Origin of the sequence: Pseudomonas sp. Choline-02u-1 (genome assembly GCF_002836515.1) — a bacterium.
Lineage (GTDB): Bacteria > Pseudomonadota > Gammaproteobacteria > Pseudomonadales > Pseudomonadaceae > Aquipseudomonas.
Map to the genome: position 1 here is coordinate 448,029 of NZ_PJBC01000013.1, position 44,998 is coordinate 493,026.

General features: G+C 60.7%; 43 protein-coding genes, 4 tRNA genes, 1 pseudogene and 1 riboswitch (1 of these 49 running past the window's edge). Of the genes and pseudogenes, 35 read left to right on the forward strand and 13 right to left on the reverse strand.

What is annotated here, in order from left to right:
• Both purN and purM read right to left on the reverse strand, forming a co-directional pair.
• A protein-coding gene (gene purN, locus CXF97_RS12230) for a phosphoribosylglycinamide formyltransferase (RefSeq protein WP_101158700.1) crosses the window boundary here: on the reverse strand, window positions 1–190 show its start. Its footprint begins 461 nt before the window's first position; the window shows 190 of its 651 coding nt (coding positions 1–190); the start codon lies at window positions 188–190; the stop codon falls past the left edge of the window.
• Window positions 190–1,248, reverse strand: a complete 1,059-nt coding sequence (gene purM, locus CXF97_RS12235; protein WP_101158701.1) for a phosphoribosylformylglycinamidine cyclo-ligase — start codon at window positions 1,246–1,248, stop codon at window positions 190–192. The genes purN and purM overlap by 1 nt, the downstream gene beginning before the upstream one ends.
• A gap of 373 nt (window positions 1,249–1,621) precedes the next feature.
• Between purM and CXF97_RS12240 the strand changes: the two genes are divergently transcribed.
• The 5 genes from CXF97_RS12240 (at window position 1,622) to CXF97_RS12260 (ending at window position 6,249) form a co-directional block, all read left to right on the forward strand.
• Window positions 1,622–2,680, forward strand: coding sequence for a DUF2066 domain-containing protein (locus tag CXF97_RS12240; protein ID WP_101158702.1), 1,059 nt, complete (start codon window positions 1,622–1,624; stop codon window positions 2,678–2,680).
• Window positions 2,681–2,714: 34 nt separating this feature from the next.
• Window positions 2,715–3,788 (forward strand): AI-2E family transporter, encoded by a 1,074-nt coding sequence (locus tag CXF97_RS12245; RefSeq protein WP_101158703.1) that lies wholly within the window; start codon window positions 2,715–2,717, stop codon window positions 3,786–3,788.
• A 206-nt stretch (window positions 3,789–3,994) separates the two neighbouring features.
• Window positions 3,995–4,699 (forward strand): DnaA regulatory inactivator Hda, encoded by a 705-nt coding sequence (gene hda, locus CXF97_RS12250; RefSeq protein WP_101158704.1) that lies wholly within the window; start codon window positions 3,995–3,997, stop codon window positions 4,697–4,699.
• A 180-nt stretch (window positions 4,700–4,879) separates the two neighbouring features.
• The gene (locus CXF97_RS12255) at window positions 4,880–5,497 is read left to right on the forward strand and encodes a C40 family peptidase (RefSeq protein ID WP_016773699.1); all 618 of its coding nucleotides are present in this window, start codon (window positions 4,880–4,882) and stop codon (window positions 5,495–5,497) included.
• Between the two features lie 215 nt (window positions 5,498–5,712).
• Window positions 5,713–6,249, forward strand: coding sequence for a C40 family peptidase (locus tag CXF97_RS12260; RefSeq protein WP_101158749.1), 537 nt, complete (start codon window positions 5,713–5,715; stop codon window positions 6,247–6,249).
• A gap of 130 nt (window positions 6,250–6,379) precedes the next feature.
• On the opposite strand, the gene CXF97_RS12265 is transcribed toward CXF97_RS12260, so the two are convergent.
• The gene (locus CXF97_RS12265; protein ID WP_101158705.1) at window positions 6,380–7,693 is read right to left on the reverse strand and encodes a sorbosone dehydrogenase family protein; all 1,314 of its coding nucleotides are present in this window, start codon (window positions 7,691–7,693) and stop codon (window positions 6,380–6,382) included.
• Between the two features lie 66 nt (window positions 7,694–7,759).
• Window positions 7,760–8,344: a hypothetical protein gene (locus CXF97_RS12270; RefSeq protein ID WP_101158706.1), complete on the reverse strand. Its 585-nt coding sequence runs from the start codon at window positions 8,342–8,344 to the stop codon at window positions 7,760–7,762.
• Window positions 8,345–8,506: 162 nt separating this feature from the next.
• Window positions 8,507–8,737, forward strand: a riboswitch (cobalamin riboswitch).
• A gap of 81 nt (window positions 8,738–8,818) precedes the next feature.
• On the opposite strand from CXF97_RS12270, the gene cobO reads away from it, so the two are divergent.
• The 14 genes from cobO to CXF97_RS12335 all read left to right on the forward strand — a co-directional run bounded on the left by cobO (window position 8,819) and on the right by CXF97_RS12335 (window position 20,310).
• Entirely contained in the window at window positions 8,819–9,430 is a 612-nt protein-coding gene (gene cobO / locus CXF97_RS12275) for a cob(I)yrinic acid a,c-diamide adenosyltransferase (RefSeq protein ID WP_101158707.1), read from the forward strand.
• Window positions 9,427–10,827 carry a cobyrinate a,c-diamide synthase gene (locus tag CXF97_RS12280; protein ID WP_101158708.1) on the forward strand — a complete coding sequence of 467 codons (1,401 nt, stop codon included), beginning with the start codon at window positions 9,427–9,429 and terminating at the stop codon, window positions 10,825–10,827. Before cobO ends, CXF97_RS12280 begins: the two co-directional genes overlap by 4 nt.
• Window positions 10,824–11,474 (forward strand): 5,6-dimethylbenzimidazole synthase, encoded by a 651-nt coding sequence (gene bluB, locus CXF97_RS12285; protein WP_101158709.1) that lies wholly within the window; start codon window positions 10,824–10,826, stop codon window positions 11,472–11,474. Before CXF97_RS12280 ends, bluB begins: the two co-directional genes overlap by 4 nt.
• Window positions 11,471–12,379 (forward strand): adenosylcobinamide-phosphate synthase CbiB, encoded by a 909-nt coding sequence (gene cbiB / locus CXF97_RS12290; RefSeq protein WP_101158710.1) that lies wholly within the window; start codon window positions 11,471–11,473, stop codon window positions 12,377–12,379. The genes bluB and cbiB overlap by 4 nt, the downstream gene beginning before the upstream one ends.
• Entirely contained in the window at window positions 12,372–13,364 is a 993-nt protein-coding gene (cobD, locus tag CXF97_RS12295) for a threonine-phosphate decarboxylase CobD (RefSeq protein WP_101158711.1), read from the forward strand. Before cbiB ends, cobD begins: the two co-directional genes overlap by 8 nt.
• Window positions 13,361–14,812 carry a cobyric acid synthase gene (locus CXF97_RS12300; protein ID WP_101158712.1) on the forward strand — a complete coding sequence of 484 codons (1,452 nt, stop codon included), beginning with the start codon at window positions 13,361–13,363 and terminating at the stop codon, window positions 14,810–14,812. Before cobD ends, CXF97_RS12300 begins: the two co-directional genes overlap by 4 nt.
• Before the next feature lie 120 nt (window positions 14,813–14,932).
• Window positions 14,933–15,454, forward strand: coding sequence for a bifunctional adenosylcobinamide kinase/adenosylcobinamide-phosphate guanylyltransferase (gene cobU / locus CXF97_RS12305; RefSeq protein ID WP_101158713.1), 522 nt, complete (start codon window positions 14,933–14,935; stop codon window positions 15,452–15,454).
• Entirely contained in the window at window positions 15,451–16,506 is a 1,056-nt protein-coding gene (cobT, locus tag CXF97_RS12310; protein WP_101158714.1) for a nicotinate-nucleotide--dimethylbenzimidazole phosphoribosyltransferase, read from the forward strand. The genes cobU and cobT overlap by 4 nt, the downstream gene beginning before the upstream one ends.
• Complete coding sequence (cobC, locus tag CXF97_RS12315; RefSeq protein ID WP_101158715.1) at window positions 16,503–17,078, forward strand: alpha-ribazole phosphatase family protein; 576 nt, start codon at window positions 16,503–16,505, stop codon at window positions 17,076–17,078. The genes cobT and cobC overlap by 4 nt, the downstream gene beginning before the upstream one ends.
• Window position 17,079: 1 nt before the next feature.
• Window positions 17,080–17,802, forward strand: coding sequence for an adenosylcobinamide-GDP ribazoletransferase (locus tag CXF97_RS12320; RefSeq protein ID WP_101158716.1), 723 nt, complete (start codon window positions 17,080–17,082; stop codon window positions 17,800–17,802).
• 108 nt (window positions 17,803–17,910) lie between these two features.
• Window positions 17,911–18,315, forward strand: coding sequence for a MarR family winged helix-turn-helix transcriptional regulator (locus CXF97_RS12325; RefSeq protein WP_101158717.1), 405 nt, complete (start codon window positions 17,911–17,913; stop codon window positions 18,313–18,315).
• Window positions 18,316–18,367: 52 nt separating this feature from the next.
• The gene (locus tag CXF97_RS12330; protein ID WP_101158718.1) at window positions 18,368–19,576 is read left to right on the forward strand and encodes an MFS transporter; all 1,209 of its coding nucleotides are present in this window, start codon (window positions 18,368–18,370) and stop codon (window positions 19,574–19,576) included.
• The gene (locus CXF97_RS28455; RefSeq protein WP_256589799.1) at window positions 19,573–19,695 is read left to right on the forward strand and encodes a hypothetical protein; all 123 of its coding nucleotides are present in this window, start codon (window positions 19,573–19,575) and stop codon (window positions 19,693–19,695) included. The genes CXF97_RS12330 and CXF97_RS28455 overlap by 4 nt, the downstream gene beginning before the upstream one ends.
• 54 nt (window positions 19,696–19,749) lie before the next feature.
• Window positions 19,750–20,310 (forward strand): glutathione peroxidase, encoded by a 561-nt coding sequence (locus CXF97_RS12335; RefSeq protein WP_101158719.1) that lies wholly within the window; start codon window positions 19,750–19,752, stop codon window positions 20,308–20,310.
• A gap of 111 nt (window positions 20,311–20,421) precedes the next feature.
• Here the strand turns inward: CXF97_RS12335 and CXF97_RS12340 are convergent, their stop codons facing one another.
• The 3 genes from CXF97_RS12340 to CXF97_RS12350 form a co-directional block, all read right to left on the reverse strand.
• The gene (locus tag CXF97_RS12340) at window positions 20,422–21,693 is read right to left on the reverse strand and encodes an OmpP1/FadL family transporter (RefSeq protein ID WP_101158720.1); all 1,272 of its coding nucleotides are present in this window, start codon (window positions 21,691–21,693) and stop codon (window positions 20,422–20,424) included.
• 146 nt (window positions 21,694–21,839) lie between these two features.
• Entirely contained in the window at window positions 21,840–22,322 is a 483-nt protein-coding gene (locus CXF97_RS12345) for a hypothetical protein (RefSeq protein ID WP_024012180.1), read from the reverse strand.
• A 272-nt stretch (window positions 22,323–22,594) separates the two neighbouring features.
• On the reverse strand, window positions 22,595–22,819 hold the full coding sequence (locus CXF97_RS12350; RefSeq protein WP_016773719.1) for a hypothetical protein: 225 nt from the start codon (window positions 22,817–22,819) through the stop codon (window positions 22,595–22,597).
• A gap of 907 nt (window positions 22,820–23,726) precedes the next feature.
• Between CXF97_RS12350 and CXF97_RS12360 the strand changes: the two genes are divergently transcribed.
• The gene (locus tag CXF97_RS12360; RefSeq protein ID WP_101158721.1) at window positions 23,727–24,050 is read left to right on the forward strand and encodes a hypothetical protein; all 324 of its coding nucleotides are present in this window, start codon (window positions 23,727–23,729) and stop codon (window positions 24,048–24,050) included.
• A gap of 175 nt (window positions 24,051–24,225) precedes the next feature.
• Complete coding sequence (gene rmuC / locus CXF97_RS12365) at window positions 24,226–25,590, forward strand: DNA recombination protein RmuC (protein ID WP_178081178.1); 1,365 nt, start codon at window positions 24,226–24,228, stop codon at window positions 25,588–25,590.
• Between the two features lie 447 nt (window positions 25,591–26,037).
• Here rmuC and CXF97_RS12370 read toward each other — a convergent pair whose 3' ends face one another.
• On the reverse strand, window positions 26,038–29,508 hold the full coding sequence (locus tag CXF97_RS12370; RefSeq protein WP_101158723.1) for a PAS domain-containing hybrid sensor histidine kinase/response regulator: 3,471 nt from the start codon (window positions 29,506–29,508) through the stop codon (window positions 26,038–26,040).
• A gap of 198 nt (window positions 29,509–29,706) precedes the next feature.
• On the opposite strand from CXF97_RS12370, the pseudogene CXF97_RS12375 reads away from it, so the two are divergent.
• The 4 genes and pseudogenes from CXF97_RS12375 to CXF97_RS12390 all read left to right on the forward strand — a co-directional run.
• Window positions 29,707–30,294 (forward strand): annotated as a pseudogene (locus CXF97_RS12375) (MFS transporter); the annotation flags it as partial.
• Window positions 30,295–30,343: 49 nt separating this feature from the next.
• A complete protein-coding gene (locus tag CXF97_RS12380) occupies window positions 30,344–30,655 on the forward strand; it encodes a cupin (RefSeq protein ID WP_101158724.1) in 312 nt (103 codons plus the stop codon).
• A 105-nt stretch (window positions 30,656–30,760) separates the two neighbouring features.
• Window positions 30,761–31,912, forward strand: coding sequence for a TDT family transporter (locus CXF97_RS12385; protein ID WP_101158725.1), 1,152 nt, complete (start codon window positions 30,761–30,763; stop codon window positions 31,910–31,912).
• A gap of 97 nt (window positions 31,913–32,009) precedes the next feature.
• Complete coding sequence (locus tag CXF97_RS12390) at window positions 32,010–33,881, forward strand: MFS transporter (protein ID WP_101158726.1); 1,872 nt, start codon at window positions 32,010–32,012, stop codon at window positions 33,879–33,881.
• Window positions 33,882–33,995: 114 nt separating this feature from the next.
• Here CXF97_RS12390 and sugE read toward each other — a convergent pair whose 3' ends face one another.
• From sugE to rdgC, 3 genes are all read right to left on the reverse strand, one after another.
• Window positions 33,996–34,310, reverse strand: coding sequence for a quaternary ammonium compound efflux SMR transporter SugE (gene sugE / locus CXF97_RS12395; RefSeq protein ID WP_024012188.1), 315 nt, complete (start codon window positions 34,308–34,310; stop codon window positions 33,996–33,998).
• Window positions 34,311–34,429: 119 nt separating this feature from the next.
• Window positions 34,430–35,395, reverse strand: a complete 966-nt coding sequence (locus CXF97_RS12400) for a bile acid:sodium symporter family protein (RefSeq protein WP_101158727.1) — start codon at window positions 35,393–35,395, stop codon at window positions 34,430–34,432.
• A gap of 150 nt (window positions 35,396–35,545) precedes the next feature.
• Window positions 35,546–36,466, reverse strand: coding sequence for a recombination-associated protein RdgC (rdgC, locus tag CXF97_RS12405; RefSeq protein ID WP_024012190.1), 921 nt, complete (start codon window positions 36,464–36,466; stop codon window positions 35,546–35,548).
• A gap of 159 nt (window positions 36,467–36,625) precedes the next feature.
• Here rdgC and CXF97_RS12410 point away from each other — a divergent pair.
• The 4 genes from CXF97_RS12410 to CXF97_RS12425 all read left to right on the forward strand — a co-directional run bounded on the left by CXF97_RS12410 (window position 36,626) and on the right by CXF97_RS12425 (window position 37,159).
• Window positions 36,626–36,701 (forward strand) — tRNA-Val (locus CXF97_RS12410).
• A 19-nt stretch (window positions 36,702–36,720) separates the two neighbouring features.
• Window positions 36,721–36,797 (forward strand) — tRNA-Asp (locus tag CXF97_RS12415).
• A gap of 190 nt (window positions 36,798–36,987) precedes the next feature.
• A tRNA-Val gene (locus CXF97_RS12420) sits at window positions 36,988–37,063 on the forward strand.
• A gap of 19 nt (window positions 37,064–37,082) precedes the next feature.
• Window positions 37,083–37,159, forward strand: a tRNA-Asp gene (locus tag CXF97_RS12425).
• An 89-nt stretch (window positions 37,160–37,248) separates the two neighbouring features.
• On the opposite strand, the gene CXF97_RS12430 is transcribed toward CXF97_RS12425, so the two are convergent.
• Window positions 37,249–38,418 (reverse strand): catalase family protein, encoded by a 1,170-nt coding sequence (locus CXF97_RS12430; RefSeq protein WP_101158728.1) that lies wholly within the window; start codon window positions 38,416–38,418, stop codon window positions 37,249–37,251.
• Window positions 38,415–40,226 carry a di-heme-cytochrome C peroxidase gene (locus CXF97_RS12435; protein ID WP_101158729.1) on the reverse strand — a complete coding sequence of 604 codons (1,812 nt, stop codon included), beginning with the start codon at window positions 40,224–40,226 and terminating at the stop codon, window positions 38,415–38,417. The genes CXF97_RS12430 and CXF97_RS12435 overlap by 4 nt, the downstream gene beginning before the upstream one ends.
• A 269-nt stretch (window positions 40,227–40,495) precedes the next feature.
• Between CXF97_RS12435 and CXF97_RS12440 the strand changes: the two genes are divergently transcribed.
• The 6 genes from CXF97_RS12440 to CXF97_RS12465 form a co-directional block, all read left to right on the forward strand.
• On the forward strand, window positions 40,496–41,212 hold the full coding sequence (locus CXF97_RS12440) for an FKBP-type peptidyl-prolyl cis-trans isomerase (RefSeq protein ID WP_101158730.1): 717 nt from the start codon (window positions 40,496–40,498) through the stop codon (window positions 41,210–41,212).
• Window positions 41,213–41,504: 292 nt separating this feature from the next.
• Window positions 41,505–41,960: a YkvA family protein gene (locus tag CXF97_RS12445; protein ID WP_016773733.1), complete on the forward strand. Its 456-nt coding sequence runs from the start codon at window positions 41,505–41,507 to the stop codon at window positions 41,958–41,960.
• A gap of 112 nt (window positions 41,961–42,072) precedes the next feature.
• Window positions 42,073–42,414, forward strand: coding sequence for a helix-turn-helix domain-containing protein (locus CXF97_RS12450; RefSeq protein WP_101158731.1), 342 nt, complete (start codon window positions 42,073–42,075; stop codon window positions 42,412–42,414).
• Entirely contained in the window at window positions 42,411–42,782 is a 372-nt protein-coding gene (locus tag CXF97_RS12455; RefSeq protein WP_007898892.1) for a hypothetical protein, read from the forward strand. The genes CXF97_RS12450 and CXF97_RS12455 overlap by 4 nt, the downstream gene beginning before the upstream one ends.
• Entirely contained in the window at window positions 42,783–43,190 is a 408-nt protein-coding gene (locus CXF97_RS12460; RefSeq protein WP_101158732.1) for a sel1 repeat family protein, read from the forward strand.
• A 239-nt stretch (window positions 43,191–43,429) separates the two neighbouring features.
• Window positions 43,430–44,998: DUF6531 domain-containing protein (locus CXF97_RS12465; RefSeq protein WP_256589803.1), on the forward strand; the 1,569-nt coding region annotated here is incomplete at its 3' end.

Here is a 44,998-nt window from a genome sequence, read left to right on the forward strand (position 1 = left end):
CCTGGTGATCCAGCGAGCGGGTAGCAATGCCCGCATCGCGGGCGCGTTGCAGGCCGTAGGCGTCGGCGCGGTTGGAAATCACCGCAGCGATGCGGACCGGGCTGTCGCCGGTCCGCGTGCTGTCGATCAGAGCCTGCAAGTTACTGCCGGTGCCGGACAACAGCACCACGACATCACAGGGCTTTGGCATCAGTGGGCCTTGAGGTTCTTCAGCTCGACCTGCGCAGCGCCTTCGGCGGCTACGGCGATCTGACCGATGACCCAAGGCTGCTCGCCAGCGTCACGCAGGGTGTTCAGGGCGATTTCGACGTGCTCCTGAGCCACACAGATGACCATGCCCACGCCGCAGTTGAGCACGCGGTGCATTTCGGTTTCGTCAACGTTGCCTTTCTCTTGCAGCCAGTCGAACACGGCCGGGCGAGTCCAGCTGGCCACGTCAACTACAGCCTGTGCGCCTTTTGGCAGTACGCGCGGGATGTTGTCGAGCAGGCCGCCACCGGTGATGTGCGCCATGGCCTTGACCGCGCCAGTGTCCTTGATCAGCTTGAGCAGTGGCTTGACGTAGATGCGGGTCGGGGCCATCAGCAGGTCGGCCAGCGGCTTGCCGTCGAGCTGAGTGTTTTCGATGTCGGCACCGGAGACTTCGATGATCTTGCGGATCAGCGAGTAGCCATTGGAGTGCGGGCCCGACGATGGCAGGGCGATCAGCGCGTCGCCGGTGGCGACTTTCGAGCCGTCGATGATCTCCGACTTTTCCACGACGCCGACGCAGAAGCCGGCCAGGTCGTAGTCTTCGCCTTCGTACATGCCTGGCATTTCAGCGGTTTCGCCGCCGACCAGCGAGCAACCCGACAGTTCGCAGCCAGCGCCGATGCCGGTAACAACCTGGGCGGCGGTGTCAACGTTCAGTTTGCCGGTGGCGTAGTAGTCGAGGAAGAACAGCGGCTCGGCGCCGCACACCACCAGATCGTTGACGCACATGGCGACCAGGTCGATGCCGATGCTGTCGTGCTTGTTCAGGTTCAGCGCCAGACGCAGCTTGGTGCCGACGCCGTCGGTGCCGGAGACCAGCACGGGCTGCTTGTAGCCGGCCGGGATTTCGCAGAGGGCGCCGAAACCGCCCAGGCCGCCCATGACTTCCGGGCGCGCAGTGCGCTTGGCGACGCTCTTGATGCGTTCGACCAATGCTTCACCGGCGTCGATGTCTACACCGGCGTCCTTGTAGCTCAGGGAGGGTTGCTTGCTCATGATCCAGGCCTTTAGGGGAGGGGATTCAGGGGGTAACGACCGAGTTCAGCGGGAACGTCGAACTCGATGGGCGATCGCCTCACGCGAGTTTCGAGGGGCCCGGCTGTTGCCGGTCTGCGAAGGCGCGCGATTTTATCAGGCTTGAGGGGCAGCGGCCATCCTCGCACCGACGGGCAGGGCCATATCGATGGAAATTTTTTGCAATCGCAGGGTATGACTGCCTGTATAAGGTGTGGCGATTAACCGTCTATCGTTAGGACTGTGCAAAAACTTACCGCCACTGCGTGAATGTTTTGCCAGAGGTGAGGGTCACAGCCTTGCTCAAACGGTTCACGCGGCGTGTTCCAGCCGCTCCTGTCGACGGGAATTTTCCATGCGTTTTTGTAAATTGTTATTTGTAGGCTGCCTGACACTGGTCAGCCTGGCGAGTCATGCCGAAAACCTCAAAGGCCTCTATCAGGTGCGTCAACCGGTCAGCGGCCAGGCGCCGCAAGAGCGTGATCGCGCCACGCAGGCGGCGCTCGACACCTTGGTGCTGCGCCTGACCGGCGATCCGAAAGCCGCGCAGAACCCGGGGCTGGCGCCGATTCGCAAGGATCCGCAGCAGATCATCAGCCAGTTCGGTTTTGACGCGGGGCCACCGGAAGTGCTGAAAGTCGATTTTGATCCGGCGACCACCGAGCAGGCCTTGCGCCGGGCCGGACTGCCGATGTGGGGCGCCAGCCGACCGTCGATCCTCGGCTGGTGGCTGAACGACTCGACCGAAGGCGCGAGTCTGGTCGGCGACGGCCAGGCCGCAGGCGCAACATTGCGCACGGCGGCGCAGCATCGCGGTTTGCCGCTGCGTTTGCCCCTGGCGGATCTCAGCGAGCAACTGGTGGCCACCGCGCCGGCGCTGGAGAGCGCTGACCCCGCGCCCCTGCGCAGTGCTTCGGATCGCTACAACGCGGACGCCCTGCTGGCGGTGCATGCCCGCGAAGAGGGCGGGCAGTGGCAGGCGAAGTGGCGCTTGTGGCTCGGTGATCAGAAAGAGGCCGGCAGTGTGCAGGGCGCCGATCAGGCCGCCGTTGCCGATGCAGTGATGCTGGCGGTGGCCGAGCGTCTGGCGCCGCGATTTGTCGCCAAGCCCGGCGTGTCGGGTCAGCAGACCCTGGAAGTGCAGGGCATGAATCTGGAACATTACGCGGCGCTGCTGCGGTTACTCGAACCGTTCGGCGTGCGTCTGCAAAGCGTGCAGGGCGATCGCATCGTCTATCGGGTCAATGGCAGTGCCGATCAGTTGCGTGCGCAATTGTCGCTGGCGAAGTTGCAGGAACTGCCGGCCGAAGCGCCGGCTCCAGTGGCGCCTGCGCAGCCAACAGTGGAGGGTGCGCCGGCGGTTGCTGCGCCTACCCCTGCAGCAGCGGCGCCGTCGTTGCGGTTTCGCTGGTAAGTCTTTCTTTATATAGAAGCATCAGGAGTGGTAAATGGCCGATACGCGGCGTTGGTTCTGGCTCGGTGGGGTGGTCCTGCTTTGCGCATTTGTATGGTTGCTGCACCCGATCCTCACGCCGTTTCTGGTCGCGTTGTTGCTGGCTTATCTGTTCGATCCGCTGGTCGATCGTCTGGAACGGCTCGGTCTGTCGCGAACCTGGGGTGTGATCGCCGTGTTTGCCTTGTTCACGTTGATCGTCACCGCTCTGATGCTGGTGCTGGTACCGATGCTCGCCAAGCAGTTGCTGCGCCTGTACGAGCTGGCGCCGCAAATGCTCGACTGGTTGCAGCACACCGCAGTGCCGTGGGCGCAAGCGAAGCTGGGGCTGTCGGACGGTTTCTGGAAGTTCGACAAGGTCAAGGCTGCGATCAGCGAGCACATGGGCCAGACCACCGACATCGTCGGCGTGGTGCTGAGCCAGGCAACGGCATCGAGTCTGGCGCTGATCGGCTGGCTGGCGAACCTGGTGTTGATTCCGGTGGTGAGCTTTTATCTGCTGCGTGACTGGGATGTGATGATGGGCAAGATCCGCAGCCTGCTGCCGCGCGATCGCGAAGAGCGCGTGGTGTCGCTGGCGGGTGAGTGCCACGAAGTACTCGGCGCATTCGTCCGTGGCCAGTTGCTGGTGATGGTTGCGCTGGGCGTCATCTACGCCGCCGGTCTGATGCTCGTCGGCCTGGAGCTGGGGTTGTTGATCGGCCTGATTGCCGGTCTCGCGGCCATCGTCCCGTACATGGGTTTTGTCATCGGAATTGGCGCGGCGCTGATCGCCGGCTTGTTCCAGTTCGGTGGCGATCTGTATCCGATGGTCGGGATTGTCGCGGTATTCATGGTCGGACAGGCGCTGGAAGGCATGGTGCTGACGCCGTTGCTGGTTGGGGACCGTATCGGCCTGCACCCGGTGGCGGTGATTTTCGCGATTCTGGCTGGCGGTGAACTGTTCGGATTTACCGGCGTGCTGCTGGCGTTGCCAGTGGCGGCGGTGATCATGGTGTTGGTGCGCCATGTGCATGATCTGTACAAGGATTCCGGGATCTACAGCGGCGTCGACGAACCCGAGCTGTGATGGTGCGGGCGGCCCGGCGCTTGGCCAGGCAGGCCCGTATCGTGCTAACGAGGGCGCCAGAGAAACTGTCACAAAAGTAGTGCGTTAACGCAAACCTTTGATTTTGCTTGGAGTCTGTCGCATTGTGCGCTCAGCCTCGCGGGTATAAACTTCGCCAACTTTACACAGAGGCCACTAACGGTTCCTTTGAGAACTGTTCAGTCAGCATGAAACCGATTCAGCTGCCCCTAGGTGTGCGTCTGCGTGACGACGCCACCTTCATCAACTACTACCCAGGCGCCAATGCCGCTGCACTCGGCTATGTCGAGCGTCTGTGCGAAGCCGACGCCGGGTGGACAGAAAGCCTGATCTACCTGTGGGGCAAACACGGCGTCGGGCGCACGCATCTGTTGCAGGCAGCGTGCCTGCGCTTCGAGCAGATGGGCGAGCCGGCGGTGTATTTGCCGCTGGCCGAGTTGATGGACCGCGGCGTCGACATCCTCGACAACCTCGAACAATACGAACTGGTCTGTCTCGACGACTTGCAGGTGATTGCCGGCAAGGCGGATTGGGAAGAGGCGATGTTTCACCTGTTCAATCGTCTGCGTGACAGCGGTCGGCGCCTGCTGATCGCCGCCTCCACTTCGCCGCGCGAATTGCCGGTGAAACTGGCTGACCTGAAATCACGTCTGACTCTGGCGCTGATCTTCCAGATGCGCCCGCTTTCCGATGAAGATAAATTGCGTGCGCTGCAATTGCGCGCCTCGCGTCGCGGTCTGCACCTGACCGATGAGGTCGGGCACTTCATTCTCACTCGCGGTACGCGCAGCATGAGTGCGCTGTTCGATTTGCTGGAACAGCTCGATCAGGCTTCGTTGCAGGCGCAACGCAAGCTGACCATTCCTTTCCTCAAAGAGACGCTGGGCTGGTAATGGTGGGCTTTTGCCAGCTTTCAGGCGTCAGAAAATCCACTTGAGCAGTGTGGTCCGGGTGACGCACTTAGATGTAAACGCGAAACCGGGAAGTCACATAAAGTTCGATTGAATTTGCAAATGGGTTCGATAGCGGGCATAGTCTCGGCTTCTTTACAACTACCAGCCACGGTCGTGCCCATGCTAAAGCGCTTCGCACCCCTCGTGCCTCTCGCACTCGTTACCCTGTTATTCGGTTGTGCTGCTCATTCTCCGGTTCAAGAGCCGCCGCAACAGGTCAAGAATTCTGCTACTGCCCAGTCTTCCGTTATTTACCAGGAAGAGCTGGATACCGAAAAAGAACTCAACCAGTTCAACGGCAGCAAGCCTTATCAGCTTCCTGTCCTGGCTGACAGCATCCTCGAGCGCGGCATGTCCCTGATCGGTACCCGTTACCGTTTCGGCGGTACCTCTGAGGCCGGTTTCGATTGCAGCGGTTTCATCGGTTACCTCTTCCGCGAAGAGGCGGGCATGAACCTGCCGCGCTCCACCCGCGAAATGATCAACGTTGATGCGCCGTTGGTTTCGCGCAGTAACCTTGAGCCGGGCGATCTGCTGTTCTTCGCCACCAACGGTCGTCGCGGTCGTGTAAGCCACGCCGGAATCTATCTGGGTGACAATCAGTTCATTCACTCCAGCAGTCGTCGCAGCGGCGGTGTTCGCATCGACAGCCTGGGTGATAGTTACTGGAGCAAGACCTTCATCGAAGCCAAGCGTGCACTCGCCATGGCGCCGACCGTGGTCACCGCTCGCAAGTAATCCCGATGTCGCTGCGTTCGCGGCGACAAAACGGCACGGCAACGGAGTAGACCTAAACTTTACAAGGTGAAGTTAAAGTCTTACTTGAAGTTTGCCGCGTAGCCGCTAGAATCCTGAATCTATATTGATGGCAAACCGCCTGCGTGATGACGCAGGCGGTTTTGTTTCTGTCCATTCGGCAGAAAAAGCCGCAGCCAGATCAGGATGTTCTGCTTATGACGATGTCGGCCCGCCTCACCTTGATCCTTTGCGCCGCGCTGCTCAGCGCCTGCGCCAGTCGCACGCCGCCGCCAGCCCCCGTGGTTCGCGCGCCGATCGTGTTCGCTCCCTCCCAAAATTTTTCCCCTGTTGCTGAAGACGTGTTGTTCCGCGCCCTTGGCCTGGTCGGTACGCCGTATCGCTGGGGCGGCAATACGCCGGATTCCGGCTTCGATTGCAGCGGCCTGATCGGTTTCGTCTACCGCGATGCGGCAGGGATCTCCCTGCCACGTTCGACCCGCGAAATGATCGTCATGCAGGCGCCGAATGTCGGCAAGGAAGGCTTGCAGACCGGCGACCTGATCTTCTTCGCCACAAACGGCGGCTCGCAAGTCAGTCATGCAGGGATTTACGTGGGTGAGGGGCGTTTCGTGCATGCACCGGCAACGGGCGGTACGGTCAAACTCGACAGCCTGTCGAAGGCTTACTGGCAGAAGGCGTATCTGAGCGCCAAGCGGGTGTTGCAGCCGGGGCAGTTGGCGCATAACCCGTAAATCAAACCTGAGAAACCAAAGTGTGCGGGCTGCTCGCGAATGCAGTGTGTCATTCAATAAAATATTGACTGATCTGCCGCTTTCGCGAGCAACCCCGCTCCCACATTTTTGGATCAGGTAAAGGTCGGAGTTATTTGCTGGCCGTCACTCGCCACACTTTGTTCCCGACATCATCTGCCACCAGCAAGCCACCTTGCTGATCGATCACCACGCCCACCGGGCGGCCCAGCGCGTTCTCGTCCTTGTCGAGGAAACCGGTCAGCACATCCACCGGTTGACCAGTCGGTTTGCCACCACTGAACGGCACGAAAATTACCTTGTAGCCACTGTGCGGTTTGCGGTTCCAGGAGCCGTGCTGACCAATGAACGCGCCTTCCTTGAATTGCGCCGGCAAGCGGTTGCCTTCGGCGAAGGTCAGGCCCAGCGAAGCCGTGTGCGGGCCGACGGCGTAGTCTGGAGCGATGGCCTTGGCCACCAGGTCGAGGTTTTGCGGTTTGACCCGCACGTCGACGTGTTGCCCGTAATAGCTGAACGGCCAGCCATAGAAACCGCCGTCCTTAACTGAAGTGATGTAATCCGGCACCAGGTCGCTGCCGATTTCGTCACGCTCGTTGACTGCCGTCCACAGCGCGCCGCTGGTCGGCTCCCAGGCGAGGCCGTTGGGGTTGCGGATGCCTGAGGCGAAGATCCGGTGATTGCCGGTGGCGCGATCGACTTCCCAGATCGCTGCGCGGCCTTCTTCCTGATCCAGACCGTTTTCGCCGACGTTACTGTTCGAGCCGACGGTGACGTAGAGCTTGCTGCCGTCCTTGCTGGCGATGACGTTCTTGGTCCAATGGTGATTCAACGTGCCGCCGGGCAGGTCGACGACTTTGATCGGTTGGGTCTTGATCTCGGTGGCGCCCGGCTCGTAGTTGAAGCGCAGCAGGCGATCGGTGTCGGCCACGTACAAGTCGTTTCCGACCAGTGTCATGCCAAATGGCGAATTGAGATTCTGCAGGAACACCGTGCGGGTTTCTGCGACGCCATCGTGGTCGGCATCACGCAACAGGGTGATGCGGTTCGGGCTCGGCACGCCAGCGCCGGCCTTGCCCATGACTTTTTTCATCACCCAGCCGCGAATGCCTTTGCTGTCATCGGGCTTGGGCGGCGCGTTGGTTTCCGCCACCAGCACATCGCCGTTGGGCAGCACGTAGAGCCAGCGCGGGTGATCGAGGCCTTCGGCAAATGCGGCGACCTGGGTGCCGGCCACAGCAGTCGGTTTTGCACCCTCCGACCAGCCCACTGCGGGGGCGATGTTCACTGTCGGGATCAGCGTCTTGTTCGGTTCGGGCAGCTTCGGTGACGGGCCGGTGCCGTCGGAGACTTGCAGGCTGGAGGTTTCACCGCAGGCGGCGAGCCCGCCAGCGACGGCGATGATAAGAGCGAGTTGGGCCTTGCGCATTGCTGATCTTCCCTATGAATGCATTCCTAATCATAGAGGAGGGCGCAGGCCCGATGGTTCAACTGCTCAACCGCGGGCTTCTTTGAGCAATACGGCGATGCCGGGGTGATAGTTGCCTGCGTCGTTGTGCAATTTGCGATAGGCATAGGGGAAATACCAGGCCACCGCGCAGGTGTGCTCTTTTTGCAGGTCGTCGACCATGTCCTGCAGTTCTTCGGGGCTGGCGCTGTGCTGGGCTTTTTGCGGGGCAACGAACAGGCAGCCGAGCTTGAGATCACTGGCGTAGCTGATGCGCTTGGCATCAACGGTGATGTCGAGCAGGGCCTGGGTCAGGTTGAGGTTGTTGACCCGTGGCCAGCGTTGCGTGGCCTGAATGAACGCGCGATCTTCGGCGCCGGCTATAAGCAGGTCAGCGCGTGCGTTACGCTCGCCTTCTTCGTTCTGTTTGCGCGTGGCCGTGTCGCTCAGGGTCACCATTTCGGCCAGCCATGCTGCTGCCGAGAGCAAACCGAGGTTGGCTTTTTCGTCGTGCCAGTACGGCGTGTCGTTGTCGCCGCGCACGCTGTTGTAGCGATCGATACAGTCAAACCAGCGTTCCAGCACCGGGCGCAGAAATTCCAGGCGCGGGTTGCTGATGATCATGCCTTGCATCGTCGTCATCCTTATTATTGTGATGGGCTTTTCGAGAAAAGCATGGCTCTTTGATATCATTTGTCACAGTCTGGCACAAGATTGCCGCTGCACAATTGATCAGCGGCGGTTATTCGCTCGCAAAGCGCCTCTTCAATTGACGCTCCACCCCCAACCCTCTAACCTTCGCCGCTTGTTTCAGGTGCTCTGTGGCCCCGCGTCGACAGAGTGAAACAGGGAAGCCGGTGAGGATGGTCTTCAAGCGAAGCCACGACGATCCCGGCGCTGCCCCCGCAACGGTAAATGAGTGAAAACTGCGCCTTGAGCCACTGCCTCGAAAGAAGCGGGAAGGCGCGCAGCCCGGCGAAACGCCGCTCATGAGCCCGGAGACCGGCCTGATCCATCTCAGCGGCATCACGGTGGGCGATGCCAGGCTTCTTGCCGTCTATTCTTGTGCCTGCCCGCCGTTATCCAGCCTCAACGGAGAGCTCCCCAATGAACGATTCCCCCGAGCGCGACGAACGCCATCTGGCGCGCATGCAGCGCAAGAAAGCCGTGATCGACGAACGCATCGCCAATTCGCCCGACGAATGTGGCTTGGTACTGGTGCTGACCGGCAATGGCAAAGGCAAGAGCAGCTCGGCGTTCGGCATGCTCGCCCGCGCCATGGGCCACGGCATGCAATGCGGTGTGGTGCAGTTCATCAAGGGCCGCAACAGCACCGGCGAAGAATTGTTCTTCCGCCGCTTCCCCGAGCAGGTGCGTTTCCACGTCATGGGCGAAGGCTTCACCTGGGAAACCCAGGATCGTCAGCGCGACATCGCCGCTGCGACCGCGGCTTGGGAAGTCTCCCGCGAATTGTTGCGCGACCCGGCGATCGGTCTGGTGGTGCTCGATGAGTTGAACATCGCGCTCAAGCATGGCTACCTCGATCTGGATCAGGTGCTCAGTGATCTGCAGGCACGTCCGCCGATGCAGCATGTGGTCGTCACCGGTCGCGGCGCCAAGCCGGAAATGATCGAGATGGGCGACACGGTCACCGAGATGGGCATGCTCAAACACGCCTTCCAGGCCGGCATCAAAGCGCAGAAAGGCGTCGAACTTTGAAGCAACCACGTCACTGCCCGGCGGTGCTGATCGCCGCGCCGGCCTCCGGTCAGGGCAAGACCACCGTCACCGCCGCGCTCGCTCGTTTGCATCGCAACCAGGGACGCAAGGTCCGCGTGTTCAAATGCGGCCCGGACTTTCTCGACCCGATGATCCTCGAGCGCGCCAGCGGTGCGCCGGTATATCAATTGGACATGTGGATGGTCGGCGAGCAGGAAAGTCGCCGGTTGTTGTGGGAAGCTGCGGCCGAGGCGGACCTGATTCTGATCGAGGGCGTGATGGGCTTGTTCGACGGCACGCCGTCCAGCGCTGACCTGGCGCGTCATTTCGGTGTGCCGGTGCTCGGGGTGATCGACGGCACTGCGATGGCGCAGACCTTCGGCGCCTTGGCGCTGGGCCTGGCGAAGTATCAGCCGGACTTGCCGTTCGCTGGCGTGCTGGCCAACCGCGTCGGCACCTTGCGCCACGCGCAATTGCTCGAAGGCAGCCTCACCGAAGGACTGCGCTGGTACGGCGCGCTGTCTCGCGAGACTGGCATCGAGTTGCCGAGCCGCCACCTCGGCCTGGTCCAGGCCGGCGAATTGAATGACCTTGATGTACGCCTCGATGCGGCCGCCGATGCGCTGGCCAGCAGCTGCCAGGTCGCGCTGCCACCGGCCGTGGAATTCGCTGCGCCTGACGTCATCGCCGCCGAGCCTCTATTAAGGGGTGTGCGCATCGCCGTGGCTCGTGATGAAGCGTTTGCCTTTACCTATGGCGCGAGCCTCGATCTGCTGCGGGCGATGGGCGCCGAGCTGCATTTCTTCTCGCCAATCCGCGACACGCAATTGCCCGACGCAGACAGCCTCTATTTGCCGGGCGGTTATCCGGAGCTGCATCACGTCGCGCTGGCGCAAAACACCTCGATGCTTGCAGCGATCCGCGCGCACCATGCGGCGGGCAAGCCGTTGCTCGCCGAATGTGGCGGAATGCTTTATCTGCTTGATTCGTTGACTGATGTCGAAGGCACCCGTGCTGAACTGGTTGGTTTGCTCAAGGGCGATGCGGTGATGCAGAAGCGTCTTGCGGCGCTGGCGTTGCAGGCGGTCGAGTTGCCGGAAGGTTCTTTGCGAGGGCATACGTATCATCATTCGCTGACCACCACTGAGCTGGCGCCGATTGCCCGGGGCTTGAGCCCGAATGGCGGGCGTGGCGCTGAGGCGGTTTATCGTGAGGGGCGGATGACGGCTTCTTATGTGCACTTTTATTTCCCGTCGAATCCGACCGCGATTGCTGCGTTGTTTGCGCCCGACCGTGAGGCCGTCTTCGCGAGCCAGCTCGCTCCCACATTGAATGGTGAGCTTCCTGAAGAAATGAGATCCCCTGTGGGAGCGAGCCTGCTCGCGAAGAGGCCATGACCGACAACACATTCTCCGAAGCTGAACGCGCAGCGGTCTACAAGGCCATCGCCGAACGCCGCGACATGCGCCACTTCACCGGTGGCAGCGTTGAACCGCAGCTGCTGCGACGTTTATTGGAAGCCGCTCATCAAGCTCCAAGCGTCGGTCTGATGCAGCCCTGGCGCTTCATCCGCATCAGCGACCGCAGCCTGCGCGGGCAGATCCGCGATCTGGTCGAGGAAGAACGCGTGCGCACCGCCGAAGCTCTCGGCGAGCGCAGCGATGAGTTCATGCAACTCAAGGTCGAAGGCATCAACGATTGCGCTGAAGTATTGGTCGCGGCGCTGATGGACGACCGCGAAAAGCACATCTTCGGCCGGCGCACGTTGCCGGAAATGGACATGGCCTCGTTGTCCTGCGCGATCCAGAATCTATGGCTGGCCTCCCGTGCCGAAGGCCTGGGCATGGGCTGGGTCTCGCTGTTCGAACCGCAAGCCTTGGCGGATTTGCTCAAGCTGCCGGCCGGTGCCAAGCCGCTGGCGGTGTTGTGTCTGGGCCCGGTCAAGGAATTCTATCCGGCGCCGATGCTGGTGCTTGAAGGCTGGGCGCAGGCGCGGCCGCTGAACGAGTTGCTGTACGAAAATTATTGGGGAGTGAGTCAATGAGTGTGGCGTTGCTGAGTGTCGCCGCGGTAGCGCTGGATGCGCTGCTAGGTGAACCGAAACGCTGGCATCCGCTGGTGGCGTTCGGCAATTTCGCCGGGCGCATCGAGCAACGCTTCAACGCCGGCGGTCGTGGCTGGCGCAGCCATGGCGTGACGGCGTGGGTACTCGCGGTGCTCCCCCTGACCTTGCTCGCCACGGCATTTTCCTGGGCGCCTTACGTGGGCTGGATTGTCGAAATTCTCGCGCTGTACTGCGCCCTCGGCATGCGCAGCCTCGGCGAACATGTCGCGCCGGTCGCAGCGGCGTTGCGCGCCAATGATCTGGACGAGGCGCGCAAGCGCGTCGGATACCTGGTCAGCCGCCAGACCGATGAACTCGACGGCAACGCCGTTGCCCGCGCCGCCACGGAGTCGGTGCTGGAGAACGGCAGCGATGCGGTGTTCGCCGCGCTGTTCTGGTTTGTCGTCGCCGGAGCACCGGGCGTGGTGCTCTATCGACTGAGCAATACCCTCGATGCGATGTGGGGTTATCGCAACGAACGCTTCGAACGTTTCGGCTGGGCGGCAGCGAAAATCGACGACTTGCTCAATTACATTCCTGCGCGTCTGGTGGCGTTGACCTACGCGCTACTGGGCAAAACCCGACTCGCACTGAGGTGCTGGCGTACCCAGGCGCCAAAATGGGACAGCCCCAACGCCGGCCCAGTGATGGCGGCGGGTGCCGGCGCGCTGGGCGTCGAGTTGGGCGGCCCGGCGATCTATCACGGCGAACTGCACGAGCGCCCGCAACTGGGCGAAGGTGCGCCGGCCGATGCCGATTCCATCGACCGTGGCTGGCAATTGGTCCAGCGCGGCGTATGGTTGTGGCTGCTGATGCTTTGCCTGGGGGCGCAATTTTATGCTTGAGCACGGTGGCCGGTTGCGCAAGGCTGCACTCGATTACGGGATCGTCGAGGCCGACTGGCTCGACCTGTCCAGCGGCCTCGCGCCGTGGCCGTTCCCGATCCCCGAGATCCCGCTGCGCGCCTGGGCACGCCTGCCGGAAACCGACGACGGACTGGAGCAGGCTGCCTGCGACTACTACGGCGCGGCGCAGGTGTTGCCGGTGGCCGGCTCGCAAATGGCCATCCAGCTGCTGCCGCGCCTGCGCCGGGCCGGCAAGGTTGGCGTATTGTCGCCGTGCTATGCCGAGCACGCCGAAGCCTGGCGGCGCAGCGGTTATATCGTCCGGGAAGTGCTCGAGCAGGAAGTCGAGTTCTTTCTCGACAGCCTCGATGTGCTGGTGGTGGTCAACCCGAACAATCCGACCGGCCTGAGCCTGACCCCGGCGCGCCTGCTCGACTGGCATGCGCGGTTGGCGCAACGCGGTGGCTGGCTGGTGGTCGACGAAGCGTTTATGGACAACACGCCGCAACTGAGTTTGGCGCCCTATGCGCATCAGGTCGGGTTGGTGGTGTTGCGTTCGTTCGGCAAGTTTTTCGGTCTGGCCGGGGTGCGCCTCGGCTTTGTGCTGGCCGAGCGCAAGTTGCTCAAACTGCTCGCCGAACAGGTCGGGCCGTGGGCCGTGAGCGGGCCGACGCGGGTGCTCGGTACGGCGTGCCTGCAAGACACCGAGGGTCATACCCGTCAGCGGATTCGCAGCGATGAAGCGAGCGAACGGCTGGCGGCGCTGCTGACCCGTTGCGGCTTCGCCCCGCAGGGTGGCTGCGCGCTGTTTCAGTGGCTGATCACCGAGCGCGCCGAAGCGCTGCACGAGTTCCTCGCCCGGCGCGGCATCCTCCTGCGCCTCTTCATTCACAACAGCAGTGTGCGTTTCGGCCTGCCTGCCGATGCCACGCAAGAGCTGCGCCTCGAACAGGCGTTGCAAGCGTTCGCCAAGGACAATTCATGACCACTCTGATGGTGCAAGGCACCACGTCCGATGCCGGCAAGAGCACGCTGGTCACGGCGTTGTGCCGCTGGGCCACTCGCCAAGGCGTGGCGGTGGTGCCGTTCAAACCGCAGAACATGGCGCTCAACAGCGCAGTGACCGCTGACGGCGGCGAGATCGGTCGCGCTCAAGCGGTGCAGGCGCAGGCGGCCGGCCTTGAACCGCACACTGACATGAACCCGGTGCTGCTAAAGCCCAACAGTGACACCGGCGCGCAAGTGATCATTCATGGCCGCGCGGTGACGACGATGAATGCCGTCGCTTATCACGATTACAAGGCCATCGCGATGCAAGCGGTGCTCGCTTCCCATGCGCGGCTCAGCGCGGCGTATCCGCTGGTGATAGTCGAAGGCGCCGGTTCGCCGGCGGAGATCAATCTGCGCGCCGGCGACATTGCCAACATGGGCTTTGCCGAGGCGGTCGATTGCCCGGTGCTACTGATCGCTGACATCAATCGCGGTGGGGTGTTTGCCCATTTGGTCGGCACGCTGGAACTGCTTTCACCGAGCGAACAGGCGCGGGTCAAAGGCTTCATCATCAACCGTTTTCGCGGCGATATCGCTTTGCTGCAACCGGGCCTCGACTGGCTGGAACAGCGCACCGGCAAACCGGTGGTGGGCGTGTTGCCCTACGTGATGGATCTGCACCTTGAGGCCGAGGACGGCATCGACCAACGCCAGACCGACAAGGCCGAGCGAGTGTTGAAAGTGGTGGTGCCGGTGCTGCCGCGCATCAGCAATCACACCGACTTCGACCCGCTGCGTCTGCATCCGCAGGTCGATCTGCAATTCGTCGGCCCGGGGCAGGCGATTCCTGCCGCCGATCTGATCATCCTGCCGGGCTCGAAAAGCGTGCGCAGTGATCTGGCTTATCTGCGCACCAATGGCTGGGACGCGGCAATCAATCGGCATCTGCGTTACGGCGGCAAGGTGCTGGGGATTTGCGGCGGTCTGCAGATGCTTGGTGAGCACGTGCATGATCCGCTCGGCCTCGAAGGCGCTGCAGGCTCCAGCGCCGGTCTGGGTCTGCTGGCGTTCGAAACGCAACTCGAAGCCGAGAAGCAACTGCGCAACGTGCACGGGCGGCTGGCGTTGGAAAACGCCGCAGTCAGCGGTTATGAAATTCATGCCGGGGTGACCACCGGACCGGCGCTGGAAAACGCGGCCGTGCAACTGGACGACGGACGTTGCGATGGCGCGCAGAGTGCTGATGGCCAGGTGTTCGGTACCTATCTGCATGGTTTGTTCGAATCCCCCGAGGCGAGTGCGGCGTTGTTGCGCTGGGCCGGGTTGAGCGACGTGCAGGAGGTCGATTACCACGGCTTGCGCGAGCGCGATATCGAGCGGCTGGCGGATCTGGTGGAGAAGCATCTGGATACCGGGCTGTTGCGTCAGCTCTGCGGGATTTGAGTTGTCTGGGCTGGCCCTTTCGCGAGCAGGCTCGCTCCCACAGGAAAATGCGATCAACTGTGGGAGCGGGCTTGCCCGCGAAGGGGCCGGTTGCCTCACCACACATTTTTGGATGAACCCATGCTCCAACTGATCCTCGGCGGCGCCCGCTCCGGCAAGAGTCGTCTGGCGGAAAAACTCGCCAGTGACAGCCATCTGGCGGTCACCTACATCGCCACCAGCCAACCGCTCGACGGCGAAATGAACCAACGCGTCGCCCATCACCGCGCACGCCGCCCGGCCGACTGGGCATTGATTGAAGAGCCACTGGAACTGGCCCGCGTGCTGCGCGAATCCGCTGGCGCCGAGTGCTGCGTGCTGGTCGATTGCCTGACGCTGTGGCTGACCAATCTGCTGATGCTCGACGACGCCGAACGTCTCGCCGCCGAGCGTGAAGCCTTGATTGACTGCCTGGCCGCGCTGCCAGGCGAGATCATTTTCGTCAGCAACGAGACCGGAATGGGGGTCGTGCCGCTGGGCGAACTGACTCGTCGTTATGTCGATGAAGCCGGTTGGCTGCACCAAGCTCTGGCCGAGCGCTGTCAGCGAGTTGTGCTGACCGTCGCCGGCCTGCCCCTGACTTTGAAAGGACCTGCGTTATGAGCCCGACCTGGTGGCTGAACCCATGCAAATCCGTGAATGCCGAGATCGTTGCGCAAGCGACCGAGCGCCAGCAGCAATTGACCAAACCGGCCGGTTCGCTGGGACGCCTTGAATCGGTGGCCGTGCAACTGGCCGGCTTGCAAGGTCAGCCCAAGCCAACGCTGGAGCACATCTGGATCGCGATTTTCGCTGGCGATCACGGCGTGGTGTCGGAGGGGGTTTCGGCTTATCCGCAGGAAGTCACCGGACAGATGCTGCTCAATTTCGTCAGCGGCGGCGCGGCGATCAGCGTGCTGGCGCGTCAACTCGGCGCGCAACTGGAAGTGGTCGATCTGGGCACAGTGAATCCAGCGCTGAATCTGCCCGGCGTGCGGCACATGAACATTGGCCCGGGAACGGCGAATTTCGTTCAGGGCTCAGCGATGAATCCGGCCCAGGGCGAATTGGCCTTGCAGGCGGGCCGCGACAGCGTGTTACGCGCCAAGGCTGCCGGTGCGCAGTTGTTCATCGGCGGCGAAATGGGCATCGGCAACACTACCGCCGCCAGTGCGCTGGCCTGCGCGTTGCTCGATTGCCCGGTGGCGCACCTCACCGGCCCGGGCACTGGGCTGAATGCCGCTGGCGTCAGTCGCAAGGCGCAAGTGATCGAACGCGCGCTGGCGTTGCATGGTGCGCAGCGTGGCGATGCCTTGCAGACGCTGTTCAACCTCGGCGGTTTCGAGATTGCCGCGTTGGTCGGCGCTTATCTGGCCTGCGCGCAGGAAGGCATTGCGGTACTGGTCGACGGTTTCATCTGCACGGTCGCGGCGCTGGTCGCGGTGCGCCTGAATCCGGCCTGTAGCCAGTGGCTGTTGTTCGGCCATCGCGGCGCCGAGCCGGGCCATCGCCATGTGCTGGAAACGCTCAGCGCTGAACCGTTGCTGGACCTCGGCCTGCGCTTGGGCGAGGGCAGTGGCGCGGCGTTGGCAGTGCCGTTGTTGCGCCTGGCTTGTGACCTGCACGGGCAGATGGCGACGTTCGCTGAAGCGGCCGTAGCGGATCGCCCGGCATGAGCCTGCGCCTGGATCTGCTGCGCCACGGTGAAACGGAACTGGGCGGCGGCCTGCGCGGCAGCCTCGACGACGCGCTGACCGAAAACGGCTGGGCGCAGATGCGTGCAGCGGTGGTTGAAGGCGGGCCGTGGGATCGCATTGTCAGCTCGCCATTGCAGCGTTGCGCGCGCTTCGCCGCCGAACTCGGTGAGCGATTGAACCTGTCGGTGCATCTGGACAAAGATCTGCAAGAGCTGCATTTCGGCGCGTGGGAAGGGCAGAGCGCGGCGGCGTTGATGGAAACGGATGCCGAAGCGCTGGGGCTGTTCTGGGCTGATCCCTATGGATTTACGCCACCGCAGGGTGAGCCGGTCAGCGAGTTTTCCACGCGGGTCCTGGCGGCGGTGTCGCGTCTGCACGCGGTCTACTCCGGTGAGCGGATTCTGCTGGTCAGCCACGGCGGCGTGATGCGCTTGTTGCTCACGCAGGCGCGAGGGCTGCCGCGCGAGCAGCTGCTCAATGTCGAAGTCGGCCACGGCGCACTGTTCGCACTGACCGTCGCGGCTGACGGCATGCTCAAGGAAGGTTACTGACATGTTGCCGCTGTGGATCGCCTTGCAGTTTCTCAGCAGCCTGCCGATTCGCCTGCCGGGCATGCCCGAACCGCAACAGCTGGGGCGGTCGTTGCTGTTTTATCCGCTGGTGGGGTTGTTGTTCGGGCTGGTCCTCTATGCGATGCATCTGTTGTTATTCGGCGCTCCGTTGTTGCTGCATGCGGCACTGTTATTGACTGTGTGGGTATGGCTCAGCGGCGCATTGCATCTCGATGGCCTGGCGGATAGCGCCGATGCCTGGCTCGGCGGCTTCGGTGATCGCGAGCGCACGCTGACGATCATGAAGGATCCACGCAGCGGGCCGATTGCGGTGGTCACGCTGGTGCTGGTGTTGTTGTTGAAATTCGCCGCACTGCTGGCGCTGATCGAACAAGGGCATACCTTGGCGCTCATCATCGTGCCGGTGCTTGGGCGAGCGGGGCTGTTGGGGTTGTTTCTGACTACGCCGTATGTGCGTGCGGGTGGTTTGGGGCAGGCGCTGGCCGATCATCTGCCGCGTAAAGCGGGGTGGTGGATGCTGGGGTTGAGTGCCTTGGGATGCGCGCTGATCGCCGGCTTCGGCGCGGTGCTGATTTCGCTGGGTGTGTTTGTCTGGCTGCGGCGGATGATGATGCGGCGGTTGGGCGGGGCTACCGGGGACACGGCGGGGGCATTGCTGGAATTGCTGGAGATGGGGGTGTTGGTCGGCCTCGCTTTGGTCTGAAAGATTTGCGCTGATGATGCTGGCCTCTTCGCGAGCAGGCACCACAAATGTTATGGGTGTGGTCATCTGTAACTTGATTTAACACAGTCGCGGGTATATACACGCATCATGCTTCCTTCTCAGTGTTTGTGCACCAATCTGCGTCGCGCCGCGCGTGGCGTCAGCAGGCATTACGACGGCGCTCTCGACGGCTTCGGGATCAACGTTGCCCAGTATTCTCTGCTGTGCAATCTGCAGCGCCTGGAGCAGCCGAGCATTTCCGAACTCGCCGAGGCCATGGGCCTGGATCGCAGCACGCTCGGGCGCAATTTGCGCGTGCTCGAGGGCGAAGGTCTGGTGGCGCTGGCCGAAGGCGAGGACATGCGCAACCGCATCGTGCGTCTCACCGAAACCGGTGTGCAGCGCCTGGCGGCGGCATTGCCAGCGTGGGAAGCGGCGCAACAGCGGCTGATTGACCGTCTCGGTGTCGAGAAGCGCGAAACCTTGCTCAAACTGCTCGACGAACTGGCTTGACGCCAGTTTGCTCGAGCCCAAGCGGGTATATACCCGCGACCGGAGAACAATAATGACAACGATGTGGCGTACGTGCGGTTGGGTGTTGCTGGGGAGTGCGCTGATCCTGGCGTTGTCATTGGGTGTGCGCCATGGATTTGGTCTGTTCCTGTCGCCAATGAGCGCGCAATTCGGCTGGGGGCGCGAAGTCTTTGCCTTTGCCATCGCCCTGCAAAACCTGATCTGGGGCCTGGCGCAACCGTTTACCGGCGCGCTGGCCGACCGCTTCGGTGCGGCGAAAGTGGTGCTGATTGGCGGTGTGCTGTATGCGCTGGGCCTGGTCTGCATGGGGCTGGCCGATTCGCCGCTGAGCCTGTCATTGAGCGCCGGCCTGTTGATCGGCATCGGTTTGTCCGGCACTTCGTTCTCGGTGATCCTCGGCGTGGTCGGCCGCGCCGTGCCTGCCGACAAACGCAGCATGGGCATGGGCATAGCCAGTGCCGCCGGTTCGTTCGGCCAGTTCGCCATGCTGCCGGGTACTCTCGGGTTGATCGGTTGGCTCGGCTGGTCGGCGGCGCTGTTGGTGTTGGGCCTGCTGGTGGCGATGATCGTGCCGCTGGTGAGCATGCTCAAGGACAAGCCGCTGCCGGTGCTTGGCCATGAACAGACTCTTTCCGAAGCGCTGCGCGAAGCTTGCTCGCACTCCGGTTTCTGGCTGCTGGCGTTCGGCTTTTTTGTCTGCGGTTTTCAGGTGGTGTTCATTGGCGTGCACTTGCCAGCGTATCTGGTCGATCAGCATCTGCCGGCGAGCGTCGGCACCACGGTGCTGGCGTTGATCGGGTTGTTCAACATCTTCGGTACTTATACCGCCGGCTGGCTCGGCGGGCGCATGTCCAAACCGCGCCTGCTGACTGCCTTGTATCTGTTGCGCGCAGTGGTGATCGTGCTGTTCCTGTGGTTGCCGGTGACGACCACGTCGGCGTATCTGTTCGGCATGGCCATGGGGTTCCTGTGGCTCTCGACGGTGCCGCTGACCAACGGTACGGTGGCAACCTTGTTCGGCGTGCGCAATTTGTCCATGCTCGGTGGCATCGTCTTTCTTTTCCATCAGCTCGGCTCGTTCCTGGGGGGCTGGCTGGGCGGGGTTGTGTACGACCGGACCGGGAGTTATGAATTGATCTGGCAAGTAGCGGTTGTCTTGAGCCTGCTGGCGGCAGCGCTGAACTGGCCGGTGCGCGAGCGTCCGGTGGCGCGGCTGCAAGCTGCGGCGAGCGCAGCATGAGCCGGATCGGCACGCGGTTCGCCATTGCCGCACTGGCGGCGGCGCTGCTGGCGCTGGTGTGGTGGGGCTGGCAGCGCGGCGGTCTGGCGCTGATGCAGTTGGGCATGAGCATTTGCTAGATGGCAGCGTGGCGAGTAACGTCGAAACCTTGATGACTGCCTAAGGATTTCGACATGTTGATGCGCTGGTGTGCTGTTCCCGCGTTGCTGATGGCGTTGACTGGTCTGGCTCAGGCTGGCGAATGTCCGGAGCTGCTGCAAGGCTCGCTGCCGAAGTTGCGCGCCAGGGAATCCATCGATCTGTGCAAGCAGTACGCCGACAAGCCACTGGTGGTAGTCAATACCGCCAGCTTCTGCGGTTTCGCCCCGCAGTTCGAAGGACTTGAAGCGCTGAACAAACGCTACAAGGCGCAAGGGCTGGAAATGCTTGGCGTGCCGTCGAATGACTTCAAGCAGGAGTCCAAGGATAGCGTGGAAACGGCCAAGGTCTGCTACGCCAACTACGGCGTGACCTTCAACATGACCGAGCCGCAGAAAGTTCGCGGCGACGACGCCACCCATCTGTTCCAGGTGCTGGCCGCGCAAAGCAATGCGCCGAAGTGGAATTTCTACAAGTACGTGGTCGACCGGCAGGGCAAGGTGGTGGCGAATTTTTCCAGTTTGACCAAACCGGATGACCCCGAGTTTATCGCCGCGATCGAGAAGGCAATCGCGTCGAAACCGCTGAAGCCCTGACGCCTTGTGATGATCCTGCACGTTGTACGGATTTCAGGCATGAAAAAGCCCCGCCTCTGCGAAGAGAGCGGGGCTTTTTTGGAGGCGAGGGGTTAACCTCGCCAAGGTGCATCAGAAGCGGTAAGTCGCGCCGACACCGAAGCCGTTTGCCGAGTTTTCATACTTGGCATCGTAGGTCTGGCCACGGTTGTTTTCGTTGCGAATGTTGACCGACTCTTCTTTCAGGTACGAGTACGCGACGTCGATGGTCAGGTCGTCGGTCGGGCTCCAGCCGGCACCGATACTGAAGATGGTGCGGTCGCCAGTCGGGATGCGCGGCGAGCGGTCTTCGTTATTGGTTGGCGACTGGTCGAAGGTCAGACCGGTACGCAGTACCCATTCCTTGTTCAGCTGATACGAGGTACCCACGGCGTAGGCCCACGAGTCATGCCAGTTCTGATCTTCATTGATCGTACCGAACTGACTGGCAAGCAGAGGCTGCACACCGGAGTTCTTCACGGTGATCTTGTCCAGCTGGCTCCAGCGGGTCCAGGTGGTACCGGCGTAGACATTCCAGCGATCGTTGATCGCCTGAGTGACCGACAGGTCCACGGATTCCGGCGTGGTGATCTTCAGCGAAGCGTCGTACTTCTGACTGGCGCCAACGCCCACGAGCGCCAGCGCGTTGTAATTGACCTTGGTGTTGCCTTCGAGCTTGTAGTCGACTTTTGAGTGATAAGTCAGGCCCACACGCGTGGTGTCGGTGGCCTGGACCAGCAAGCCGACGTTATAGCCCAGCGCGGTGTCGTCACCCTTGATCTTGACCTTGCCATCCGGCAGTGCCTGGGTAATCGACAGGTTGGATTCCAGCGAGCCGTCGATGCGGTTGATGGTGGGGCCGAAACCGATCGATACCTTGTCGTTGAAGGCGTAGCTGACGGTCGGCTGGAAGGTGATGACCTGCACTTCGGATTTGCTGCCGAAGTAACGGCCGGCGAAGCCGTTTTCATAATCCGTGATCAGGCCAAACGGTACATACACGCCGAGACCGAATGCCCAGTGATCATCGATCGGTTTTACATAAAAGCCCATTGGTACGGCGGTGAGGGGCACCATGTCGCCCTTGTTGCTGCCGCCATTAGGGCTGGAGCTGGTATCGCTGATATCGGTATGCGCGTCGACCAGGGCGACGCCGCCGGTGACCTGTTCGCGCTTGATGCGCGCCATGCCGGCCGGGTTGCCATAAACAGTGCTTGCGTCGTCGGCAGAAGAAGATCGCCCGGCAAAACCAGTCCCCATCCCACTGATGCTTTGTTCGTTGAGGGCAAAACCTGCCGCGAAGATGTGTGTGGAGGCAAGGGTAACGGCGAGGCTAAGGGTGGTTTTGAGCATGACTTTTTTCATTATTAGAACTCCTGGTGATCACCGGGGCGAAAATTACCAACATTTTCGTCCCAGCGCTATAGCCTGAATGCCTTGAGTTAGAGCGGTTTTGTAGGACAATCCGACCAAAATGCCGGCCTGATGCGAGAACTTTTGAAACCGCCCGGTCAGCAAGCGACCTGATTCAGCGGTGAAACACAGGTTTGCCAGGCATAGGTGAAGTCGCGCAAACGGCCTTGCGGCTGGAAGGTCTGGCGCCAGATGCGCGCCATGCCGAGCAGGTCGGTCGGCGCGGGGAGGGTGGGGTTCTGTTCTTCCACCAGCAGCCAGGCGATGGCAGTGGCGTAACGCAGGTTGACGGTCAGTTCCAGATGCGGGCCGCTGAGAAACGCATGCTGGCTGGCGAGGCCGCGCACCAGGCTGGCGCGCTCCGGATCGAGCGCCAGGTAATCATCCCAAAGCGCCTGGTGGCGATGCTCGGCGATTCGGTAGAGGCCGTGGCCACGGCGGTCATGCAGGGCAGAGCCTAGGGCGGATTGGCTGGCAGCGATACCCAGCAGCAGGGATTCGGCGGTTGCGCAGTGGCGTCCCAGATAGATCAATGTGGGACGGATCACATAGCGGCACAGTTCGCTGGCAGCGATACCCATAACACCCTCGGTTCTTGTTGTTGGGGGCGAGTCCTGAAGGGGGCTTTGGCAGCAGTGGATCGACTCAGGCTCGCCGCAAGCGGGTCACGCCGCTTGAGTTGAAGTGTAGTGTCATATTCAGCGTGTAAAGGTTTGTTTTTAAAATATTTGTGCCATGGCTTTCCTGGCGTTAGATCGGAACATGCTTAGAAGCGCAGCGCTAACAGTGAAATATTAGGCAATAAAAAGCCCCGCTTTGCAGCAGGGCTTTGCTTTTGCAGCCTGTCCGGCTTTCAGGCAACCAGTGCCTGACGTGTACGCTCGATCACCGCCTGCAGCGGTTCGGCGCTGGAGTATTGATCGGGGTACAAACGCTCGCTGTGACGAGCAATGCCGTGTTCATTGACCACGGTGAAGCTGAAGCAGCCTTTGCGAGCGGCCATGATCAGGCAGTTCATTGGAGCAAAAGCGTTGGTTAGGGTGCGAATGGCATCCTGAGTCTGGATTTGAGTAGACATAGTTATTAGGTGTTCCTACAAATGACACGGATAAGACCGTGCAACGTTAAAACGTTCCAGTAACGTTGATCACCATTGATCAAACGAAGAACCCGACTGGAACAAAGCAGCCAGTTTGAAGCGCTGATAAATGAGCGCGCTTGGGCTGGCAGGTAGGTACTTAGGAGGACAGGCATCACAGCGAGGGCAAAGGTTCTGGGCCCGGGGTGAAGATCCTGATCAATTTGCAGGTTGGTTCGGTCAGAGTAAGTGGTCTTCGCAACGCCCTTTGCTTTCATTCAAAGGCGGCGTTGTCGCAAGATTTACCTGGAAACCATCGAGGGGTCGTTCTCGCTTTTTTCGGCACTGGCTTCCTGTTGGAAGTTGACCGTGGGAGATGTTCGACCGGAATTGACTTTCAGCTTGGTACTAACGCCGCGGATAGTAACGGATCCTTTCTGGCGAAGCAAACTCCAGCTCAAAAAAAGGACGAATGGCCGTGTTCGGGTTTGACCATCCGTCGGCGCCCACGTTTTCATAAGCGCTCTTGACCTTTGATAACCGAGCAAAGCGACTCGAAAAAGCGCGTGCATATAACCGGCTCACAGGTACTTGTGCACATTGGTTGCGCAGAGCGTAACGCAACTGTCACATCAATCCTGACTCCAGCCGCTGCCTGTATGAAAAGTTTAAGTCAATGAAAAATATCGCCTTTTTTTGTTGGTGAAAAAATCGTCAGTTTGACTGCGAGCCCCATTCCATAAGGCTTTGCGAGGATTGGAAGGCGGTTGTCCACTGACTTATCCACAGCTTCTGTGGATTGTCCCTAGCGCTTGCTCTAGGACGGGCGTGCCGGGTTTTTTTCGACTTTACCTGTAAGAAAAAGAGAGTAAAGTGGCGCGCCTTCCGATCTGTCCCGCAGTGCTTTATGAAGTTTCGCTCAGTATCAGACTCTGTCACCTCCAACCCGTCCTCCGTTACCGCCCCCAAGCGTTTTTCCGTGCGCGTGGCTGAATGGCTGCTCGATGCGCCGCGCCTGAGCGACAGCCCGAGCGCCAAGCATCTTGCCGGGCGCCTGCTTAAACAACCGGCCCGGGAAGGCGTTGTCGCCGCGCAAAGCCGCCTCGGCCAGTTGATTTGTCGTGAATGCGGTAACGCCCGTGACCGCCGTATCGGTCAGGAGTTGTTGCGTCAGGCGGCCCGCGCCGGTGACCGACGCGCGCAGCAGGAACTCGGTCTGATCGAAGACTGAGCTGTCCAAGGCCTGACACCTTGGTTAACCTTCAGGCTTTATCCGATTGGCAGGAGTCGCTATGGCTATGGACTTGACCAGCGCATTGCTTGGTCTTGCGGCAGCAGGGTTGCCGCTGCTGGCGCTGGCCTGGCAACTGCAACGCCGGGCCAGCAGCGGCCAGGCCGATCTGGCCTTGCTCGAAGAGCGCCTGGCCATGGCGCAACTGGCCCAGGACGGCCTCACCGCGCAGCTTGAAGCGAGCCGCGATGAAATTGCCGACCTCGGCCAGGCCAACGCTGCCAAGCAGGCAGACCTTGCCGCCCTGCGGCGCGAAGTCGAATTGCTGCAGATCGAGCGTGATGACGCCCGCGATGCTTCCCACGCGTGGAACCTCGAACGCGCCAACAAGGACGCTGAGTTGCGCCGTCTTGATGCTCACGCGGCATCGCTCAGCGCCGAACTGCGTGAGCAACAGGAAAGCCATCAACAACGCCTGAACGATCTGCAGGGCTCGCGCGATGAGTTGCGTGCACAGTTCGCCGAACTGGCCGGCAAGATCTTCGATGACCGCGAGCAGCGCTTTGCCGAAACCAGCCAACAACGGCTCGGACAGTTGCTCGATCCGTTGAAAGAGCGCATCCAGTCCTTTGAAAAACGCGTGGAAGAAAGCTATCAGGCTGAAGCCCGCGAGCGTTTCTCGCTGGCCAAGGAGCTGGAGCGTTTGCAGGCGTTGAATCTGCGTTTGAGCGACGAAGCGACCAATCTGACCCGCGCGCTCAAGGGTCAGAAAACCCAGGGCAATTGGGGCGAACTTATCCTCGAGCGCGTTCTTGAGCACGCTGGTCTGGAAAAGGGTCGCGAGTACCAGACGCAGGTCAATCTCAAAGGCCCGGACGGCGAGCGCTTCCAGCCCGATGTGATCATTTACCTGCCCGGCGACAAGCAGGTGGTGGTCGATTCGAAGGTCAGCCTCACCGCTTATCAACAATATGTTGCGGCAGATGACGACACCCTCGGGCAGATCGCAATCAAACAGCACGTGCTGTCGCTGCGCAATCACGTCAAAGGCCTGGCCGGTAAGGATTACAAACGTCTGGAAGGCTTGCACAGCCTGGATTTCGTTTTGCTGTTCGTACCGATTGAGGCAGCATTTTCCGCGGCGTTACAGGCTGAACCGTCGCTGTTTCAGGAAGCTTTTGACCGCAACATCGTGATTGTCAGCCCGACCACGTTGCTGGCCACGCTGCGGGTGATCGACAGTCTGTGGAAGCAGGAGCGGCAGAGCCAGAACGCCCGGGAAATCGCCGAGCGCGCGGGCTGGCTGTACGACAAGTTCGTGTTGTTTATTCAGGATCTGGACGAAGTGGGCAATCGTCTGCAGCAACTGGACAAGGCTTACAGCTCAGCGCGTAACAAGCTCACAGAAGGGCGCGGCAATCTGGTCAGTCGTAGTGAGCAATTGAAGTTGCTCGGTGCGCGGGCGAGCAAGAGCTTGCCGGCGGATCTGCTGGAGCGGGCGATGACGGATGTTGATGGGTTGGTTGAGTTGCCTGAGTAAAATTCCCAGGCTCGTTTTTTTCTGGCTGATTGGGGGCATATCCGTTGCTGCGGTCGTGGCCGCTGGCGGTTTCGCCTGACGGCGACTTACTTTTTTACAAGCGCCCGGAATGCCGGCCCCAAAAAAATAAGCAAAAAACGCTAGCTCCTACGTTCGGCCCTCGCAGGCTCGGGTTCCTTCGCTCCGGGACTGATCCGGGCGCAGCGGCTACGGTTTGCTTCGCTGCACCTATTTGCGCTGTGTCTGGCTGCGCCAGACGGTCGCTGCGCTCCCACGCCCGGATCAATCCCTCCACTCAGCCTTCCGACGTCGCCGGTGAATCAAGATCAAAAGCACTCGAGCTTGCGCTCATTGTGTAGGAGCTGCCGAAGGCTGCGATCTTTTGCTTTTGCTTTTGCTTTTCTGTGGGAGCGAGCCTGCTCGCGAAGGCGTCTGCAAGAGCACCCTCTACAGCGGCAAATACCGACTCAACAGTGCCCGCAACGCCGCCGGCTTCACCGGTTTGGCCAGATAATCCAGTCCCGCCGCGTGCACCTGGGCCACGGTCTCCGGGCGCCCATCTGCGCTGATGACCACGCCGGGCACCGGTTCGCCCAGCCGCGTGCGCAACCACGCCATCAGCTCTGTGCCAGTGTCGCCGTGGTCGAGGTGATAGTCGACCAGCGCCAGTTGCGGCCGCACGCCTTCAGCCAGTATCGCCGCGCATTCTTCGCGGTTGCGCGCCGTCCACACCTGGCAGCCCCAGCGACTCAACAGGCTGTTCATGCCGATCAGAATGCTGTCTTCGTTATCGATGCACAGCACCTGCGCGCCGCTGAGCAGTTTGCCGTTTAGTTCCACGGTGGCACTTGCCGGAGGCGTTTGCGTACGGGCAATGGGCACCGTCACGCTGAACACACTGCCGCGCCCCGGCCATGAGCGAACGCGCAAGGTATGTCCGAGCACGCGGCACAAGCCGTCGGCGATCGCCAGCCCCAGACCCAGGCCCTTCTCGGCGCGGGTCTGGTGGCTGTCGAGGCGTTTGAATTCTTCGAAAATCACCTGCTGCTTGTCTTCCGGAATACCCGGGCCGCGATCCCAGACTTCCAGACACAATTCGTCGTCACGCCGGCGCACGCCCAGCAGCACCGGGCCTTTGGCGTAGCGGAACGCGTTGGTGAGGAAGTTCTGCAAAATCCGCCGCAGCAGCTTGATGTCGCTGTCGATGCGCAATTGGCTACCCCGCACGCGGAACGTCAGTTTCTGCTCCTGCGCCAGCGCTTTGAACTCGGCACCGAGGGTGTCAAACAGCTCATTGACGGCGAACGCTTTGCGATCAGGGTTGATCTTGCCGTTTTCCAGGCGCGAGATGTCCAGCAGATCGCTGATCAGGTCTTCCGCCGAACGCAGTGAGCTGTCGAGGTGTTGCACCAACTGCTGCGCCTCTGCGCTCAAGCCTTCGTTTTGATGGGAGAGGGCGGCGGAGAACAGACGCGCGGCGTTCAGCGGCTGCATCAAGTCATGGCTGACGGCGGCGAGGAAGCGGGTTTTCGACTGGTTGGCCGCCTCGGCGTTGCCCTTGGCTTCGGTGAGTGCGACGTTGAGTTGCGACAGTTCCTGGGTGCGCTCGCTGACCCGTTGTTCCAGCCCTTCGTTGGCCTCGGTCAGCGCCTGTTCGGCTTCGCGGAACGCGGTAATGTCGGTGAAACTCATGACGAAACCGCCGCCGGGCATCGGGTTGCCGATCAGTTCGATCACTCGACCATTGGGGAACAGCCGTTCGGAAGTGTGCGCACGGCCCTGACGCATCCAGTGCAGACGCCGGGCAACGTGCACTTCCGCTTCGCCGGGGCCGCACAAACCGCGTTCGGCGTTGTAGCGAATGATGTCGGCAATCGGCCTTCCGACGCTGATCAGGCCGTCGGGGTAGTTGAACAGCTCCAGATAACGCCGGTTCCACGCCACCAGTTTCAGCGATTGGTCGACCACGCTGATGCCTTGCGTGATGTTTTCGATCGCGCCTTGCAGCAGTGCGCGGTTGAATTGCAGCACTTCCGAGGCTTCGTCAGCGATTCGGACTACGTCCTCCAGCTGCATTTCCCGGCCTTCGATGGCGGCCTTTACTACGGCGCGCGTCGAAGAAGCGCCAAGAACACCGGCGAGCAAGCGTTCGGTGTGGGCAATCCATTCGCTGTCGGCGTTCTGGTTGGGGTTGAAGCCTTTGCCCTGGCGGTAAGCGAAACGAATGAAGCTTTGCCGCGCACGTTCTTCGCCGACAAATCGTGCCGCCAGTTGCAGCAGATCGTCGATCTGCACTGCCAGCATCGAACGAGCATTAGGACGCTCGCTGATTTCCTGGCCGATAAAGCGCCCGGCCTGCCAATGTTCCGAAACCCGCGTGCGCGACAGCACCGAGACCCAGGCAAATAACGTGAAATTACCAGCCAGCGACAACACCACGCCTTGGGTCAACGGTGTGATCGGCAGGTTCAGCGGATTGCTGTGCAGCCACGCCAACCCCGGGAAACTCGTCAGCGACCAACCGAGACTGTGCGCGGCAATCGGCAATACCAGCGTGTAGAACCAGAGGAAAGTGCCAGTGGCCAGACCGGCGAACACGCCACGGCGATTTGCCTGTTTCCAGTACAACGCGCCGAGCATCGCCGGTGCCAGTTGCGTCACCGCCGCGAAGGCAATCTGGCCAATGGTCGCCAGGCTCGCGGTCGAGCCAAGCAAGCGATAACTGACGTAGGCCAGCAGCAGGATCACCACGATGCTCACCCGGCGCACCGAGAGCATCCACTGGCGGAACACTTCGAACGGGCGCTCGGCGTTATTACGACGCAGCAGCCACGGCAACAGCATGTCGTTGGAAACCATGGTCGACAGCGCAACGCTGGCGACAATCACCATGCCGGTCGCTGCCGATGCGCCACCGATAAACGCCAGCATCGCCAGCGCCGGATGGGCCTGGGCCAGCGGCAGGCTGATCACGAACGAGTCGGGTAGCACGTGGCTGGGCAGCATCATCTGACCGGCGAGAGCGATCGGGACGACAAACAGTGCGGCCAGAGCCAGGTAGGCCGGGAACACCCATTTCGCCAAGCGCAGATCCTGCGGATCAATGTTCTCCACCACGGTGACGTGAAATTGCCGAGGCAGGCAGATGATCGCCATCATCGCCACGCCGGTCTGCACCACCATCGACGGCCAGTTGATGGTTTCTTTCCAATAGGCTTCAAGGCGCGGGGCGAGCATCGCCTGATTGAACAGGTCGTCGAAACCGTCATACAGGCCGTACGTGACGAAGGCGCCGACGGCGAGAAAGGCGAACAGCTTGACCAGCGATTCGAAAGCGATCGCCAGCACCATGCCTCGGTGGTGTTCGGTGGCGTCGAGGTTGCGCGTGCCGAAAACGATGGTGAACAACGCCAGCACCAGCGACACGATCAGCGCGGTGTCCTGAGCGCGAGTGCCCATGGCATCGGCGCCGGCGCCGATCAACAGGTTCACGCCGAGGACGATGCCTTTGAGCTGCAAGGCAATATAAGGCAACACGCCAACCAGGCAGATCAGCGCCACGACCACCGCCAGCGATTGCGATTTGCCGTAGCGCGCGGCGATGAAGTCGGCGATGGAGGTGATGTTCTCCTGTTTGCTGATCATCACCATTTTCTGCAGGACCCACGGCGCGCCGACCAGCAGCAGGATCGGCCCGAGGTAGATCGGCAGGAATGACCACAGTTGTTCCGCCGCCTGACCGACCGCGCCGAAGAATGTCCAACTGGTGCAGTAAACGGCCAGCGACAGGCTGTATACCCAGGCACGCACGCGCGGCGGCAATGGTGTGCTGCGACGGTCGCCGTAGAAGGCGATAGCGAACATGATGGCCATGTAGGCCAGGGCAACGACGGCGATCAGCCCGGTGGACAACGACATGCAGCACTCCCGACAAAAGACGCCGGGCACTCCTGCCCGGGCGGACAGTCTCGCATGCGAGAGGCGGTTAGTCAGTGTCGACCAAGGTCGTGGCGTGGCGGGGTGTCGCAGGCATGGATCGTTGCGTTTGTGCGTTGACACTGCCCGGGCGCAATCGTGTAGGAGCTGCGGCACGCTGCGATATTTTGATGTTGATGTGTGCCAGTGCAAGCGCGCTCAACCTTGTGGCGGGTGTTGCCATTGAACACTGCAACCTGGGCGCTCGGTGGTTTTTACGCCTCGCTGGCGCCTTCGTTGGTCCGCACGGCCACTGGCTCGACATCCAATCTGATCGGTGGCGCGACCGTCGCGACGCTGACCGTGACCGGGGCGCTGATGATCTTCACGATGCGCAAGCGTCCGGCCAATCAGGCGTTGCGCTTGGGTGCAGGTTTGCTGCCGGTCGGGCTGATTCTGATTCTGCTCGGCGTGCATGGCGCCAGTCTGTCGCTGTTTTTCTTCGGCACGCTGATCGCCGGTTGTGGCTTCGGTTCGGGCTTCCTCGGTGCGGTACGCAGCCTGGTGCCATTGGCTTTGCCGCATGAACGGGCCGGGTTGATGTCGGCTTATTACGTGCTCAGTTATCTGGCGTTCTGTCTGCCGGCGTTGCTTGCCGGACACATTGCGCGCAGCTTCGGGTTGCTGGCGACCACCGACGGTTACGGGGCCGTGCTGATCGTGCTGGCCGTGGCCGCGCTGCTGCTCAGTCTGCGTCCACAGGTGTGTAACGTGTGTCGCGCTCCTTAAACGCCGCTGTTTCGGTTAGCCTTGGCCGACTTCTTTCACGGATCGACTCATGAAGATTATCCGCAGCAGATCGTTCACCGCCGAGCGTGCCTGGGGGGCACTAAACATTGCCAACATGAACGGCATCACCACGCGCTTGCACTGGACGGATCAACCGTACAATTGGCACGTCAACGACGGCGAGGAAGTGTTCGTGGTGCTCGATGGCCAAGTGCAGATGCATTTCCGTGAGGAGGGCGAGGTGAAACAAGCGCTGCTGAACGTCGGGGACATTTTTTACGCGTCGGTCGGCACCGAGCATGTCGCCCATCCACAAGGCGTCGCGCGGATTTTAGTGATCGAGTCGGTCGGCAGCGTGTAGGTGCTTATCTACAAAACAGATAACAGTTAGAGATATTACCCGTTATATCGATATTCGATTCGGATCTACCATGGACTCAACCTCTCCAGAGGACAGGAGTTTATGATGATCTGCCCCAATAGCGTTACCCCCGGCTACAAACCTTTCAGCCATCTTCAGCATCCGCGTGAAGTGATTCGTCAGTTCACGCCGAACTGGTTTGCCGCAACCATGGGCACCGGTGTGCTGGCATTGGCGCTGGCGCAATTGCCGCTGGCCATTCCCGGACTCCACGCCGTGGCCGAAGGGCTGTGGCTGTTCAACATTCTTTTGTTCACGCTGTTTACGGCTGCCTACGCCGCGCGCTGGATCATGTTTTTCGATGAGGCGCGGCGGATTTTCGGCCATTCCACCGTGTCGATGTTCTTTGGCACCATTCCCATGGGCCTGGCGACGATCATCAACGGCTTTCTGCTGTTTGGGCTGCCGCGCTGGGGCGACGGTGTCATTGAGCTCGTAGAAGTGTTGTGGTGGATCGATGTGGCGATGTCGCTGGCCTGTGGCGTGCTGATTCCGTACATGATGTTTACCCGCCAGGAACACAGCATCGATCAGATGACCGCAGTCTGGTTGCTGCCGGTAGTCGCGGCGGAAGTGGCAGCGGCCAGCGGCGGTTTGCTCGCCCCTCACCTGAATGACGCCCATGCGCAACTCATCGTGCTGACCACCAGCTACGTGCTCTGGGCCTTTTCCCTGCCGGTAGCGTTCAGCATTCTGACCATCCTGTTGTTGCGCATGGCGTTGCACAAGCTGCCCCACGAAAACATGGCGGCGTCGAGCTGGCTGGCGCTGGGTCCGATCGGCACCGGCGCGTTGGGCATGTTGCTTTTGGGCGGTGAGGCACCAGCGATTTTTGCCGCGAATGGCCTGCCCGGCGTCGGCGAAATCGCATCGGGTCTGGGACTGGTGGCAGGGATTACGCTGTGGGGTTTTGGTTTGTGGTGGATGTTGATGGCGCTGCTGATCACCCTGCGTTATCTGCGTGACGGCATTCCGTTCAACCTCGGCTGGTGGGGCTTCACCTTTCCGCTGGGCGTGTATTCGCTGGCGACGTTGAAACTGGCGAGCATTCTCAACCTGACGTTTTTCAGTGTATTCGGTACGGCGCTGGTGTTTCTGTTGGCGGCGATGTGGATGATCGTCGGCAAGCGCACCGTGCAAGGTGCGTGGCGGGGCGAGCTGTTTGTCTCGCCGTGTATCGCAGGTTTGAAGAAATAAACCGCAAAGTTTAGGTAAGGTGTGGCCTGGATCGTGGTGCGCAACTCCAATAACAAGCACCCCAGGCCTCACTACTCAACATCAGGAAACACGGAAGATGAGTCACCCCTCACAGTTCAACCTGTTGCGCACCCGGCGCTTTTTGCCCTTCTTTATTACCCAGTCGCTCGGCGCGTTTAATGACAACGTGTTCAAGCAGTCGTTGATCCTCGCGATTCTCTATCGGCTGACCATCGAAGGCGACCGTTCGATCTGGGTCAACCTCTGCGCATTGCTGTTTATCCTGCCGTTCTTTCTGTTCTCGGCGCTGGCCGGGCAGTTCGGGGAAAAATTCGCCAAGGACGCGCTGATCCGTCTGATCAAACTCGCAGAAATTGCCATCATGGCCGTAGGAGCCGTTGGATTTCTCTTCGATCATTTGTCGCTGATGCTGGTGGCGCTGTTCGCCATGGGCACCCATTCGGCGCTGTTCGGTCCGGTGAAGTACTCAATCCTGCCGCAGGCTTTGCGCGATGACGAACTGGTCGGCGGTAACGGACTGGTGGAAATGGGCACGTTTCTGGCGATTCTCGCCGGGACCATCGGCGCCGGGGTCATGATGTCGTCCGAGCACTACGCGCCGGTAGTCTCCGCAGCAATTGTCGGTATTGCCGTGCTGGGTTATCTGGCCAGCCGCAGCATTCCGCGCGCGGCGGCCTCGTCGCCGCAAATGCGCCTGAACTGGAATATATTCAGCCAATCGTGGGCGACGCTGAAACTCGGTCTGGGCCAGACGCCTGCGGTGTCGCGCTCGATTGTCGGCAACTCATGGTTCTGGTTCGTCGGGGCGATTTATCTGACGCAGATTCCGGCTTACGCCAAGGAATGGATGCACGGCGACGAAACCGTGGTCACGCTGATTCTGACGGTGTTCTCGGTAGGCATCGCCTTGGGTTCGATGCTCTGCGAGAAGCTCTCGGGGCGCAAAGTCGAGATCGGTCTGGTGCCGTTCGGCTCGTTCGGCCTGACCGTGTTTGGCCTGTTGCTGTGGTGGCATTCCGGGGGGATCCCGGACAGCGTCACCGGCCATAGCTGGACCGCCGTGTTGGGCTTCGTTCACACCTGGGCGGTATTGATCGACATTCTTGGCCTGGGCATTTTCGGCGGCTTTTATATTGTGCCGCTGTACGCGCTGATCCAGTCGCGCACGGCTGAAAACGAACGGGCGCGGGTGATTGCCGCCAATAACATACTCAACGCGCTGTTTATGGTGGTGTCGGCGATCGTTTCGATCGTTTTGTTGAGCGTCGCCAAACTGTCGATCCCGCAATTATTCCTGGTGGTTTCGCTGCTGAACATTGGCGTCAATGCCTACATCTTCAAAATCGTTCCGGAATTCAGCATGCGCTTCATGATCTGGCTGCTCAGCCATTCCATGTACCGCGTCGAGCATCGCAACCTCGAAGCAATTCCGGAAGAGGGCGCTGCGCTGCTGGTTTGCAACCACGTGTCGTTCGTTGATGCCTTGCTGATCGGCGGCGCGGTGCGTAGGCCGATTCGCTTTGTCATGTACTACAAGATCTACAACCTGCCGGTGCTGAACTTTATCTTCCGCACGGCCGGCGCGATTCCTATCGCCGGACGCCAGGAAGATATCCAGATCTACGAAAAAGCCTTCACGCGCATTGCCCAATATCTGAAGGACGGCGAATTGGTGTGCATCTTCCCGGAAGGCAAATTGACCGCCGATGGCGAGATCAATGAGTTTCGCGGCGGCGTGACACGGATTCTGGAGGAGACGCCGGTGCCGGTGATTCCGCTGGCGTTGCAGGGGCTGTGGGGGAGTTTCTTCAGTCGCGATCCGAACAAGGGCTTGTTCCACCGCTTGTGGTCGCGGGTAACGCTGGTGGCCGGGCCGGCTGTGACCGAAGGGACGGAGCCGGCGAAGTTGCAGGGGTTGGTGGGGGAATTGCGCGGGTGCGTTAGATAAGCGGCGATTTCAAGGGCCTCTTCGCGAGCAGGCCCGCGCCCACAGTTGACCGTATTCCAGTGACGGAGCGCGGATGAATGTGGGAGCGGGCCTGCTCGCGAAGACGGTAGTGGCTTAAGCGCTGACCTTGAGCCCGATCAACCCGGTAACGATCAACGCCACACTGACCAGCCGAATCAATGCCATCGACTCGCCAAACAGAATGATCCCGGCGATCACCGTTCCGACCGCACCGACACCGGTCCAGATCGCATACGCCGTGCCCAATGGCAACTCCTTCATCGCCAGGCCCAGCAAACCCAGGCTGATGGCCATGGCGGCAACGGTCAGGGCGGTGGGGAGCGGGCGGGTGAAGCCGTCTGTGTATTTCAGGCCGACGGCCCAGCCGACTTCGAACAGGCCGGCGCAAAACAGAATGATCCAGGACATGCATAACCTCCATCGATTGACGGGGTCGTCCCCAGATTAATGACTCGATCGAGCCGCAGGGTCGTCCCCGCGTTGCGCAATATACTGACGAGCATTAACCCGGGGATCAAGTTTCCAGCTCAGTCTGCTGCCCGTTGCGCGAGGTTGTCGCGGTCTTCCTTTTCGCTCATGCGGCGGAAGTACGTCGACAGCAGCGCCCCGGAAATGTTGTGCCAGACGCTGAACAGTGCGCTCGGCACCGCCGCCAGCGGCGAGAAATGTGCACTGGCGAGTGCGGCGCCCAGTCCCGAATTCTGCATGCCGACTTCCAGTGCCAGCGACTTGCGCTGAGCCAGCGGCAGGCCGAACAGGCGCCCGGTAAAGTAGCCAAGCAGATAGCCGAAGCTGTTGTGCAGCATGACCACGGCCATGATCAGCAGGCCGGACTCGGCGATTTTCGCCTGACTCGCGGCCACGACGGCGGTGACGATGATCACGATGCTGACCACTGACACCAACGGCAATACATCTACCGCATGCCGCACCTTGTCGCCGAGCAGGCGCTGCGCGACCACGCCCAGAACGATCGGCAGCAATACCACCTGCAGGATCGACCAGAACAGCTCCAAGAACGATACCGGCAACCACGCCGAGGCCAGCAGCCAGATGAGCGCCGGGGTCAGCAGCGGAGCGAGGAGGGTAGTAACTGCGGCAATCGCCACGGAAAGCGCCAGATCACCGCGCGCCAACCAGGTCATTACGTTCGATGAAGTGCCACTTGGGCAACAGCCGACCAGAATCACGCCGACGGCGATCTCCGGCGGCAGATGGAATACCTGGCAGAGCAACCACGCCACACCGGGCATGATCACGAAATGCGCAACCACCCCCAGCGCCACTCGCCAGGGATGGCGAGCGACGGCAGCGAAGTCGTCGAGCTTGAGGGTAAGCCCCATGCCGAACATCACCAGGCCCAGCAGCGGCACGATCGCGCTTTTCAGGCCGACGAACCATGCCGGTTGCAGGAAAGCCACGACGGCAAATATCAGAACCCAGTAAGCGAAGGTATTGCCGACAAAGCGGCTGAGTGCAGCCAGTGCGCGCATGGCTTGATCCTTGTTATGTGAAAGCGTTAGGAAGCTAAGCATACGTCGCCAACAAAAAGATCGCAGCCTTCGGCAGCGCCTACAGGAGAACTCGTCTCATGCAGGAGCTGCCGAAGGCTGCGATCTTTTAAGCTTTCACACGAAAACGGATCAGATCCCCTGCGGCATCTCTTCCCCACCCAGCGCTTCCACCAGTGCCGGCAGGAAGTCGCCGAAGGTCAGCATCATCAGGGTGAAACTGGCATCCAGCTGACCCAACGCTTCATCGCCACCGTCCTGTTCGGCCTGATCTTGCAGCAGATCCTCGAACTTCAGGCGCTTGACGGTCATCTTGTCGTCGAGCATGAACGACAACTTGTCCTGCCAGGCCAGCGACAACTGCGTGACGACTTTGCCGGTGCTCAGATGCAGCTGGATTTCCTCACTGGTCAGGTCCTGACGCTTGCAACGGACGATGCCGCCGTCTTCGTGGGTGTCGCGCAGTTCGCACTCGTCCAGTACATAGAAATCGTCGGCGGCTTTCTGCGTGGTGACCCACTCGGTCATCACGGCGGTCGGTGCCATTTTCACAGTCAATGGACGCACGGGCAGGGTGCCGATCACTTCGCGCAGGGTCGACAGCAAGTCCTCGGCGCGCTTCGGGCTGGCCGAGTTGACCAGGATCAGGCCCTGTTTCGGCGCGATGGCAGCAAAGGTCGACGAGCGACGAATGAACGCGCGCGGCAGGAAGGCCTGGATGATTTCATCCTTGATCTGATCGCGTTCCTTCTTATAGACCTTGCGCATCTGCTCGGCTTCGATCTCTTCGACCTTTTCCTTGACCGCGTCACGCACGACGCTGCCAGGCAGAATGCGTTCTTCTTTGCGCGCAGAGATCAGCAGGAAATCGCCACTGACGTGTACAAGCGGCGCATCTTCGCCCTTACCGAAGGGTGCGACGAAACCGTAAGTGGTCAACTCCTGGCTTGCACATGGACGCGCCAGTTTGGTGGCCAGTGCAGTCTCCAGCGCCTCGGCATCGACAGGCAGGTCTTGGGTCAGGCGATAGATCAGCAGGTTCTTGAACCACATGGGGTGAGTCACTCCTATATACAAAGGGGGGCATTATTGTCTTCGCCGGGGCATAGGCCAACCCTTCTCTAAGCCTTTGGAAGGCCTCGGAAAATTATTTAAAAAAGTGCTTGCCAGAGGTTGGGGTGCTCCGTAGAATGCGCGCCACACCGAAGCGAAGGGTGATTAGCTCAGCTGGGAGAGCGTCTGCCTTACAAGCAGAATGTCGGCGGTTCGATCCCGTCATCACCCACCATTCGTTTCAAGTGTTTAGCGCAGCGGTAGTTCAGTCGGTTAGAATACCGGCCTGTCACGCCGGGGGTCGCGGGTTCGAGTCCCGTCCGCTGCGCCATATTCGGTAACCTGGACCACTGAACGCCAGGTCGCCACGGAAAAACCCGCTGAAGCGGGTTTTTTTCTGCCTCAAAGTTGTACCCGCGGGACGTAATGGTTTCATCGGTTTCAGATTTTTTTGAAAAATATTCAATTAAATCAACATCTTATGAAAACTTGTGGCATAATGCGTCCCGTAACGAAGCGAAGGGTGATTAGCTCAGCTGGGAGAGCGTCTGCCTTACAAGCAGAATGTCGGCGGTTCGATCCCGTCATCACCCACCATTCGTTTCAAGCGTTTCGCGCAGCGGTAGTTCAGTCGGTTAGAATACCGGCCTGTCACGCCGGGGGTCGCGGGTTCGAGTCCCGTCCGCTGCGCCATATTCGGTATCTGGAACTGAACACCAGACACCACGCAAAGCCCGCCTTGTGCGGGCTTTTTGCTGTCTGCGATTTATAAAATCGCCGCGCTACTGCGCCGCATTACGGGCATGCCGATAATCGCTCACCGCCTCGTACACCGCTTTGCGCAAGCGATTGATCCCGCCAATTGGCCGATGCGCCTCGATGCCGAACCACGGATTGAACGACAGGTTGTCGCATTGCAGATTCAGCGCTGGCGTGTCGAAGTCCTGAGCCGGCAAAGTGATCCGCGCCACGGTTAAAAACGGCGCATCCTGCTCGCTCCACTCAATGCTGGTGTCTTCGATCGGCATGTACTTGTTCGCATCCTGGCGCTGGATCTGCAAGACCAAACATGCTGGCATCCGATCCGTCGATAACTGCTGATTCAGTGCACCACGCAGGAAATTCGGCAGGTCGTGATTCTGTTTTGGCAAGGTGTAAGCCGGGCAACGACCCGTATCCGGCACAACGCGGAATTTCGCATTGGCCTCACCGAATTTGTAAGGCGATACGGAAAAGTACGTGGTCTCGGTCGGGCTGTCCGGCGGTGGTGACAAGGTGGCCAAGGCGATAAACAGATGGCGTACCTGCCAGGTGCGCGGATCCCAGGTGGGAAAAAACGCCATGACCTTCTTGCCGTCAGCCTGCGCCGCCACATTCTGACGGTACTCGGCGACATCACCTACAAAGAAGTTCGGATGACTGAACATCACGAAGTCCTGTTCACGCCGGTCACCGCTGTCACGGAGCAATTGCGTTCCCGGCACGTCAAGAAGCTTGATTGCCATCCCGCGCGCGTCGCGAATGCTGTCGAATTGTGGATAAGCATTGCCGTTGGACAACCGGATCAGCGCTTGCCAGGTCTTGCCCGGCTCGCTGAACACACCTTGTCGCAGCGACTGCGCCAGTTCCGGTAACACCTGCACTTGCGCCTTCACGCAGCCATGCGCCTTGGCGTGGGCATCTCGCAGATAACGCGTGGGTTCACGGTGCTGGTCGACGATGCGCACTGCGGTTTGGATGACGTCTTGGGTCATCGCCGCTTCGCCTGCTGGAATCTGTTCCTGCGCCGACACCGGCCCGCGATGCTGCCAGGCAAACCACGCGGTGGTGATGGCCCAGCCGAGCAGGGCGATGACCAGCAGGATCAGCAGAGTCTTGCCAAGCAAGCGCCCCAACCAGAGCCAGAAGCGCGCGAGTGGCGGCAGTTCTCTTTTGAATGTCGGCATGATCATGGCAACTGCGCCTCCAGTGGTCCGCCCAATACTTTCAGGTATTCGAGCAGCGCCCAGCGCTCCTCGGGTTGCAGGAGGCGGCCGATCACTCCGTTGCCGCGTGCGCCGGCGCGAAATTCGTGGCCGCTGTTGTGGTTGCCGCTGATGTGCGTGTCGAACAGAAAACCGTTAGTGAAAGGTTCGGTGCGATATCCGAGATGCCGGGGGTCGTATTCGACCGTGCCTTTATAGAAGGTCGTCGCGCGCTCATCCTGCGGTGACAGCAACTGATAGATGCTCGGCACCGAGCCGTTGTGCAGAAACGGCGCAGTCGCCCACACACCAGCCAGCGGTCGAGCCTTGTAAGCGACTTTTTCGCGTACGCCGATCGGCAGGCCGAACCCGTCCATGCGCGGTTTTTCTTCTGGCGTGATCTGCGCTTGGCGATAGGCACGGATTTCCACGAACGCAGTGACGTAAGCCAAGCCCTTGGCCACCGACAGTTGGCTCAAATCGAGCGGCACTTCGGATTCGGGATGCAGCTTGACGTCCATCTTCTCCAGCTCTTTGACATCCCATTGCAGCGCGCTCAGGTCGAAACGGTGGCTGGCGATGTTGTTGGCCGCGTTCGGATCGGTGCCGATCACGTCCACGGGCAGCATGTGCAAGTGCTGCACCCAGCGTTCACCCTCCCAGGATTGGCGCGGGACGTGGCAGCCGGCGCAGTTTTCGACGAACAGCGCGCGGCCCTTGGCGGCCAACGGCTTGTCGATCGCACCGAGCAGATTTTCCGGCCATGTTGGTGGCTTGAGCTGTTGCAAGATTTGTTCAATGGCGTGCAGATCGCGCACGCGCACGCTGGAAGGGTAGCGCTCGGCGCCTTGCAGCGGCTGACCGTTGCCGTCGAAGAAATTCAGCGTGGCACCGACGCCCAGCGCTTCGCCGATATTGCGCGCCATCGGCTGCTGTGCCGAGCCATTCCACTGCACCCATTCGAACGTCCACATGTCCCATAGCTGCGGATAATCTACCGGGGCATCGGCCACGCGGTAGTTGGCAGGGGAAATCGCGTCACCGAAGGTGGCGTTGGCAATTCGGCCGAACGCATCGGTGCGTCCCGGGCCTTCCTCGGTCGGATAGAGGCCGCGATGGGTGTCGTTCCAGGCGACTTTGACGAAAGTGTTCAGCGAGGTTTTGAAGTCTTTGCGCAGTTGTGCGTGGCGCGCGTCGTACTCGTCGGCGAGAACTCGGCGGGCGAAGCGCTCGAATTTCCAAGGGTTGTAATAAGTCGATACCAAACTGGCGACCAAGGCCTGTCCGAAACTGCCTCCGCGCAATGTCGGAACGCTGGACGGCAATACATGTTGCGCGGTGCCGCCATCGATGCGCACGGCCTGACCTTTAAAACGCAACTCGCCGGTGTGGCAAGCGGCGCAGGTGATATCCAGAAAGTGCTCGGAGGCGTTGCCTGGATTCTGGTGGCGGGCAAAACCTACCGGGAGATTGCCGGGGTTGTTCGCGCTGGCTTGCTGTAGCGGATCGACCAGGAAGCCGAAACGGGCGAGGTACTCAGGTGAGGCGAAGCGCTGCTCGGAGAAAGGCAATTCCAAGGCCTGGAACCACTCGTAACGCAGGCCTTTGACTTGCGTACCTTGCGGCGTGAAATAGTAGGTCTGCCGTTGCTGCTCGCTCCACTGATTTAGGTAAAGCACCTGTTGGGGCGGCGTGTAGAAGGGCAACTTAGGATTGGCGACGTAATAGACGATCACCGCAACGGCGATGACCGCCAGCACCATCACCAGACTGATAACGCGGGATAAGAGGCGCAAGTTAAACATCCTTGTCGAATTGTTGCGCTGTTATGCCTGAGCGGCGCTGGCTGGGCAAGTGGCCATTACGCCAGGCGCTGGGGCAAGCGCCAATGATGCTTGTCGTCCATGGATGACAGAAGCTTCATCCAGCCGTTGCCTAAATGCGTTTTAATCCCTGAACTTATCGGAAGATTCCTGCTCTCATGCCGGTAGCCATTGGTCGTGGCGGCCTGATAAGCTCGCGGCTTTACTCGATTGCCCATTCGGCGCATGAACAAGGAAATAGCATGAAACAGCATCGGTTGGCGGCGGCGGTAGCCCTGGTTAGCCTGGTACTCGCGGGTTGTGACTCGCAGACCAGCGTAGAGCTGAAAACCCCGGCGCAAAAAGCTTCCTACGGCATCGGCCTGAACATGGGCAAAAGCCTTGCCCAGGAAGGCATGGATGATCTGGACTCCAAAGCGGTAGCCCAGGGCATCGAAGATGCCGTTGGCAAGAAAGAACAGAAGCTGAAAGATGAAGAGCTGGTCGAAGCCTTCGCCTCGCTGCAAAAGCGTGCTGAAGAGCGCATGGCCAAGATGAGCGAAGAGTCGGCAGCCGCTGGCAAGAAATTCCTCGAAGAAAACGGCAAGAAGGCTGGGGTAACCACTACCGCGTCCGGCCTGCAGTACGAAGTAGTGAAGAAGGCCGATGGCGCCCAGCCCAAGCCGACCGACGTCGTTACTGTTCACTACACCGGCAAGCTGACTAACGGCACCGTATTCGACAGCTCCGTGGAGCGCGGCAGCCCGATCGATCTGCCCGTCAGCGGCGTGATTCCGGGTTGGGTTGAAGGTCTGCAACTGATGCACGTTGGTGAGAAGTACAAACTGTACATCCCTAGCGATTTGGCGTACGGCGCTCAGTCGCCAAGCCCGGCGATCCCGGCCAATTCGGTTCTGGTTTTTGACCTGGAGCTGCTGGCCATCAAGGATCCAGCCAAAGAAGACGCCGCAGCCAAGTAACACGCAGCGGCTCGAAAACAACGCCTCGCTTATGCGGGGCGTTGTTGCATCTGGAGGTTGGCAAGGGTAAACAGAGCGAACTGACGCCGTTCAACACAGTCATAGCTTTGAGGCCGCCCGCGCTAGACGCCCTGAGCCGCCAAGTCAATGAAATATTGGGCTTTTTTATGTGAGTAAAAAACGCCCGATCTGAGCGCAGCCCTTATGAAACGGGGCTCTCAGCGCTGAAATGCAGCTCTGTTCACAAGGTTATCCACAATTTGTGTGGATAACATTTCAACGGGAAGAATAGATGAAAGCTCCGTGGAATTTCGCTCGATTCCTGCCCTTGGCCGGTCGCCTTCTGGCCCGTGGACGGCTGCCTACTTTGCTGTTTGCCGTGGCCAGCAAAGGCGCCGCGCAAGGCAATCGTCTCGGCAAACTCAAAGATGATTTGCGCTTGCTGCAGTCGCTGTGCCTGGCCTACTGGCGCGGCGAATACCGGGCGATCAGTGCCAAGTCGCTGATCTCGGTGGTGGCCGGGCTGATGTATTTCCTCAGCCCTGTGGATGCGATTCCTGACTTCATCCCCATGTTCGGCATGCTCGATGACATCGCGGTTCTCGCCTGGCTGATGAAAACTCTCGACGACGAGCTCAACGCCTTCCGCCTGTGGCGCAAGCGCCAGCAACCGGAGAAGCTGGCGGTGGTCGAACGCCTGCCCGATACCCCCGAGCAGCTGCAACTGCAGGGCCCGAAAAAGCCTTGACCGATAAAGACTGCCTGTAGATAGATACCCCCCGCGACCTTGGCCGCTGTTAGGATTACACTTCTAGGGAAAAGTGCCGACTCGCTAAGTGTTGTTGTCCTACGGGGTAGTCATGGATATTCAGATAATTGCACGCGATGGCGAACCCGAATACGCGGTTCTGCCGTGGGCTCAATATCAGGCTCTACTGAAAGCAGCAGGGATCAACGCAACACCGGCGCAGCAGCCTGCAGCGCCGCTCGCCGCCGCACCGGAGCCGATTCTTCCGGGTCTGGATCAATTACGCAGTTTGCGCGAAGGGAAGGGCATCGCCATCGAGGCGCTCGCCCGCACGGTAGGCATCAGCCCGTCTTATCTGGCCATGATCGAAAGTGGTGAGCGTCAGCCCGACGCCGCGATTCGCCGCAGCCTGGCCTGGGAACTGACGGTGCCAGGTTGGAGGGACGAATCGTGAGCGTACGCATCAGCCGTCAACATTGGGATGGATTGCTGGGGGAACTGGACCAGGCGCGCCGTCAGCGCCATCTTCTGACCTATCGAGCCTTGCTTGAGCGTTTGCAGCTGCCGACGCCGGCGATGCAGACGCTGACGGCTGCGCTTGAGCATCTGGCCGCACTGGATGCGAGAGCCGAGCAGCCGTTGCGCAGTTCGCTGGTCATCAGTCAGGGCGCCAGCCGTTTGCCGCGTACCGGTTTTTTTGAATGTGTCGAGCGCCTGGGACGCTTTTCCGGGCCGTCGGATGGCGTCGCGGCGGCGTCCTGGCATGCGTCGGAAGTGGTGCGCGTCTTCGAGTACGAGTACCCGGAATCGGCGGAGGCCTGAGTGTTTCTGCGCCTCAAGGCGCGGGCCGGCTACTGGCTGGCCCGCAGGTTGTTTCATTGGTCGTGGTTCGTCCGCCAGCCGCGTGGTTGGCGCTGGCTCGAAGGCCAGTTTGCGCGCATGGCCAACCTCGGCGATGTCGGTGCGCAAAGCTTTTATGGACACATCCTGGCCTTTCGTGGCGTTGGGCTGGGCGCACGTGAAGAAGGCGTGCGTTTACTGCGTCTGGCCGCGTTGGCCGGCGATGGTAAAGCGGCCTATCAAGTCGGCGTGATCAGCCTCGCCGGTACGCCGAGCAAAGCGCCGGATACCGCTGAAGCCGCTCGTTGGTGGAGCATGGCTGCCAAGGCCGGTCACCCGTTGGCCGAGCTGAAGCTGCAACAGCTGAAGGCTGGTGATTCAACGCATTAATTGCATGTATGGCTTTTAAATCAAACGCGGCGTGAGGTTTCCTCACGCCGCGTTTGCGTTTCTGTCTGTATTTTTTTCGGTGGATGTTGGGTTGCAGATTATTCCTACATCCTTTGCCTACTCGCCTGACTTCTTTCTTATTTGATCCCCCGCACAGTTCCCGCGACTCATTTCTTGCGCGAGGGACCGCTCATGTTTCAACCCGTTTTTCAGCTCATCTTGTCTGCCCGCGTGTGTTGATGGAAGCCATCGCTCGCATCGAGCAGGAGCTCGACAGCTTTCCGCAAACACTCAATCTCTACCGCAAACAGCTCGATCACTGGATCAGTCGCGCAGCCGACCAGGTCAGCGACGCGGCGGACCTGTCGTCGCTGGTGGGCATGGAGCGGATCATCCGCTTCGGCGACCGCAGTACGGCGGTCAGCAGCAGCGACGAAGAATTTTCCTCCAGCGTCGTGCAGTGCCAGCAGGGCGGGCTGATGCAGATCGAGAGCAAATTCGAGTCTGTCTACGATATTCCGCTGGGCAACATTTCCGTCGATGTGGTCGACGTGGATAGCGGCAAGACCAGCCCGGTCACCCTTGATCATCAGGGCAGGGGTGAATTCAGAGGCGAAGAGGGCAAGTTCTACCGCGTTCTGGTGCACAGCGCAGTCACCCCCAATCAAGTCGAGAAGCTGTTCCAATCCTACGACGGTTTGACCGGCAAACTAGAAGGCTGGCTGCGTAGCGAATGGCAGGACTTTAAGCCGCAGTGGTCACAGTCGGTGGCCACTGCGGCCAGCAACGGCATGCTCGCCGGCAGTTGGGCAGCCATCGAGGGGGTATGGGACAGCCTCGGTCTGCTGTCGGAAATTCTCCAGGACCCTGGCAAATTTGCCGAGCGTCTGGGCAGCGGCGCAGCTGACCTGATCGAGCTGGCACAGATCGCGCCGGATCTCATGGAAAAGCTGCAGTTGCTGGTCAGTGACGAGGCGGCGATGTGCTTGCTGTTACGGTCGGCGAGCCTGTGGCTGGACATGCTGGCGCCCAGCGAGATTGCCGGCAAGTCCGCTGAAGTGGCGTCGATGATGATCGTGCAATTGATCATCGATGTGCTGATCAGCGTGGTGCTGACCTTTGTCGGAGCGGGTGCGGGGATCGCTTATCTGACGCTGCGTCTGGCTGACCGAGCAGCGCAGTTGTTTAACGTCGCCAAGCGTCTGGTCAAGGCGCTGTTTGGCATCGTCAGCACATTTATTGAATACGTCGACCACTACAAAGCCGTTGCCGCGCGGGGCATCGCCGCCGGGGTGAAAAACGGCCGGATGCAATTGCGTTGGAGCGCTAAGCGCAACGCTTTGTTGAAGAAAGATGAGCCCCACGACGACGTCCCCGACCAGTCGAAAAAACCCAACGGCGACCCCGCCGACTGCGTACCCAAAACTTGCAAAAACGGCTGTCCGGTGTCGATGGTCACCGGCGAAGAACTGCTGACGCTCACCGATGCGGTGCTCGACGGCGTGTTGCCCTTCGAGTTCACCCGCTTGTATCGCAGCAGTGCCGTCGAAATCGACATCGGCCTGGGTTTCGGCTGGAGCCATACGTTGGCGCATCGGCTCGCCTTCGACGGCGATGGCGTGATCTGGATCGACCACGAGAACCGCCGCACGCGCTTTCCCCTGCCCGATGTCGCGCGTCCGGCGATCCACAACAGCCTGTCGCGGGCGGCGATTTTTCTCGGCGATGAGCCGGAAGAACTGATTCTCGCGCTGGCCGGGGAAAATGCGCGGTTCTATCACTTTCGCGCCGGCCGGCTGACGGCGATC

What these genes read in the sequence shown, in the direction of transcription:
- purM (WP_101158701.1), bottom strand. Translation starts at nt 1,248, where the DNA reads ATGAGCAAGCAACCCTCCCTGAGCTACAAGGACGCCGGTGTAGACATC.
- CXF97_RS12240 (WP_101158702.1), top strand. Translation starts at nt 1,622, where the DNA reads ATGCGTTTTTGTAAATTGTTATTTGTAGGCTGCCTGACACTGGTCAGC.
- CXF97_RS12245 (WP_101158703.1), top strand. Translation starts at nt 2,715, where the DNA reads ATGGCCGATACGCGGCGTTGGTTCTGGCTCGGTGGGGTGGTCCTGCTT.
- hda (WP_101158704.1), top strand. Translation starts at nt 3,995, where the DNA reads ATGAAACCGATTCAGCTGCCCCTAGGTGTGCGTCTGCGTGACGACGCC.
- CXF97_RS12255 (WP_016773699.1), top strand. Translation starts at nt 4,880, where the DNA reads ATGCTAAAGCGCTTCGCACCCCTCGTGCCTCTCGCACTCGTTACCCTG.
- CXF97_RS12260 (WP_101158749.1), top strand. Translation starts at nt 5,713, where the DNA reads ATGACGATGTCGGCCCGCCTCACCTTGATCCTTTGCGCCGCGCTGCTC.
- CXF97_RS12265 (WP_101158705.1), bottom strand. Translation starts at nt 7,693, where the DNA reads ATGCGCAAGGCCCAACTCGCTCTTATCATCGCCGTCGCTGGCGGGCTC.
- CXF97_RS12270 (WP_101158706.1), bottom strand. Translation starts at nt 8,344, where the DNA reads ATGCAAGGCATGATCATCAGCAACCCGCGCCTGGAATTTCTGCGCCCG.
- cobO (WP_101158707.1), top strand. Translation starts at nt 8,819, where the DNA reads ATGAACGATTCCCCCGAGCGCGACGAACGCCATCTGGCGCGCATGCAG.
- bluB (WP_101158709.1), top strand. Translation starts at nt 10,824, where the DNA reads ATGACCGACAACACATTCTCCGAAGCTGAACGCGCAGCGGTCTACAAG.
- cbiB (WP_101158710.1), top strand. Translation starts at nt 11,471, where the DNA reads ATGAGTGTGGCGTTGCTGAGTGTCGCCGCGGTAGCGCTGGATGCGCTG.
- cobD (WP_101158711.1), top strand. Translation starts at nt 12,372, where the DNA reads ATGCTTGAGCACGGTGGCCGGTTGCGCAAGGCTGCACTCGATTACGGG.
- CXF97_RS12300 (WP_101158712.1), top strand. Translation starts at nt 13,361, where the DNA reads ATGACCACTCTGATGGTGCAAGGCACCACGTCCGATGCCGGCAAGAGC.
- cobU (WP_101158713.1), top strand. Translation starts at nt 14,933, where the DNA reads ATGCTCCAACTGATCCTCGGCGGCGCCCGCTCCGGCAAGAGTCGTCTG.
- cobT (WP_101158714.1), top strand. Translation starts at nt 15,451, where the DNA reads ATGAGCCCGACCTGGTGGCTGAACCCATGCAAATCCGTGAATGCCGAG.
- cobC (WP_101158715.1), top strand. Translation starts at nt 16,503, where the DNA reads ATGAGCCTGCGCCTGGATCTGCTGCGCCACGGTGAAACGGAACTGGGC.
- CXF97_RS12320 (WP_101158716.1), top strand. Translation starts at nt 17,080, where the DNA reads ATGTTGCCGCTGTGGATCGCCTTGCAGTTTCTCAGCAGCCTGCCGATT.
- CXF97_RS12325 (WP_101158717.1), top strand. Translation starts at nt 17,911, where the DNA reads ATGCTTCCTTCTCAGTGTTTGTGCACCAATCTGCGTCGCGCCGCGCGT.
- CXF97_RS12330 (WP_101158718.1), top strand. Translation starts at nt 18,368, where the DNA reads ATGACAACGATGTGGCGTACGTGCGGTTGGGTGTTGCTGGGGAGTGCG.
- CXF97_RS28455 (WP_256589799.1), top strand. Translation starts at nt 19,573, where the DNA reads ATGAGCCGGATCGGCACGCGGTTCGCCATTGCCGCACTGGCGGCGGCG.
- CXF97_RS12335 (WP_101158719.1), top strand. Translation starts at nt 19,750, where the DNA reads ATGTTGATGCGCTGGTGTGCTGTTCCCGCGTTGCTGATGGCGTTGACT.
- CXF97_RS12340 (WP_101158720.1), bottom strand. Translation starts at nt 21,693, where the DNA reads ATGAAAAAAGTCATGCTCAAAACCACCCTTAGCCTCGCCGTTACCCTT.
- CXF97_RS12345 (WP_024012180.1), bottom strand. Translation starts at nt 22,322, where the DNA reads ATGGGTATCGCTGCCAGCGAACTGTGCCGCTATGTGATCCGTCCCACA.
- CXF97_RS12350 (WP_016773719.1), bottom strand. Translation starts at nt 22,819, where the DNA reads ATGTCTACTCAAATCCAGACTCAGGATGCCATTCGCACCCTAACCAAC.
- CXF97_RS12360 (WP_101158721.1), top strand. Translation starts at nt 23,727, where the DNA reads ATGAAGTTTCGCTCAGTATCAGACTCTGTCACCTCCAACCCGTCCTCC.
- CXF97_RS12370 (WP_101158723.1), bottom strand. Translation starts at nt 29,508, where the DNA reads ATGTCGTTGTCCACCGGGCTGATCGCCGTCGTTGCCCTGGCCTACATG.
- CXF97_RS12380 (WP_101158724.1), top strand. Translation starts at nt 30,344, where the DNA reads ATGAAGATTATCCGCAGCAGATCGTTCACCGCCGAGCGTGCCTGGGGG.
- CXF97_RS12385 (WP_101158725.1), top strand. Translation starts at nt 30,761, where the DNA reads ATGATCTGCCCCAATAGCGTTACCCCCGGCTACAAACCTTTCAGCCAT.
- CXF97_RS12390 (WP_101158726.1), top strand. Translation starts at nt 32,010, where the DNA reads ATGAGTCACCCCTCACAGTTCAACCTGTTGCGCACCCGGCGCTTTTTG.
- sugE (WP_024012188.1), bottom strand. Translation starts at nt 34,310, where the DNA reads ATGTCCTGGATCATTCTGTTTTGCGCCGGCCTGTTCGAAGTCGGCTGG.
- CXF97_RS12400 (WP_101158727.1), bottom strand. Translation starts at nt 35,395, where the DNA reads ATGCGCGCACTGGCTGCACTCAGCCGCTTTGTCGGCAATACCTTCGCT.
- rdgC (WP_024012190.1), bottom strand. Translation starts at nt 36,466, where the DNA reads ATGTGGTTCAAGAACCTGCTGATCTATCGCCTGACCCAAGACCTGCCT.
- CXF97_RS12430 (WP_101158728.1), bottom strand. Translation starts at nt 38,418, where the DNA reads ATGATCATGCCGACATTCAAAAGAGAACTGCCGCCACTCGCGCGCTTC.
- CXF97_RS12440 (WP_101158730.1), top strand. Translation starts at nt 40,496, where the DNA reads ATGAAACAGCATCGGTTGGCGGCGGCGGTAGCCCTGGTTAGCCTGGTA.
- CXF97_RS12445 (WP_016773733.1), top strand. Translation starts at nt 41,505, where the DNA reads ATGAAAGCTCCGTGGAATTTCGCTCGATTCCTGCCCTTGGCCGGTCGC.
- CXF97_RS12450 (WP_101158731.1), top strand. Translation starts at nt 42,073, where the DNA reads ATGGATATTCAGATAATTGCACGCGATGGCGAACCCGAATACGCGGTT.